Origin of the sequence: Sinorhizobium sp. NG07B, assembly GCF_002532005.1 — a bacterium.
Taxonomy (GTDB): domain Bacteria; phylum Pseudomonadota; class Alphaproteobacteria; order Rhizobiales; family Rhizobiaceae; genus Sinorhizobium; species Sinorhizobium fredii_C.
Genome location: NZ_NWTD01000005.1, coordinates 338,620 through 396,290 on the forward strand (window position 1 = coordinate 338,620; position 57,671 = coordinate 396,290).

At 63.6% G+C, this 57,671-nt stretch carries 50 protein-coding genes (2 of these 50 only partly in view); 27 read left to right on the forward strand and 23 right to left on the reverse strand.

The annotated features are described in order from the left end of the window. From CO664_RS19390 to hemE, 8 genes are all read right to left on the reverse strand, one after another. Positions 1–579 carry the 5' portion of a ParB/RepB/Spo0J family partition protein gene (locus tag CO664_RS19390; protein ID WP_037418412.1) on the reverse strand. 312 nt of this gene lie to the left of the window's left edge, so 579 of the gene's 891 nt are visible here — the first part of the coding sequence; its start codon is at positions 577–579; the stop codon falls past the left edge of the window. A gap of 31 nt (positions 580–610) precedes the next feature. After that, positions 611–1,405 (reverse strand): ParA family protein, encoded by a 795-nt coding sequence (locus CO664_RS19395; protein WP_097539655.1) that lies wholly within the window; start codon positions 1,403–1,405, stop codon positions 611–613. A 14-nt stretch (positions 1,406–1,419) separates the two neighbouring features. After that, the gene (rsmG, locus tag CO664_RS19400) at positions 1,420–2,061 is read right to left on the reverse strand and encodes a 16S rRNA (guanine(527)-N(7))-methyltransferase RsmG (RefSeq protein ID WP_097539656.1); all 642 of its coding nucleotides are present in this window, start codon (positions 2,059–2,061) and stop codon (positions 1,420–1,422) included. Then, positions 2,058–3,938 carry a tRNA uridine-5-carboxymethylaminomethyl(34) synthesis enzyme MnmG gene (gene mnmG, locus CO664_RS19405; protein WP_097539657.1) on the reverse strand — a complete coding sequence of 627 codons (1,881 nt, stop codon included), beginning with the start codon at positions 3,936–3,938 and terminating at the stop codon, positions 2,058–2,060. Before mnmG ends, rsmG begins: the two co-directional genes overlap by 4 nt. A gap of 99 nt (positions 3,939–4,037) precedes the next feature. Continuing rightward, positions 4,038–5,357 (reverse strand): tRNA uridine-5-carboxymethylaminomethyl(34) synthesis GTPase MnmE, encoded by a 1,320-nt coding sequence (mnmE, locus tag CO664_RS19410; protein ID WP_097539684.1) that lies wholly within the window; start codon positions 5,355–5,357, stop codon positions 4,038–4,040. Positions 5,358–5,697: 340 nt separating this feature from the next. Continuing rightward, positions 5,698–6,963 (reverse strand): transcription termination factor Rho, encoded by a 1,266-nt coding sequence (gene rho / locus CO664_RS19415; RefSeq protein ID WP_082911953.1) that lies wholly within the window; start codon positions 6,961–6,963, stop codon positions 5,698–5,700. Positions 6,964–7,160: 197 nt separating this feature from the next. After that, positions 7,161–7,700 (reverse strand): protoporphyrinogen oxidase HemJ, encoded by a 540-nt coding sequence (hemJ, locus tag CO664_RS19420; RefSeq protein WP_097526021.1) that lies wholly within the window; start codon positions 7,698–7,700, stop codon positions 7,161–7,163. Then, positions 7,697–8,731, reverse strand: coding sequence for a uroporphyrinogen decarboxylase (hemE, locus tag CO664_RS19425; RefSeq protein ID WP_097526020.1), 1,035 nt, complete (start codon positions 8,729–8,731; stop codon positions 7,697–7,699). The genes hemJ and hemE overlap by 4 nt, the downstream gene beginning before the upstream one ends. A 403-nt stretch (positions 8,732–9,134) precedes the next feature. Here hemE and CO664_RS19430 point away from each other — a divergent pair, with 403 nt between their 5' ends. The 5 genes from CO664_RS19430 to dnaQ all read left to right on the forward strand — a co-directional run bounded on the left by CO664_RS19430 (position 9,135) and on the right by dnaQ (position 12,935). Next, complete coding sequence (locus CO664_RS19430; RefSeq protein WP_097526019.1) at positions 9,135–9,956, forward strand: pyruvate, water dikinase regulatory protein; 822 nt, start codon at positions 9,135–9,137, stop codon at positions 9,954–9,956. Positions 9,957–10,095: 139 nt separating this feature from the next. Then, positions 10,096–10,695 carry a Maf-like protein gene (locus CO664_RS19435; protein ID WP_037418427.1) on the forward strand — a complete coding sequence of 200 codons (600 nt, stop codon included), beginning with the start codon at positions 10,096–10,098 and terminating at the stop codon, positions 10,693–10,695. After that, a complete protein-coding gene (locus CO664_RS19440; protein WP_097539658.1) occupies positions 10,688–11,548 on the forward strand; it encodes a shikimate dehydrogenase in 861 nt (286 codons plus the stop codon). Before CO664_RS19435 ends, CO664_RS19440 begins: the two co-directional genes overlap by 8 nt. Then, positions 11,545–12,135, forward strand: coding sequence for a dephospho-CoA kinase (gene coaE / locus CO664_RS19445; RefSeq protein ID WP_097539659.1), 591 nt, complete (start codon positions 11,545–11,547; stop codon positions 12,133–12,135). Before CO664_RS19440 ends, coaE begins: the two co-directional genes overlap by 4 nt. A gap of 101 nt (positions 12,136–12,236) precedes the next feature. Next, positions 12,237–12,935, forward strand: a complete 699-nt coding sequence (gene dnaQ / locus CO664_RS19450; RefSeq protein WP_097539660.1) for a DNA polymerase III subunit epsilon — start codon at positions 12,237–12,239, stop codon at positions 12,933–12,935. Between the two features lie 60 nt (positions 12,936–12,995). Here dnaQ and secB read toward each other — a convergent pair whose 3' ends face one another. Both secB and CO664_RS19460 read right to left on the reverse strand, forming a co-directional pair. Then, the gene (secB, locus tag CO664_RS19455) at positions 12,996–13,499 is read right to left on the reverse strand and encodes a protein-export chaperone SecB (protein ID WP_095678026.1); all 504 of its coding nucleotides are present in this window, start codon (positions 13,497–13,499) and stop codon (positions 12,996–12,998) included. Between the two features lie 140 nt (positions 13,500–13,639). Then, on the reverse strand, positions 13,640–14,146 hold the full coding sequence (locus CO664_RS19460; protein WP_097539661.1) for an FxsA family protein: 507 nt from the start codon (positions 14,144–14,146) through the stop codon (positions 13,640–13,642). A 134-nt stretch (positions 14,147–14,280) separates the two neighbouring features. Here CO664_RS19460 and CO664_RS19465 point away from each other — a divergent pair, with 134 nt between their 5' ends. The 5 genes from CO664_RS19465 (at position 14,281) to gyrB (ending at position 19,604) form a co-directional block, all read left to right on the forward strand. Continuing rightward, on the forward strand, positions 14,281–14,982 hold the full coding sequence (locus tag CO664_RS19465) for a Tim44/TimA family putative adaptor protein (RefSeq protein ID WP_097526015.1): 702 nt from the start codon (positions 14,281–14,283) through the stop codon (positions 14,980–14,982). Positions 14,983–14,997: 15 nt separating this feature from the next. Next, complete coding sequence (locus CO664_RS19470; protein WP_097526014.1) at positions 14,998–16,104, forward strand: murein transglycosylase A; 1,107 nt, start codon at positions 14,998–15,000, stop codon at positions 16,102–16,104. Continuing rightward, positions 16,097–16,660 carry a Smr/MutS family protein gene (locus CO664_RS19475; RefSeq protein ID WP_037418460.1) on the forward strand — a complete coding sequence of 188 codons (564 nt, stop codon included), beginning with the start codon at positions 16,097–16,099 and terminating at the stop codon, positions 16,658–16,660. Before CO664_RS19470 ends, CO664_RS19475 begins: the two co-directional genes overlap by 8 nt. After that, complete coding sequence (locus CO664_RS19480; RefSeq protein WP_037418463.1) at positions 16,657–17,034, forward strand: helix-turn-helix transcriptional regulator; 378 nt, start codon at positions 16,657–16,659, stop codon at positions 17,032–17,034. Before CO664_RS19475 ends, CO664_RS19480 begins: the two co-directional genes overlap by 4 nt. 134 nt (positions 17,035–17,168) lie before the next feature. Next, positions 17,169–19,604 (forward strand): DNA topoisomerase (ATP-hydrolyzing) subunit B, encoded by a 2,436-nt coding sequence (gyrB, locus tag CO664_RS19485; RefSeq protein ID WP_037418466.1) that lies wholly within the window; start codon positions 17,169–17,171, stop codon positions 19,602–19,604. Positions 19,605–19,708: 104 nt separating this feature from the next. Here gyrB and CO664_RS19490 read toward each other — a convergent pair whose 3' ends face one another. After that, positions 19,709–20,305 carry a nitroreductase family protein gene (locus CO664_RS19490; RefSeq protein ID WP_097526012.1) on the reverse strand — a complete coding sequence of 199 codons (597 nt, stop codon included), beginning with the start codon at positions 20,303–20,305 and terminating at the stop codon, positions 19,709–19,711. 276 nt (positions 20,306–20,581) lie between these two features. Between CO664_RS19490 and gabD the strand changes: the two genes are divergently transcribed. Together gabD and CO664_RS19500 are read left to right on the forward strand one after the other, a co-directional pair. Then, complete coding sequence (gabD, locus tag CO664_RS19495) at positions 20,582–22,036, forward strand: NADP-dependent succinate-semialdehyde dehydrogenase (protein WP_097526011.1); 1,455 nt, start codon at positions 20,582–20,584, stop codon at positions 22,034–22,036. A gap of 99 nt (positions 22,037–22,135) precedes the next feature. Next, positions 22,136–22,936 (forward strand): HpcH/HpaI aldolase/citrate lyase family protein, encoded by an 801-nt coding sequence (locus tag CO664_RS19500; protein WP_097539662.1) that lies wholly within the window; start codon positions 22,136–22,138, stop codon positions 22,934–22,936. A 1-nt stretch (position 22,937) separates the two neighbouring features. Here the strand turns inward: CO664_RS19500 and CO664_RS19505 are convergent, their stop codons facing one another. Further along, positions 22,938–23,816 (reverse strand): GntR family transcriptional regulator, encoded by an 879-nt coding sequence (locus CO664_RS19505; RefSeq protein WP_037418476.1) that lies wholly within the window; start codon positions 23,814–23,816, stop codon positions 22,938–22,940. Between the two features lie 270 nt (positions 23,817–24,086). On the opposite strand from CO664_RS19505, the gene CO664_RS19510 reads away from it, so the two are divergent. From CO664_RS19510 to CO664_RS19580, 15 genes are all read left to right on the forward strand, one after another. Then, positions 24,087–25,592, forward strand: coding sequence for an altronate dehydratase family protein (locus CO664_RS19510; protein ID WP_097539663.1), 1,506 nt, complete (start codon positions 24,087–24,089; stop codon positions 25,590–25,592). A 177-nt stretch (positions 25,593–25,769) separates the two neighbouring features. Next, positions 25,770–26,789: an aldo/keto reductase gene (locus CO664_RS19515; protein WP_097539664.1), complete on the forward strand. Its 1,020-nt coding sequence runs from the start codon at positions 25,770–25,772 to the stop codon at positions 26,787–26,789. Positions 26,790–26,992: 203 nt separating this feature from the next. Next, complete coding sequence (locus tag CO664_RS19520) at positions 26,993–27,982, forward strand: ABC transporter substrate-binding protein (protein WP_097539665.1); 990 nt, start codon at positions 26,993–26,995, stop codon at positions 27,980–27,982. A 70-nt stretch (positions 27,983–28,052) separates the two neighbouring features. Then, positions 28,053–29,594 carry a sugar ABC transporter ATP-binding protein gene (locus CO664_RS19525; protein ID WP_037418486.1) on the forward strand — a complete coding sequence of 514 codons (1,542 nt, stop codon included), beginning with the start codon at positions 28,053–28,055 and terminating at the stop codon, positions 29,592–29,594. A 37-nt stretch (positions 29,595–29,631) separates the two neighbouring features. Then, a complete protein-coding gene (locus CO664_RS19530; RefSeq protein ID WP_097526007.1) occupies positions 29,632–30,609 on the forward strand; it encodes an ABC transporter permease in 978 nt (325 codons plus the stop codon). Positions 30,610–30,652: 43 nt separating this feature from the next. After that, a complete protein-coding gene (locus tag CO664_RS19535) occupies positions 30,653–31,675 on the forward strand; it encodes a zinc-binding alcohol dehydrogenase family protein (protein ID WP_097539666.1) in 1,023 nt (340 codons plus the stop codon). Next, on the forward strand, positions 31,672–32,508 hold the full coding sequence (locus tag CO664_RS19540; RefSeq protein ID WP_097526006.1) for an amidohydrolase family protein: 837 nt from the start codon (positions 31,672–31,674) through the stop codon (positions 32,506–32,508). The genes CO664_RS19535 and CO664_RS19540 overlap by 4 nt, the downstream gene beginning before the upstream one ends. A gap of 226 nt (positions 32,509–32,734) precedes the next feature. After that, positions 32,735–34,009 carry a polyhydroxyalkanoate depolymerase gene (gene phaZ / locus CO664_RS19545; protein ID WP_097526005.1) on the forward strand — a complete coding sequence of 425 codons (1,275 nt, stop codon included), beginning with the start codon at positions 32,735–32,737 and terminating at the stop codon, positions 34,007–34,009. A gap of 181 nt (positions 34,010–34,190) precedes the next feature. Next, on the forward strand, positions 34,191–34,610 hold the full coding sequence (locus CO664_RS19550) for a DUF2852 domain-containing protein (protein ID WP_037418497.1): 420 nt from the start codon (positions 34,191–34,193) through the stop codon (positions 34,608–34,610). 186 nt (positions 34,611–34,796) lie between these two features. Beyond that, entirely contained in the window at positions 34,797–35,552 is a 756-nt protein-coding gene (locus CO664_RS19555; RefSeq protein WP_097526004.1) for a M48 family metallopeptidase, read from the forward strand. A 175-nt stretch (positions 35,553–35,727) separates the two neighbouring features. Beyond that, positions 35,728–36,402 carry a phosphoribosylanthranilate isomerase gene (locus CO664_RS19560; RefSeq protein WP_037418504.1) on the forward strand — a complete coding sequence of 225 codons (675 nt, stop codon included), beginning with the start codon at positions 35,728–35,730 and terminating at the stop codon, positions 36,400–36,402. Continuing rightward, positions 36,399–37,619 carry a tryptophan synthase subunit beta gene (gene trpB / locus CO664_RS19565; protein ID WP_097539667.1) on the forward strand — a complete coding sequence of 407 codons (1,221 nt, stop codon included), beginning with the start codon at positions 36,399–36,401 and terminating at the stop codon, positions 37,617–37,619. The genes CO664_RS19560 and trpB overlap by 4 nt, the downstream gene beginning before the upstream one ends. Before the next feature lie 5 nt (positions 37,620–37,624). Further along, the gene (gene trpA, locus CO664_RS19570; protein WP_097526002.1) at positions 37,625–38,464 is read left to right on the forward strand and encodes a tryptophan synthase subunit alpha; all 840 of its coding nucleotides are present in this window, start codon (positions 37,625–37,627) and stop codon (positions 38,462–38,464) included. A 52-nt stretch (positions 38,465–38,516) separates the two neighbouring features. Continuing rightward, on the forward strand, positions 38,517–39,431 hold the full coding sequence (gene accD / locus CO664_RS19575; protein WP_037418511.1) for an acetyl-CoA carboxylase, carboxyltransferase subunit beta: 915 nt from the start codon (positions 38,517–38,519) through the stop codon (positions 39,429–39,431). 136 nt (positions 39,432–39,567) lie between these two features. Further along, the gene (locus CO664_RS19580; protein WP_097526001.1) at positions 39,568–40,911 is read left to right on the forward strand and encodes a folylpolyglutamate synthase/dihydrofolate synthase family protein; all 1,344 of its coding nucleotides are present in this window, start codon (positions 39,568–39,570) and stop codon (positions 40,909–40,911) included. Between the two features lie 219 nt (positions 40,912–41,130). On the opposite strand, the gene trxA is transcribed toward CO664_RS19580, so the two are convergent. The 11 genes from trxA to CO664_RS19635 all read right to left on the reverse strand — a co-directional run. Beyond that, entirely contained in the window at positions 41,131–41,451 is a 321-nt protein-coding gene (gene trxA, locus CO664_RS19585) for a thioredoxin (protein WP_018236119.1), read from the reverse strand. An 81-nt stretch (positions 41,452–41,532) separates the two neighbouring features. Further along, positions 41,533–45,102 carry a double-strand break repair helicase AddA gene (gene addA / locus CO664_RS19590; protein ID WP_097539685.1) on the reverse strand — a complete coding sequence of 1,190 codons (3,570 nt, stop codon included), beginning with the start codon at positions 45,100–45,102 and terminating at the stop codon, positions 41,533–41,535. Further along, entirely contained in the window at positions 45,092–48,265 is a 3,174-nt protein-coding gene (gene addB / locus CO664_RS19595; RefSeq protein WP_097539668.1) for a double-strand break repair protein AddB, read from the reverse strand. The genes addA and addB overlap by 11 nt, the downstream gene beginning before the upstream one ends. 1 nt (position 48,266) lies before the next feature. Then, positions 48,267–48,998, reverse strand: coding sequence for a nucleotidyltransferase family protein (locus CO664_RS19600; RefSeq protein WP_037418517.1), 732 nt, complete (start codon positions 48,996–48,998; stop codon positions 48,267–48,269). 9 nt (positions 48,999–49,007) lie between these two features. After that, a complete protein-coding gene (gene tsaE, locus CO664_RS19605) occupies positions 49,008–50,519 on the reverse strand; it encodes a tRNA (adenosine(37)-N6)-threonylcarbamoyltransferase complex ATPase subunit type 1 TsaE (RefSeq protein WP_097539669.1) in 1,512 nt (503 codons plus the stop codon). After that, complete coding sequence (locus CO664_RS19610) at positions 50,520–52,997, reverse strand: PAS domain-containing sensor histidine kinase (RefSeq protein WP_037418602.1); 2,478 nt, start codon at positions 52,995–52,997, stop codon at positions 50,520–50,522. A gap of 293 nt (positions 52,998–53,290) precedes the next feature. Then, the gene (ahcY, locus tag CO664_RS19615; RefSeq protein WP_037418523.1) at positions 53,291–54,691 is read right to left on the reverse strand and encodes an adenosylhomocysteinase; all 1,401 of its coding nucleotides are present in this window, start codon (positions 54,689–54,691) and stop codon (positions 53,291–53,293) included. Between the two features lie 198 nt (positions 54,692–54,889). Further along, positions 54,890–55,180, reverse strand: coding sequence for an HPr family phosphocarrier protein (locus tag CO664_RS19620; protein WP_037418526.1), 291 nt, complete (start codon positions 55,178–55,180; stop codon positions 54,890–54,892). Next, positions 55,180–55,581: a PTS sugar transporter subunit IIA gene (locus CO664_RS19625; RefSeq protein ID WP_037418529.1), complete on the reverse strand. Its 402-nt coding sequence runs from the start codon at positions 55,579–55,581 to the stop codon at positions 55,180–55,182. Before CO664_RS19625 ends, CO664_RS19620 begins: the two co-directional genes overlap by 1 nt. 155 nt (positions 55,582–55,736) lie before the next feature. Then, positions 55,737–56,195 carry a serine kinase gene (locus tag CO664_RS19630; RefSeq protein ID WP_097539670.1) on the reverse strand — a complete coding sequence of 153 codons (459 nt, stop codon included), beginning with the start codon at positions 56,193–56,195 and terminating at the stop codon, positions 55,737–55,739. After that, positions 56,192–57,671, reverse strand: partial view of a sensor histidine kinase gene (locus CO664_RS19635; RefSeq protein ID WP_234820288.1) — the 3' portion only. The gene runs 254 nt beyond the window's last position; only the last 1,480 of its 1,734 coding nucleotides appear in the window; the start codon falls outside the window, past its right edge; its stop codon occupies positions 56,192–56,194. Before CO664_RS19635 ends, CO664_RS19630 begins: the two co-directional genes overlap by 4 nt.

Below are 57,671 nucleotides of genomic sequence, written 5' to 3' on the forward strand. Positions count from 1 at the left end.
GCCGGCAGAGAGGCTGCCGTCGGAAAGCATGTCGCGCACCGGCTCCGGCAATTTTAGCAGCCGCAGGCTGTTGGCGACATGGCTGCGGCTCTTGCCGATGATGTCGCCGAGGTCGTTCTGGGTGTAGCCGTGCTCGGCAATCAGCTGTTCGTAACCGAGCGCCTCTTCCAGCGGGTTGAGATCGGAGCGCTGGACGTTTTCGACGATGGCAATTTCCAGCGCCGTCCGATCGTCGACGTCGCGCACGATCACCGGAATCTCGGTGAAGCCGGCAAGCTGAGCGGCGCGCCAACGGCGCTCGCCCGCAATAATTTCGTAGCGCTCATGACCGACGGTGCGGACGACGACTGGTTGAACAATGCCATGTTGGCGGATCGAACTTGCCAGATCCTGCAGTTCCGCCTCGTCGAATTGCCGTCGCGGGTTGCGCGGGTTGCGCGAGACGAATTCAATTGGAACACGCCGGTCGGCATTGACCGGGCTCGTCGGCGCCGTTCCGCTTTGCAACGGCTGATCCATCTCGCCGATCAAGGCGGCCAAGCCGCGGCCAAGGCGTCTCTTGGAGCTGTCGTCGTTCATACTACACCCGTTGATTACGAAACCGAAACAATCACGCAGCCTTGCGCTGCCGCTCACGCTGGATGACTTCCGAGGCCAGCTGCAGATAGGCCTGACTACCGGCGCATTTGAGATCATAGAGAATGGCCGGCTTGCCGTAGGACGGCGCCTCCGAAACACGGACGTTCCTGGGAATCAACGTGTGATAGACCTTCTCGCCCAGGTGTGTCCTGACATCGCTGACGACCTGCTGGGCGAGATTGTTGCGCGAGTCGAACATTGTCAGCACGATGCCCTGAATATCCAGGCTCGGGTTGACGGTGCGACGGACCTGATCGACCGTCTCCAGCAGCTGGCTCAGACCCTCGAGCGCGAAGAACTCGCACTGAAGCGGTACAAGCACCGAATGCGCCGCCGCCATGGCATTCATCGTCAGCAGGTTAAAGGAGGGCGGGCAATCCACGAGAACGTAGGAACAGGTGAGTGCCTCGGGCGCGGCGAGCGCCTTGCGCAGGCGGAAAACCCGATCGGACTCGCGAGAAATCTCCATTTCGACGCCGAGTAGATCCATGGTCGACGGGACGATGGCCAAGTTCGGCACCGCTGTCTCCTGGGCAATCTCGCCGATCGAGTGGCTCCCCATCATCAGCTCGTAGGATGACAAATGCCTATCGCGCCGCTGGATGCCCAGTCCGGTGCTGGCGTTCCCCTGAGGATCGAGATCGACGATCAGGACCCTTTCGCCGATCGCCGCCAGCGCTGTCGCCAGGTTGATTGCGGTGGTCGTCTTGCCGACGCCGCCTTTTTGATTGGCAATGGTGATGATCCGATTTCTTGGGCCAAACATGCTTCGCTCGCCTATCACTTCGTCCGACGTGAAAGATTTGCAATCTCGAGCACAACCGAATCCGGCTCGACGACACTTGCATGTTTTACCAGATCGAATTGAAAGCGGCTAACCGCTTTATCAACTTCCGTTTGATAATCCCGGCCTTTGTGAAAGAAGGCGACGGTTTTCGCGTCGTTCTGAAGCATCCACGGCGCGCAATAGTCAAGCAATTGCGACAAATCGGCGAGCGCACGGGCCGAAATCGCGTCACAGCGCGGGATAGCGGAAGCGGCTTGCTCGATTCGAATCGGATGAACCGATCCGCGGGCCCCTGTTTCGTTGAGAGCAACGCGCAAAAATGCAGCCTTCTTGTTGTTGCTTTCGACGAGATGGACCCATCCATCTGAAAATTCGGAGAGACAGATGGCAGTGATAACGCCTGGGAAACCGCCGCCGCTGCCAAGATCTACCCAGACCTTGGGCGAGGGAGACAGCTGAAAGATCTGCAGACTGTCTGTTATATGGCGCTGCCACAGATCCTCAAGCGTAGACGGTGCCACAAGGTTGATCAACTTCGCCCACTTCTGAAAAAGCCCGGCGAAATGCTCCAGCTTTTCGTGCGTTTCAGGTGAAACACGCAGCGCTTTCATGCGCTCGGCAGGACTCGCTTTCATTGCGCCGCACGCCTCGCAGCCAACGCACCGCGCTCCTGCCGCCGCAGCCAGGACAGCAGCAGCGACACGGCCGCGGGGGTCATGCCATCGACCTTCATCGCCTGCGCCAAATTGCACGGCCGCTGCTGCGCTAGTTTTTGCTTCAGCTCGTTGGAGAGCCCCGGCAAGTCGCTATAGTCAAAGTCGTCCGGAATCGATGCGCTCTCTTCCCGCCGAACACCGGCGATGTCTGCCGCCTGGCGCTCCATATAGACGGCATAAGCAGCATCGATCTCGAGCGCTTCGGTGACGCGCCGATCAATTCCTTCGAGCTGCGGCCACAGCGGTTTCAGCCCCTCGATCGTCTGGTCCGGGTAGGAAAGGATTTCGAAGGCTGAACGCCGCTGGCCGTCCTGGTTGAGCTTGAGGCCAAACCGCTTGCCCTCGGTCGGTGTGATCGACAGCGATTGCAGGAGCGTGCGGCCGTTCTCATAGGCACCCCTCCACGATGCAAAGCGGGCCCGGCGCGCCTCCCCGACGCAACCGAGCTCGATGCCGACCGGGGTCAAACGCATGTCGGCATTGTCGGCCCTAAGTGACAGGCGATACTCCGCCCGCGAGGTGAACATCCGATAGGGCTCGCTAATTCCGCGCGAGGTCAAATCGTCGACCATCACGCCAATATAGGAGTCTGTCCGGCTGAAGATGAAGGGCTCCCGGCCCGTCGCTGCCAGCGCGGCGTTGAGCCCGGCGACCAGGCCCTGCGCTCCAGCCTCTTCATAGCCGGTCGTGCCATTGATTTGACCAGCCAAGAACAGCCCAGGCATTTTTCGAACCGCCAACGACAACTTGAGCTCGCGCGGATCCACGTGATCATACTCGATGGCGTAGCCGGGCTGAAGAATCACCACATCCTCGAGGCCAGGAATGGTGCGGATAAAGGCCTCCTGGACTTCCTCCGGCAACGAGGTCGATATGCCGTTGGGATAGACGGTGTCATCGTCCAGCCCTTCGGGTTCGAGGAAGATCTGGTGACCGTCCCGTTCGCCGAAGCGGACGATCTTATCTTCGATCGACGGGCAGTAGCGCGGGCCGACTCCCTCGATCTGACCGGAATACATCGCCGAACGGTGAATGTTGTCGGCAATGATTTTGTGGGTGGCGTCCGTCGTCCGGGTTACGCCGCAATCGATTTGGCGATTGACGATCGTGTCGGTCATGAAGGAGAAGGGCACCGGCTGCTCGTCCGGCCCCTGCCGGCCGACGCGGTCCCAGTCGATCGTCCGGCCGTCCAGCCGCGCGGGCGTGCCGGTCTTCAACCGTCCGAGCGTCAGGCCGGAGCGGGAGAGCGTCTCCGATAAGCCGAGCGACGGCTCTTCGCCGACGCGGCCAGCCGGAACCTTGCGATCGCCGATATGAATCAGCCCCTTGAGGAAAGTCCCCGTGGTCAGTACCACCGAGGCGGCCCTAAGGGCCCGGCCATCCTTCATGATCACGCCGGTGACGGCGTCGCCATCGGTCAGAAGGTCAAAGGCGTCACCTTCGATGACCGTGAGATTTTCAATAGCGCCGATCTCCCGCTGCATCGCTTCGCGATAGAGCCGGCGATCCGCCTGTGTGCGCGGTCCCCGGACCGCAGGCCCCTTGCGCCGATTGAGGAGCCGGAACTGGATGCCGGCGGCATCGGCGACGCGTCCCATCAGTCCGTCGAGGGCGTCGATCTCCCGAACCAAGTGCCCCTTGCCGAGGCCGCCGATGGCCGGGTTACAGGACATCACCCCGATCGTCTCGATTTTGTGGGTAACCAGAGCCGTCTGCGCGCCAAGCCGCGCCGCCGCCGAAGCGGCTTCGCAGCCGGCATGACCTCCGCCAATTACGATGACATCATAGCTCGTCATAGACACTCCCGCGCTCGGGTGTTGATTGTTAATCGCCGTATCCTGTCAAGAAGGTTTCACGTGAAACGAGTTTGCGACCCGCTTCAATCGCACGCCATCTCACTTGCCGATGCAGAACTCCGAGAATATCACGTCGAGCAGGTTCTCGACATCCACCCGACCAGTAATCCGTCCAAGTGCGTCGCCGGCGACGCGCAGCTGCTCAGCCTGGAGATCTGCGCCCTCGGTGACCAAGGCGCGCGCCAGCGCGACGCTGGCCTGTTTCAGGCAATCCACATGACGCTTTCTTGACGGGATTGCAAGTGACATCCGCCCGGCGAGATCCGGCAGGTGCGCCGTGATTTTTTTCAGCAACTCGCCGATGCCGTCCCCGGTCTTCGTCGACAGAAACACATCCGCCTGACCCGCCCGCCAAATCGTTGCGTTTCGGTCGAACTTGGTAGCAACCCGAATGATCGGAGCTTCATCAGCAATCGGCTCGTTCAAAACAAAGCCGTCCGGTTTTTCCGATAGCAAGAGGATCAAATCGGCATGTCCGATGACTTCCCTTGCCCGGCGGATGCCTTCACGCTCGACGATCTCGTCCGTCTCCCGCAGCCCGGCCGTGTCGAATAGTTTCACCGAGAATCCGGCTAAGGAAAGGTCCACCGAGATGACGTCACGAGTCGTGCCGGCGATCTCCGTCACGATGGCAATGTCCCGCTTCGCCAGCGTATTGAGAAGGCTCGACTTGCCGGCATTCGGCGCGCCGGCAATGACGATCTTAAGGCCATCGCGAATGATCTCGGCCAGCCCGGCCTTTCCGGTATGGGCGTCGATCTCTGCCTGAAGCTTCTCGACATCCCTCCAGATCGTGTCGCTGACGGAGCCCGGGACATCCTCTTCATCGGCAAAGTCGAGTTCCGCCTCGATCATCGCGCGTGCATGGGTCAGGCGTCGCGCCCAGCCGTGGTAAAGAGCCGATTGACCGCCGCTCGCCTGTTCGATCGCCAGGCGACGCTGCATTTCGGTTTCGGCCGAAATCAGGTCGGCCAGTCCCTCGACCTCGACGAGGTCCAACTTGCCGTTCTGAAAAGCGCGCCGCGAGAATTCGCCAGCGTCTGCGTGCCGCAATCCATCGAACTCGCCAAGCGCCTCGAGGACGGCGTGCACGACGGCTCGCCCGCCATGGAGCTGCAGCTCGCAGCAATCCTCCCCCGTGAACGACGACGGTCCGGGAAAATAGATCAACAGCCCGCTATCGAGCATCTCACCGTTTCGATTCCGAATCGTTCGGAGCGAGGCGGAGCGCGGTTTTGGCAGAGCGCCGCAAAGCTGCACGATCGCACCGGCCGTCGCCGGTCCGCTGATGCGAATGACAGCAATCCCGGCGGGCAGGGCGCCGCTGGAGAGCGCGTAGATAGTGTCCGTGAGCTGCATCGGCTTGTTCGATTTGGTGAGCACACAGGTCAAACCTGTGCGCCGGCGGCGTCTTCCGTCTGTATCGAGGAGCTAACTCTCTCTCCTTGCGCCCGAAACAGACGCAGCTGTCGGCACAGCGAACGGCGCAGACTTATGCATGTCTGGGCGCCGGAATGCAAGTATGGTGGGCCCTCGGAGTCCGGCGCAACGTCGGCATTGTTTCACGTGAATCACCGCCGTGCACGGAAGCCGAAGGTCATCTTGGGTTGCCAACGTCAGATCGGCTCGCTGCCCCTTTTCATAGAAAAAGGCGGGACTCGCGAGTCCCGCCTTGCCACAAGAGTCGCCGCAGACCCGATCAGGTGTTCATCGAATCGAAGAAGTCGCCGTTGGTCTTCGTCTGCTTGAGCTTGTCGATCAGGAACTCGATCGCGTCGGTCGTGCCCATCGGCGCGAGAATGCGACGCAACACAAAGATCTTCTGCAGGTCCTGGCGCGGCACCAGCAGGTCTTCCTTGCGCGTGCCGGACTTCAGGATATCCATGGCCGGGAAGATACGCTTGTCGGCGACCTTGCGGTCAAGGACGATTTCCGAGTTGCCGGTGCCCTTGAACTCTTCAAAGATGACTTCGTCCATGCGGCTGCCCGTGTCGATCAGCGCCGTCGCGATAATCGTCAGCGAGCCGCCTTCCTCGATGTTGCGGGCCGCGCCGAAGAAGCGCTTTGGCCGCTGCAGCGCATTGGCGTCGACACCGCCGGTGAGCACCTTGCCTGATGACGGAACGACGGTGTTGTAGGCACGTCCGAGGCGCGTAATCGAATCGAGCAGAATGACCACATCGCGGCCGTGCTCAACGAGGCGCTTGGCCTTTTCGATCACCATCTCGGCCACCTGCACGTGGCGCGTCGCCGGTTCGTCGAACGTCGAGGAGACGACTTCGCCCTTCACCGAGCGCTGCATGTCGGTCACTTCTTCCGGCCGCTCGTCGATCAGGAGAACGATCAGATAGCATTCCGGGTGATTGGCGGTGATCGAATGGGCGATGTTCTGCAGGAGAACCGTCTTACCGGTACGCGGCGGCGCGACGATCAGGCCGCGCTGGCCCTTGCCGAGCGGCGCCACCAAGTCGATGACCCGGGCAGACAGGTCCTTGGAGGTCGGTACTTCCAGTTCCATCTTGAAGCGCTCATTCGGGTAGAGCGGTGTCAGGTTGTCGAAGTGGACCTTATGGCGGATCTTCTCCGGATCGTCGAAATTGATCGTGTTGACCTTGAGCAGCGCGAAGTAGCGCTCGCCTTCCTTCGGTCCGCGGATCGGCCCCTCGACCGTATCGCCCGTCTTCAACGAGAAGCGGCGAATCTGCGACGGCGAAATGTAGATGTCATCGGGACCGGGCAGGTAATTTGCATTTGCCGACCGAAGAAAGCCAAAGCCGTCCTGAAGGACCTCGACAACGCCTTCCCCGATGATTTCTATTTCTTGCGTGGCCAGATTTTTGAGGATGGCGAACATCAGCTCCTGCTTGCGCATGGTGCTGGCGTTCTCGACCTCGAGCTCTTCGGCAAAGGCCAGGAGATCCGTCGGCGTCTTGTTCTTGAGGTCTTGAAGCTTCATTTCAGCCATGAAGAGTCCATGTCTTGTAGGGGAATGGGAGAGGCGTGATTTTCGTAAGGGAGCTGCGAGGGGAAAGGGGGCAGGCTCTAAACTTCGTCACAGGCCTTGGGGATGAAGGAGATGCGCGAAAATAGCGATTCACGTGGAACGCCGCAAGGGGGCGCAGCAATTTAGCGGCAACTATTGCAGCTGCGAATCGTTTGAATTCAGAATGGTTTCACGACGGCGAGGATAACGATGACGATCATCAACAGCGTCGGAGCCTCGTTCATCAGCCTCCAGTAGCGCGCGGTCCTTCGATTCACGTCTCGCTCAAAGTCGGAGACCGCCCGGCTAAAATGCATATGCACCAGCGTCAGCAGAAAGACGCAGAAAAGCTTCGCGTGAAGCCAGCCGCCGCTAAACCCGTAGACGCTCCAGGCGAGATAGAGGCCGAGCAGCCAGGCGATCATCATCGCCGGGTTCATGATGACCTTCAGAAGCCGCCGCTCCATCGTCTTGAAGGTCTCGGACTGCGCCGACCCCGGCACGGCGTCGGTGTGATAGATGAAGAGCCGCGGCATATAGAGCAGCGCCGCCATCCAGGAGATCACTGCGATGATGTGGAACGCCTTGATCCAGAGATACAGATCGTCCGGCTGCCCGATGAAGAGCGCCGCCAGCAGCGCGACGAAGATCAAAAGGGCGGCGATCGCGCGTAGCCGCGCCCGCCTTCCGGGCGCGCTATCGGTTTGCCGCTCGATCATCCCCTGATCCCACGAACGCGCGCCACCAGGGCCGCGACGTTCTCCGGGTCCGCCTCCGGCGTGATGCCGTGGCCGAGATTGAAGATCAACGGCCCGTTGCCGAGCGCATCGAGAATGCGGTCGATGCCGTTTTCCATGGCCGACCCGCCGGCAACGACCCGCATCGGATCGAGATTGCCCTGGACCGGTCCGTCCCTCTGCAATTCTGCGGCAAAGGACAGCGGCACCGTCCAGTCGAGGCCGATCGCGTCCGCCCCGGTCAAGCGGCGATAGTCCTTGAGCAGCAGGCCCGCACCCTTTGCAAAGGCGATGATTTTCGCGGAAGGCCGGCGGGCCCGCACCGATGATATCATCCGCCGCACCGGCTCCACGGCAAAGCGGGCGAACTCGTCCTCGCCGAGCACGCCTGCCCAGGAATCGAAGACCTGCACCGCATCGGCGCCGGCATCGATCTGCTCGACGAGATAGTCGGCCGAGATATCGGCAAGGAACGCCAGAAGCTGCTCGAAGGCCTTCGGATCACGGTAGGCAAAGAGCCGCGCCGGCGCCTGGTCCGGTGTGCCGCGGCCGGCGATCATATAGGTCGCAACCGTCCACGGGGCCCCGCAGAAGCCGAGCAGCGTCGTCTCCTGAGGCAATTCCCGCCGGAGCCGAGAGACGGTTTCAAAGACGGGAGCCAGATGGTTCAAAACCTGATCGGCCTTGAGGCTTGCTATGCCGTCGGTGTCGATCGGATCCATCCGCGGTCCATGGCCCTCTTCGAAACGGACGTTTCGGTGCAGCGCGTCGGGAATGACGAGAATATCGGAGAAGAGGATCGCAGCGTCGAAGGCATAGCGCCGGATCGGTTGCAGCGTCACCTCGACGGCGAGATCCGGCGAATAACAGAGATCGAGGAAGCTCCCGGCTTTCGCGCGTGTCGCCCGGTATTCCGGCAGATAGCGGCCGGCCTGGCGCATCAGCCAGACGGGCGGAGGCGTAAGGCATTTCCCGTTCAACACCTCAAGAACTTTGCGACGTGTCTCGGCCACTCGCCATTTCCCAATCTAAAATCAACCTATTTGAAATTGTTTCTATTTCTTAGAGTCGGTGGCTATCAAGGATTAAAATCAATCCTCAGTTCATCCAACCGCCGCCGATCGCCACGCGTATCATTGGAGAAAGTTCGGCTGGATTGCCAACGGATCGGGAAAAGTTGAGAAAAGACAGGAAAGTCAGCATCTTGCCCAGGCGTTCGGATTTGCGATTCCTGTGGACAAGGAGTCGATCCGCGTGACAATTTGTCGTCGGCTTGAGTCTTGTCCACAACTGCGCCCGGGCGTTTTTCGTCCGGGCTTCGGATGTGAATAACGCGACCCTTTTCCACGGGCCTAAGCGGCGGCCGCGATTTTGGCCGCCAGTGTCCCGGCCTATCAACAGCCTCCGGAGAATTGCGTGGAGAACCGAAAAAATTACTTCCACCTGCATCTCGTCTCCGATTCGACGGGCGAGACGCTGATAGCCGCCGGCCGCGCCGCCGCGGCGCAATTCCAGTCCTCGCACGCGCTCGAGCATGTCTATCCGCTGATCCGCAACAGGAAGCAGTTGATGCAGGTTCTCGATGCGATCGACGGCGCACCGGGCATCGTGCTTTATACGATCGTCGATCGGGAACTAGCCGGCATGATCGACCAGCGCTGCCGCGAGATCGGCGTTCCCTGCGTCTCCGTCCTCGACCCGATTATCGAGCTGTTCCAATCCTATCTCGGTTCGCCGTCGCGGCGCCGTTCGGGCGCACAGCATGTCATGGATGCCGATTATTTCGCCCGGATCGAGGCGCTGAACTTCACCATGGATCACGACGACGGGCAGATGCCGGCCGATTTCAACGAGGCGGATGTCGTGCTCGTCGGCGTGAGCCGGACCTCCAAGACGCCGACGAGCATCTATCTCGCCAATCGCGGCATCAAGACCGCCAACATTCCGATTGTCCCCGGCGTGCCCTTGCCGGAGGGCCTGCTCAAGGCGACGAAGCCGCTGGTGGTGGGGCTGATCGCCAGCGCCGACCGGCTCTCCCAGGTCCGCCAGCATCGCCTGCTCGGTACGACCCAGAGCTTTCATGGCGAGGACTATACGGATCGGGCGGCGATCTCCGAGGAGCTGAAATATGCCCGCACGCTCTGCGCCCGCAACAACTGGCCGCTGATCGACGTGACCCGCCGTTCGATCGAGGAAACCGCCGCGGCGATCGTTGCCCTTCGCCCCCGGCTCAGATAGAGCGGAGCCCAGGAACCGGAAGGTCGCACAGCAGCCGTTCGGTCGCGCCGTTCGGTTCCGGTTCATGCGGAATCGATCATGATGATCGCATGCGACCGGTCCAGCGACCATCGTGATCTCGGAACTGCGGATTGAGAAGATGACATCCTCGCTCGTGCTCGCCTCTGCCAGCCCCTTTCGGCGCGCTCTCCTGGAAAACGCCGGGCTGACATTTGCGGCCCGCGCAGCCCAGGTGGACGAGCGCGCCCTGGAACGACCGCTGGAAGAGGCGGGTGCCTCGCCTTCCGAGGTGGCGCTTACACTAGCGGAAGCCAAGGCGAAGGATGTGTCGCGCCATTTCGCAGGCGCGCTGGTGATCGGCAGCGACCAGACGATGTCGCTTGGCACCCGCGTCTATCACAAGCCGAAAGATATGGCGGAGGCGACTGAACATCTCCTCTCGCTCTCCGGCAGGACGCACAGCCTGAACAGCGCCATCGTCCTCGTCCGTGACGGTGAGGTCCTCTGGCGGCATGTGTCGACCGCGCGTATGACGGTCAGGCCGCTGGAACGCGCCTTTGCCGAACGGCATCTGAGAAGGGTCGGGGAGAAGGCGCTTTCGAGCGTCGGCGCCTATCAGCTCGAAGGTGAGGGGATCCAGCTCTTCGAGAAGATCGACGGCGATTACTTCACGATCCTAGGTCTGCCGATGCTGCCGCTTCTTGAAAAACTCCGCGAATTGGGATCGATCGATGCGTGATTCACGTGAAACATTTTTTAACCACGCCTTCGTCACCGGCTATCCCATCAAGCATTCTCGCTCGCCGCTGATCCACGGCTATTGGCTGAAACAGTTCGGCATTGCCGGAAGCTACCGGGCCCACGAGGTGACCCCGGCGGCCTTCCCTGATTTCATGCGCAATCTGCGGGAGGGCAGCACTGGCTTCTGCGGCGGCAATGTCACCATCCCCCACAAGGAGATGGCTTTCGAGCTCTCCGACCGGCCGGACGAGCTGAGTGCCGAGCTCGGCGCCGCCAATACCCTCTGGCTCGAAGACCGACAAATCTACGCGACCAATACCGACGGGCGCGGTTTCGTCGCCAATCTCGACGAGCGGGCAAGCGGCTGGGATCGTACCTCCACGGCCGTCATTCTCGGCGCCGGCGGCGCCAGCCGCGCCGTGATCCAGGCGGTCCGCGATCGCGGCGTCAGGACGATCCATGTGGTGAACCGCACGGCCGCCAGGGCCCAGGAACTGGCTGACCGGTTTGGAGAGGCCGTCGAGGCCCATCCGATCGCCGCCCTTTCCGAGGTCATGGCCGATGCCGGTCTGTTCGTGAATACGACCTCGCTCGGCATGGACGGCGAGCCGGCGCCGTCGATCGATTTCTCGCCGCTCGCAGCCGGCGCGGTGGTCACCGACATCGTCTATGTGCCGTTGAAAACGCCGCTCCTTCGCCAGGCCGAAGAGCAGGGCTTCCGGATCGTCGACGGCCTTGGCATGCTCCTGCACCAGGCCGTGCCGGGTTTCGAGAAATGGTTCGGCCGGAAACCGAACGTCGATGAAACGCTTCGGCAAATTATTATCGAAGATATGGACGTGCACGCATGATCACCGTCGGGCTCACCGGCTCCATCGGCATGGGAAAAACGACGGCGGCTCAGATGTTCCGGGAGCTCGGCGTCCCGGTGAACGACGCGGACGAGGTGGTTCACGATCTCTATCGCGGGGAAGCGGTGGCGCCGGTCGAAGCAGCCTTTCCGGGCGTCGCCAAGGGCGGCATCGTCGATCGGGCGGAGCTTTCCCGGCAGTTGCTGGCGCAACCGGAGCGCCTCGGCGAACTGGAGCGGATCGTTCACCCGCTTGTCCGGGCGAGGGAAGATGCGTTCGTGGCAAGGCACAGGACGGCGGGAGCGGCTTTCGTGCTTCTCGATATCCCGCTGCTTTTCGAGACCAAGGCCGAGAAGCGCCTCGACCGGGTCGTCGTCGTCAGCTGCGATGCGGAGATCCAGCGAGAGCGTGTCATGAAGCGCCCGGGCATGACCGCCGAGAAATTCGCGATGATTCTCGCGCGGCAGGTGCCCGACAGTGAAAAGCGCGCCCGGGCGGATTACGTCATCGACACGAGCGACAGTTTCGACGTTACCCGGGAGCAGGTCCGCGCCATTGTCGATCGTTTGACCGTGGACAGCCCCTGACCCGCGGCCATGAGCATCTTCAACTGGAAAAGCAACGACATTAAAATCGGTCGCACGAACGGATCAACTGATTCGCCGAGTAGCCCGTCTTAGGAAAATTCATGCGTGAGATCATTTTCGATACGGAAACGACCGGCCTCGACAGCCGTGAGGACCGGGTGATCGAGATTGGCGGCGTCGAGCTCGAGAACCAGTTTCCGACCGGACGGACAATCCATCTCTATATCAATCCGGGCGACCGCAAGGTGCATCCCGATGCGCTAGCCGTGCACGGCATCACCGACGACTTCCTGAAGGACAAGCCATCCTTTGCCGACGTGGTCGAGCAGATCGTCGACTTCTTCGGAGATGCGCGCTGGGTCGCACACAACGCGACCTTCGATATCGGCTTCATCAATGCCGAGTTCGACCGTTTGGGGCTGCCGCCGATCGCGATCGATCGGGTGACCGATACGCTGGCCATGGCACGGCGCAAGCACCCGATGGGCCCGAATTCGCTCGATGCGCTGTGCCGCCGCTATGGCATCGACAACTCGCATCGCGCCAAGCACGGCGCCCTTCTCGACTCCGAGCTGCTCGCCGAAGTCTATATCGAAATGATCGGCGGCCGCCAGGCGGCGCTGGGGCTGGTGACGAGCCAGATCAACGGTCTTGCCGTACAGGCGGACGATGGTCCGATCATCGTCATGCAAAGGGAGCGGGTGCTGACGCCGCGCCTGACGGAAGCCGAGATCGCGGCCCATGCGGCGCTCGTTTCCAAGATCGGTGCGAAGGCGATCTGGGTAAAGTACAGCGGCTGAAAGCCCGCAACAAAAACCCGGCCTTCTGAGCCGGGTTTTTTGCACTTATTCGAGGATGCGTCAGTTCGTCGTCGTGTTGCTGTTGGCAACCTGGGCGCGGACTTTCTCCTCCGCCATGCGCTGAGCGAACATCTGCGCAAAATCGATCGGGTCGATCATCAGCGGCGGGAAGCCGCCGTTGCGGGTCGCGTCGGCGACGATCTGGCGGGCAAAGGGGAAGAGCAGGCGCGGGCACTCGATGAAGAGCAGCGGCAGCATGTGCTCCTGCGGGAAGCCAGATACGCGGAAAACGCCGCCATAGGCGAGCTCGACGTTGAACAGCACCTTGTCGCCGTCCTGAGCCTGGGCGTTCAGCGAGAGAACGACGTCGAAATCGTTCTCCGCGAGCGGATTGGCATTGACGTTGACATTGATGTTGATCGAGGGCGCGCGATCGCGGGCCTGCAGCGAACGCGGGGCGCCGGGGTTCTCGAAGGAGAGGTCCTTGACGTACTGGGCCAGGATGTTGAGCGACGGGCTCTGCTGGGCCTCGCCATTGCCGTTGGATGCGGTATCAGTCGTCATAAGAGTTTCCTCGGACTTCGAATTGGTGAGGCCATCTAGCACTTCGGACCTGGGCTTACAACCCTCGAAGCCGGGACCGGTTCCCCGGACTGAAAGGCGTTACGGCCCCCTTCGCCGACCGGATTCACTATCGCCCTGACCTACCCGGAAATCCGGTTGCCAGGCGGCGAGGGACCGTTTTCGTCGTCGTTCCTTCTGGAGAACTCGTCCGTGTCGAGGTCGATGATCGTCGGGCCGCGCGGCCGGTCGCTGCCGCGGCCGCCGGAGTAGAAGCCGCTTCCGGTCGTCAGGATCGTCAGCCGTGTCTGCAGGAAGGAGGAGATGGCGCGCCTGACCGGCGGCAGGAAGAGAATGACACCAGCGATGTCAGTGATGAAGCCCGGGACGATCAGCAGGATTGCTGCAACGAAGATGAGCGCGCCGCCGAGAAGATCCGGGCCCGGGTCCTTTCCGGCCCGGGCCGCCTCCTGCACGCGGCGCAAAGTGCCGAGACCCTGGATGCGTAAGAGCAGGACGCCGGCAACTCCGCTCACTAGGACGAGCAGCAGCGTCATCGCCAGGCCGAGTTCGCGGCCGACGACCACGAAGCCGGCAATCTCTGCGATCGGCAGGCCGAGGATGACGAGGGGAATGATCAGCGACCGCATCGATCGTGCTCGCAAGAAGATGAGTGCAATTGACCGGTCTCCGGTTTATGGGTGCGACATCGCCATTTGAATGGTTTATCCTTGCGGACTATATGGAACACCAAGAGAAATTCTAACAGCGGTTCCGGGTAGAAATGGGCTCTTTCGACTTCATCACGTTTTTTTTCCTGATCGCGGCTGTGGTCATCTTCTTGCAATTGCGCAGCGTCCTTGGCCGCAGGACAGGAAATGAACGACCGCCTTTCGACCCCTATTCGCCGCGCGAGGCGCAGGGTCCGGAGGCAAGGGACAATGGCAAGGTCGTGCAGCTCCCTCGCCGCGAGAGCAGCGCGGAGGACGAGTCCCGTTACGCCGCCATTGATGGTTTTTCCAAGCCCGGCACGCCGCTGAACGCGCAACTGCGGGCGCTCAGCGACGCAGACCCGAGCTTCCAGCCCGCCGAATTCCTCAACGGCGCGAAGATGGCCTACGAGATGATCGTCATGGCCTTCGCCGACGGCGACCGCAAGACACTGAAAAGTCTTCTGTCCCGCGAGGTGTATGAAGGCTTTGAAGCGGCGATCGCCGAACGGGAGGCCAAGGGAGAGGTGGTCAAGTCGACCTTCGTCGGTATCGAAAAGGCCGAGATCGTCCATGCGGAGCTCAAGGACACTGAAGAGAACGTCACCGTTCGCATCGTCAGCCAGCTCATCTCCGCCACCTACGACAAACAGGGCAAGCTGATCGACGGCGACGCCGATTCGGTTGCCGAAGTGAATGACCTCTGGACCTTTGCGCGCGACATCCGCTCGCGCGATCCGAACTGGAAGCTGATCGCCACCGAATCGGAAAATTGACCGCAAGGGGCGATAATGGCCTTTGATCTCGAACCGGTGTCCTTTTCGGAATTGCCGGGGTGGCAGCAGGACGACCCGACTCCCGTCATCGATGCGCTTCGCCGCTGTCATCATCATGTGACGGCGGTCAAGCCGTACAGGACAGGCTCTCTCGGAGTAACGGTCGCCGACCTGCTGCCCGCCTACGAGGCGGCCGGTGCCGGTTTTTCGGGAGCTGCCGCGGCGCGCGCTTTCTTCGAGGACCGCTTCGTGCCGTTCCGCATCCGTCCCGACGACGGAGGGAAAGGCTTCGTCACTGCCTTCTACGAACCGGAAGTCGAGGTTCGCGCCACCGCAGACGCGGAGTTCCGCTTTCCCTTCTACCGGCGGCCCGCCGATCTCATCGATATTGATGACGCGAATCGGCCCGAGGGAATGGATCCTTATTTCGTTTTTGGCCGGCTTCGCGATGGCAGGATTGAGGAATATTCCGATCGACGGGCGATCGACGAGGGACTACTCGCCGGCCGCGGCCTCGAGATCGCCTATGCCCGCTCGAAGGTCGACGTCTTCTTTATTCATGTCCAGGGTGCTGCGCGGCTCATCTATCCGGACGGAACGCGCCGCCGCATTACCTATGCGGCAAAGACCGGGCACCGCTTTTCTGCGATCGGCAAACTGTTGATCGAGCGCGGCGAAATCGACCCGGCGACCGTCTCGATGGCGAGCATTCGCGACTGGCTCGCGGCCCATCCGGCGAAGGTCGACGAGGTCCTGTGGCACAATCGTTCTTTCATCTTCTTCCGTGAAGCGTCGGTCGAGGACGAAAGCCTCGGACCGGTCGCCGCCGCCAAGGTGCCGCTCGAGCCGGGCCGGTCGCTCGCGGTGGACCGTCTCATCCATACCTTCGGGGTTCCCTTCTACATTGCCAGCGAGACGCTTACCCATCTCGATGGCGGCCGTCCTCTTGCACGGCTGATGCTGGCGCTCGATACCGGCTCGGCGATCGTCGGACCGGCCCGCGGCGACATCTTCACCGGCTCCGGCGAGGCGGCCGGCGCACTTGCCGGCTCGGTGCGCGCCGCTGCCGATTTCTTCATCCTCGTGCCCCGCGCGGCCGCCGCCAGATATCGCCATGGCTAGGGAGAAAAAGCTGTCGCCGGAGGATCGCATCCTGTGGGGCAAGGTCGCGCGCTCGACCAAGCCGATGCCGGGGCGGCTGCAGGACCTCGAGGACCTGCTCGGCGAGATCGAGCCGCCGCCGGCGCCGTCCTCTCCCCAGCCGGCCGACGCCGGCTTGTCCGCATCGGCGAAGCCTGAGCAGGGATTTGCCCTGAGCGGCAAGGCCGAGCACCGCCACCATCCGATCGAGAGACCGGTGAAGCGGAAGCTGGCGAAGGGGCGGCTGGCGCTTGAGGCGCGTATCGACCTGCACGGGATGATCCAGAGCGAGGCGCATGGGTTTCTGCTGCAGTTTCTCCTGAAGGCGCACGAGCGCGGCTTGCGCCATGTCCTTGTCATCACCGGCAAGGGAACGTCGTTCGGCAGCGACGGCGCGTTGAAGCGAGCGGTGCCGCTCTGGTTCGCCCTTCCCGAGTTTCGCCCGCTGATCTCGTCCTACGAGCCTGCGGCACGAAATCATGGGGGCGAGGGGGCGCTCTATGTCCGCCTGGCGCGCACCAGGGGGCGTGCGCCATGACGCCCTTCGGCGAGGCCATGCGCGACCTGCGCCGCCGCAAGGGGGTCTCGCAGAAGGAGATGGCGGCGGCGATCGGCGTTTCGCCGGCCTATCTTTCGGCCCTCGAACACGGCAAGCGCGGCGCCCCGAGTTTCGATTTCCTGCAGCGCGTCGCCGGCTACTTCAATGTGATCTGGGACGAGGCCGACGAGCTCTTCAGCATCGCGCGGCTTTCCGATCCGAAGGTCGTGCTCGACACTTCGGGTCTGCCGCCCGGCCACACCGCCTTTGCCAACCGCCTGAGCGAGCGGATTCGCGGCCTTTCGGGCGAAGCGATCGAGGCGATGGAAGATATTTTGGAAAAAGCCACATTTCCTGATAATGACAGGGGATGAAGCCTCGCCCCGGCCGCGCTCGCGACGCCCGGGATTTGGAACCCGTGGACAAATTTCCTATAGTCCGCGAGGCATCCGCGCTGTGATTCGCAACGAATCACGACGTCCGAAAACCTGGAAAGACCTGAAGCCGAATGACCGATATCTCTGAGACCGAAGCCGGCGCGATCGCCGAATATGGTGCCGATTCCATCAAGGTGTTGAAGGGCCTCGACGCCGTGCGCAAGCGGCCGGGCATGTATATCGGCGATACCGATGATGGCTCCGGTCTGCATCACATGGTCTATGAGGTCGTCGACAACGCGATCGACGAGGCACTGGCCGGCCATGCCGACATCGTCACGGTTACGCTCAATCCCGATGGCTCCTGCACCGTGACCGACAACGGCCGTGGCATTCCGACGGACATTCACCGGGAAGAGGGCGTCTCGGCGGCCGAGGTGATCATGACGCAGCTTCATGCCGGCGGCAAATTCGACCAGAACTCCTACAAGGTGTCCGGCGGATTGCACGGCGTCGGCGTTTCGGTCGTCAACGCCCTTTCCGTGTCGCTCAAGCTCAAGATCCGTCGCGCCGGCAAGATCCACGAGATGAGCTTTACCCACGGCGTCGCCGATGGGCCGCTGACGATTACCGGCGACGCCGGCAGCGAAACCGGCACCGAAGTCACCTTCCTGCCGAGCGAGCAGACCTTCTCTAAGACCGAATTCGACTTCGCAACGCTCGAACATCGCCTGCGGGAGCTCGCCTTCCTGAATTCCGGCGTCCGGATCGTCCTGACCGACAAGCGCCACTCGGACATCCGCCGCGACGAGATGATGTATGACGGCGGCCTCGAGGCCTTCGTCGCCTATCTCGACCGGGCGAAGAAGCCGCTCGTGCACAAGCCGGTCTCGATCCGCGGCGAGAAGGACGGCATCACCGTCGAGGTGGCCATGTGGTGGAACGACAGCTACCACGAGAACGTGCTCTGCTTCACCAACAACATTCCGCAGCGCGACGGCGGCACCCACATGGCCGGCTTCCGCGGTGCTCTGACCCGGCAGATCACCTCCTATGCCGATACGTCCGGCATTACCAAGAAGGAAAAGGTGTCGCTGACCGGCGACGATTGCCGCGAAGGCTTGACGGCGGTCCTGTCGGTCAAGGTGCCGGATCCGAAGTTTTCCTCGCAGACCAAGGACAAGCTGGTGTCGTCCGAAGTCCGGCCGGTGGTCGAGAGCCTCGTCAATGAGGCGCTCAGCGTCTGGCTCGAGGAAAATCCCTCCGATGCGAAGATCCTCGTCGGCAAGGTCGTCGAGGCGGCCGCCGCCCGCGAAGCGGCGCGCAAGGCGCGTGAACTGACGCGCCGCAAGGGGGCCCTCGACATCTCGTCGCTACCGGGCAAGCTCGCCGACTGCTCCGAGCGAGATCCGGCCAAGTCGGAAGTGTTCCTGGTGGAGGGCGATTCGGCAGGCGGTTCGGCCAAGCAGGGCCGCTCGCGCGAGAACCAGGCGATCCTGCCGCTGCGCGGCAAGATCCTGAATGTCGAGCGGGCGCGCTTCGACAAGATGCTGTCGAGCCAGGAAATCGGCACCCTGATCACCGCACTCGGCACCTCGATCGGCAAGGACGAGTTCAATGCCGACAAGCTGCGCTATCACAAGATCATCATCATGACGGATGCCGACGTCGACGGCGCCCATATCCGCACGCTGCTGCTGACCTTCTTCTTCCGGCAGATGCCGGAGCTGATCGAGCGCGGCCACCTCTATATCGCCCAGCCGCCGCTCTACAAAGTGACGCGCGGCAAGTCCGCCCAGTACCTGAAGGACGAAAAGGCATTCGAGGAGTATCTGATCACGACCGGCCTCGATGAGGCGTCGCTGACGCTCGGCTCGGGTGAGGTCAGGGCCGGTCAGGATCTCCGCGAGGTGATCAACGACGCCTTGCGCCTGCGCTCGCTGATGGACGGACTGCATTCGCGCTACAACCGGGCGATCGTCGAGCAGGCGGCGATTGCCGGCGCGCTGAACACCGAGCTCAACAGCCATCACGACGACTACCAGAAGGTCGCCGCCGAAGTGGCGCGCCGTCTCGACGTCATTGCCGAGGAGACCGAACGCGGCTGGACCGGGTCGGTGACGGCCGAAGGCGGCCTGAAGCTCGAGCGCATGGTGCGCGGCGTCAAGGAAGTGGCGGTGCTCGACATGGCGCTGATCGGTTCCTCCGATGCCCGCCACATCGACCAGCTGACGGCGAAGCTCAAGGAAGTCTATGCCGAACCGCCGGTCCTGCGCCGCCGCGACGGCACGCAGGAGATCAGCGGGCCGCGGGCTCTCCTGGACGCGATCTTCGCTGCCGGCCGCAAGGGGCTGACGATGCAGCGCTACAAGGGCCTCGGCGAAATGAACGCCGAGCAATTGTGGGAAACGACGCTCGACCCGAATGTGCGCTCTTTGCTGCAGGTCAAGGTTTCCGACGCGACCGACGCGGACGGGCTGTTCTCGCGCCTGATGGGCGACGAGGTGGAGCCGCGCCGCGACTTCATCCAGGAAAACGCGCTGAGCGTCGCCAACCTCGACATCTGAGAAGCCGATCAGCAGAGACACTCGGCGGTGCTGTATATGAAAGCGTGGGGCTGTCTCGGCTCCACGCTTTTTTCATTTGAGCTGCGGGCGGAAGGCTTTGCGCCTCAATCGCCCCTGAACTGACCTTCGAAGACGAATTCGTTGATTGGTTTGCGCTGGCTCGGCTTTTCGCGCTCCCGGAGATCGTCAGGAAGCGTGGCCGGATCGGCGAGCCTGCCGATTGCGACGGCAGCTTCCACCCGATAGTGCTCCGGCACGCCGGCGACGCGCATCGCCTTGTCGCGGTCGATCCCGGCCATGGCGTGGGCATGCCACCCGGCAAGCTGGGTCTGGAGCGCGAAAGCGAACCAGGCGGCGCCGGTGTCGAAGGCATGCGTATAAGCGGGCCTGATCTCGCCGCTCGAGGTCTGCCTGTGGGTCTTCGAAAGAATGATCACGAGGGCCGAGGCGTTCTTGGCCCAGCGCTGATTTCCCTCGTCCAGCGTTTCCAGCAGGGAGGCGAAATACGCGGCGCCGCGGCGGGCATAGACGAAGCGCCACGGCTGGATATTGCTGGCGGAGGGCGCCCAGCGCGCCGCTTCGAAGAGCGCCAGCAGCTCCTTTTCGCCGATCTCCTCCCCGGTGAAGGCTCGCGGCGACCAGCGCTCGAGGAAGATGGAGTGAATCGGATGGTCGGCTGTTCTGTGGTTGATTTCCGTCACGGAAGGATCCTTCTCTGTGAATCCGTTGGGAGGCCCTTCCGCTGTAAGGTGTTGCGTTCGCGAAGAGCCGGATTCGACGCGACGCTATAGAACCTGACGGCGCTTTGGAACGTGCATCACAAAAAATCATCGAAGCGGGAACGCTGGCACGCGGGACCTTCGGGAAGCGGAACGAAGCGACGAGGGAGGCGTTTTCCGGGAAAAGCAAAAGACGATTGTCGAAACGGAAAAAAGTTGTATAAGTTCTGTAACCTTTTTCTGAGGGAAGGACCAGCCATGAACTTGAAGGACCCGTCGCTGTTTCGCCAAGCCGCGCTCGTCGGCGAGAACTGGATCGAAGCCGACCCGCAGAACGCCATCGAGGTCAACAATCCGGCGACGGGCGAGATCATTGGACGCGTCCCGAAGCTCGGCGCCGCCGAAACCAAGGCTGCGATCGAAACCGCCGCTCGGGTCCAGAAGGAATGGGCGGCGAAGACCGCCAAGGAGCGCGCGGGAATTTTGCGCCGCTGGTACGAGCTGATGATCGAGAACAAGGACGATCTCGGCCGGATTCTGACGATCGAACAGGGCAAGCCGCTCGCCGAGGCGACCGGCGAGATCGTCTATGGCGCAAGCTTCATCGAGTGGTTTGCCGAGGAAGGGCGCCGCGTCTATGGCGACCTCGTGCCCGGCCACCAGAAGGACAAGCGCATCCTCGTGATGAAGCAGCCGATCGGCGTCGTCGCGGCGATCACCCCGTGGAACTTCCCGAATGCGATGATCACCCGCAAGGCCGGCCCCGCCTTTGCCGCCGGCTGTGCCATGGTGTTGAAGCCGGCCGCCCAGACGCCGTTTTCGGCGAGCGCCATCGCCGTGCTTGCCGAGCGCGCCGGCATGCCGAAGGGGCTGTTCTCCGTGATCACCGGTTCGGCCCGCGAGATCGGCGCCGAGATGACCTCGAACCCGACGGTGCGCAAGCTGACCTTCACCGGCTCCACCGAAGTCGGCGCCGAGCTCTATCGCCAGAGCGCCGCAACGATCAAGAAGCTCGGACTCGAGCTCGGCGGCAACGCGCCCTTCATCGTCTTTGATGATGCCGATCTCGACGCCGCGGTCGAAGGCGCGCTGATCGCCAAGTTCCGCAACAACGGCCAGACCTGCGTCTGCGCTAACCGCCTCTATGTCCAGGACGGCGTCTACGAAATCTTCTCGGAAAAGCTCGCTGCCGCGGTCGCCAAGCTGAAGACCGGCAACGGCATGGAAGAGGGCGTCATCCTCGGTCCGCTGATCGACCTGCCGGCGCTCGCCAAGGTCGAGGAGCACGTGGCCGACGCCGTCGGCAAGGGTGCCCGCGTCATCCAGGGCGGCAGGCGCCATGCGCTCGGCGGCAGCTTCTATGAGGCGACGGTGCTGGCGGACGTCACCCAGGCAATGGCCGTGGCGCGCGAGGAGACCTTCGGTCCGGTCGCACCGCTCTTCCGCTTCAAGGACGAGGCGGACGTCATCCATCAGGCCAACGACACCGAATTCGGCCTTGCCTCCTATTTCTATGCCAAGGACCTGGCCCGCGTCTTCCGCGTCGCCGAAGCCCTCGAATACGGCATGGTCGGCGTCAACACGGGGCTGATCTCGACGGCGGAAGCCCCCTTCGGCGGCGTCAAACTCTCCGGCCTCGGCCGCGAGGGCTCGAAATACGGCATCGAGGAATTCATGGAAATCAAATATGTCTGCCTGGGCGGCATCGCCTGAGGCGAGGCAGCAACTCTATCGAAGCGAACCGGCCGGAAAATTCTGGCCGGTTTTTTCATTTGTGGATAAGACGTTGGTCTTCGTCAGAGGAGAGCGTTCATGCCGGCCCCCAAGAACCCCTTCAAAGCCGCGATCCGTGCAAGCCGTTTCCAGCTCGGCCTGTGGGTGGCGCTTGCCAGCCCCTATGCTGCCGAAGTCGTGGCCGGCAGCGGCTATGACTGGCTGCTGATCGACGGCGAACATGCGCCCAACGACCTGCCGCTGCTTGCCGCGCAGTATCGCGCGATTGCCGGCCGCGGCAGTCATCCGATCGTGCGGCTGCCCGTCGGCGATACGGCCTTGATCAAGCAGGTTCTCGACACCGGGGTGCAGACGTTGCTCATCCCGATGGTCGACACCGTAGCGCAGGCGCGGCAGCTCGTCCGCGCCGTCCGCTATCCGCCGCACGGCATCCGCGGCGTTGGCGCCGCCCTTGGGCGGGCCACGAATTTCGGGCGCATCACGGATTACCTGCAGAACGCCAATGACGAGATCTGCCTCATCCTGCAGATCGAGAGCCGGGCAGGCTTGGCCGCGATTGACGAGATCGCCGCGCTCGACGGCGTCGATGGCCTGTTCATCGGTCCGTCTGACCTTGCCGCCGACATGGGCCATCTCGGCAATCCCGCCCACCCGGATGTCCGGGACGCGATCGTCGATGGCTTCGCGCGGATCCATAAAGCCGGCAAGGCGCGCGGTATCCTGACGCTCGATCCGGTGCAGGCGCGCGACTATCGCGCTCTCGGCGCCGACTTCATGGCGATCGGCACCGACGTGACCCTGCTCGTCAGTGCCACTGAGCAGTTGCGCCGGGAATACCTCGGAGAGGCCGAGCCTGCGCGGACCGAATCCGGCTACTGATCTATGGTATCGACTGAAGCAGGGTCTCGCGCGCCGATTTCAGATGCCGGCGGCATGCCTGTTCCGCCTGCTTCGGGTCCCGCGACTGAAGGGCGGCGATATAGGCGAGATGCTCCTCCAGCGCCCGTGCATTGCGCTCGCGCGCATTCGATTTGTTCCATTGATAATGGTAGTGGAAGACGATCGCGATGATGTCGTAGAAATCGACGATGAAGCGGTTGCTCGACGATTTGTGCACCAGGAGGTGGAAGCGCTCGTCGAGCTCGGAGAATTCCCTGTAGCGGTCGTCGATATCGGCGAGAATATCGCGATGCAGTGCCTCGATCTGCTTCAGCTCGGTCCAGGCCGGGTCGTTCTCCGGCAGGGAAACGAAGCGAGCGGCCGAGCGGAGCTCGAACATCTCGCGCACTTCCGTTAGCTCAAGCGCGAATTCGCGGGTAAAGCCTTTGAGCACCCAATGGCTGTTCGGCCGCTTCTCGATCAGGCCGAAGCGGCTGAAGCGGATCAGGAATTCGCGCACGCTCGTCGTGCCTGTGCCGATCTCCCGCGCCAGCTCAAGCTCGTTGATCTGCATGCCGGGCTCCGCACCGCCCGCCAGAATCCGGCGCATGAAGCTGCGCTCGATGCGCTCGGCAAGCGAATCGGTTTCCTCGGTCGGGAAATAATCGGAAGGTTCCGGGCGCCTCAGCACGATCTTCTGGCGCTTGTCCCAGCTGATGAGCTTGACCTCTTCGCAACGCGACAGGATGGCCCGGACCGTCGTGCGGCTCACCCCGAGCGCCTGGCCGAGCTCCGGTTCGGAAGGCAGCGCTGATGTTTCCGAAAGCAGCGTGAGGCAGCGGTTGAAGGCATCCTTGAAGACGGTGTTCTGCTTTGCCATGGAATGATCCGGCCGATTAGAATTGTTTCGACGCAGCGGTCATGCGCCCATCTAGCCCGGCAGCGCCGGTTTGTCTCGGGGTCAATCAAGAATTAGCCGAGACCCGCTTATTCCTGCCTTTTCCATGCCCCCATCGCATGAGAGCATCGGCATCCTCGTTTTCTACGAGAGTCATAATACCCATTGACGAAAATCTGTCTATTGTAGATAAAAGACAAACAAGAGGACACGGGAGCCATCCCGTGAAAACCGTTCCGGGAGAGCCTGAGATTGTCCGCACCGTCTTCGATCCTTCTTTCGCCGGAGGATAATGTCGCCGTTGCCACGGTGGCGATCGAGCCCGGCGAGACTTTACCCGGAGGGCAAAAGTCCGCGGCGCGCATCGAGGCCGGCCACAAGGCGGCGATCCGGCCGATCCCGGCCGGCGAGCCGGTCGTCAAATATGCCCAGGCGATCGGCCGCGCCACGCGCGACATCGCCGCCGGCGAGCATGTGCATTCGCACAATCTCGCCTTCGACCAGGACCGGCTGTCGATCGGCGCGCCGGTGCCGCCGGAAGCCGCAAGTGCGGCCGACAAGGCGCGCACCTTCCTCGGCTATCGCCGGGCTGACGGGCGCGCGGCAACCCGAAACTATATCGGCATCATCGCCAGCGTGAACTGTTCCACCACTGTCTGTCGCGCCATCGCCGAGGAGGCCAACCGGCGCATCCTGCCGCGCTACGAGGGCATCGACGGCTTCGTGCCGATCGTGCACGACCAAGGCTGCGGCATGTCGTCTTCCGGCGACGGCATGAAGAACCTGCACCGGACGCTCGCCGGCTATGCCCGCCACGCCAATTTCGGCGGCGCGCTGATGGTCGGGCTCGGCTGCGAGGTCAACCAGCTGACGCTCTACGGCCAGAGCGGTTCGGGCGCGGAAAAGCGGCATTTCAACATTCAGGAGGCCGGCGGCTCGCGCCGCTCGGTCGAGCGCGCGCTCGGCGTTCTCGAGGAAATCGCCAAGGAAGTGGCAACCGCAAGGCGGGTGCCGATCCCGGTGAGTGAGATCATCGTCGGGCTGCAATGCGGCGGCTCTGACGGTCTGTCAGGGGTGACGGCGAACCCGGCGCTCGGCGCCGCCGTCGATATTCTCGCCGGTGCCGGCGGCACGGCGATCCTGTCGGAGACCTCGGAGATCTATGGGGCCGAGCATCTCTTGCGCAGCCGGGCCGTCAACGAGGCGGTGGCGGTGAAGCTCGACGGGCTGATCTCCTGGTGGGAAAATTATGTCGAGATGCACGGCGCCTCGCTCGACAACAATCCTTCGCCGGGTAACAAGCGCGGCGGCCTGACCACCATCTTGGAAAAGTCGCTCGGCGCCGTGGCCAAAGGAGGCCGTTCGCCGTTGACGGCTGTCTACAATTACGCGGAGCGGGTGACCGAGCATGGCCTCGTCTTCATGGATACGCCCGGCTACGACCCGGTGTCGGCGACGGGCCAGGTTGCAGGCGGCGCCAACGTCATCGCCTTTACCACCGGCCGCGGCAGCTGCTTCGGCTGTCGGCCGGCGCCGTCGATCAAGCTGACCAGCAACACGGCGCTCTACCGGGCGATGGAAGAGGACATGGATATCGATTGCGGCGTGATCGCCTCCGGCGAGGCGACGATAGCCGGTCTCGGCCGCCAGATTTTCGATTTGATCATCGATACGGCGTCGGGGCGTAAGACCAAGAGCGAACTTTTCGGCTACGGCGACAATGAGTTCGTCCCCTGGCATCTAGGGGCGACGCTTTAGGCGGATTTGGAAGGGCCCCTCATCCGGCCTGCCGGCCACCTTCTCCCCGCAGGCGGGGCGAAGGGACTCGCGGCGGCCGCTCGGACTCCCTCTCCCCGCCTGCGGGAGAGGATTGGGTGAGGGGGCAAATGCGCCGTCTGTGAGAAGAGCGCATCCTTTGGAGGGAGGAGACAAGGAATGCAGACGAGAATTATCGGTCGAACCGATCTGGCGGTCACCGAATACAGTTTCGGCACCGCCGGGCTCGGCGGCCTCTATCGCGAATGCACGCGCGAGGCGGCGATGGCGACGCTCGATGCCGCTTGGGACGCAGGGATCCGCTATTTCGACACGGCGCCGTATTATGGGCTCGGACTTGCCGAGCGGCGGACCGGCGATTTCCTGCGCGACAAGTCGCGCGAGAGCTACGTGCTCTCCACCAAGGTCGGCCGCCTGCTGCATCCGGTGCCAGAAGATAAGGTCCCGGATTATTCCTACGTCAAGGCGCTGAATTTCGACGTCACCTACGACTATGGCTATGACGCGATCATGCGCTCGGTGGAGATGAGCTATGCCCGCCTCGGCCTAAACCGCATCGACATTCTCTACGTTCACGATATCGGTGGCTATACCCATGGGGCAGCGAGGAATGCCGTCTATCTCCGGCAATTGCTCGATTCCGGCCTTAAGGCGCTGGAGGCGCTCAAATCGAGCGGCGCCATTTCAGCCTATGGACTGGGCGTCAACGAGGTGCCCGTCTGCCTGGACGTGATGCGCCATGCGGATATCGACTGCATCCTGCTTGCCGGCCGCTACACGCTTCTCGACCGATCGGCGGTCGCCGAACTCATTCCGCTCTGCGAGAAGAAAGGGACCTCGCTCGTCGTTGGCGGCGTCTTCAATTCCGGCATCCTCGCCACCGGTCCGGTGGCGGGCGCGCATTTCGATTATATGCCGGCCACGGAGGAGGTCAGAGAGAAGGTCGCGGCGATGGAACGGATCGCCGGTAAGCGTGGTCTGCCGCTTGCAGCACCGGCGCTACAGTTCCCGCTTGCCAATCCCCAGGTCGCCTCGGTTCTGCTCGGCACCGCCAAGCCTTCGAGCCTCGAACGCAACATCGAGTTGGCCCGAAGAACGATAGTGGCGGCGGATTTTGCCGCCTTCGACCCATTCACCCTCGTAGCGCCCGCGCTCGGAACGGAGGCCGTGAGGGTGTGATTTGCCCGCCGCCGGAAGCGGCGGCTGATGCTTCTTGCGTGTTGGAGGAACGCGAGTGAAGAGAATCGATCAAATGGGCTTGCCAATTCGCCGTGCCTGGACTAGCGTCCCAAAATGTTTTTTATTGATAAAAGACGATACGCAAACACCTGGCGGATCGATCTCGATAACGGAACAAGGTGTGAATTGAGAGGAGAAACCTAATGAGCATTTCCAGACGCATTCTGTCCCGCCGCGCCTTCAGCGCGCTTGCCGGCGCAGCCTTCTTCGCCGCCATGGCGCCGATCCCGTCCTTCGCGCAGGACGTCACCATTCCGATCATCGTCAAGGACACGACCTCCTTCTACTGGCAGATCGTGCTCGCGGGCGCACGTGCCGCCGGCAAGGACCTCGGCGTGAACGTTCCGGAACTCGGGGCGCAATCCGAATCCGACATCAACGGCCAGATCAGCATCCTCGAGAATGCCGTCGCCGGCGCGCCGGCCGCCGTCGTCATCGCCCCGACCGAGTTCAAGGCGCTTGGCAAGCCGATCGACGAGGCCGCCAAGGCGGTACCGGTCATCGGTATCGACTCCGGAGCGGATTCGAAGGCGTTCTCGTCGTTCCTGACGACCGACAACGTCCAGGGCGGCCGCATCGCCGCCGATGGGCTCGCCGCGGCGATCAAGGAAGCGACCGGCAAGGAAGAGGGCGAGGTCGCCATCATCACCAGCCTGCCGGGCGTCGGTTCGCTCGACCAGCGCCGCGAAGGCTTCCTCGACCAGATCAAGACCAAGTATCCGGACCTGAAGGTTGTCGCGGATAAATACGCCGATGGCCAGGCGACGACCGGCCTGAACATCATGACGGACCTGATAACCGCCAATCCCAACCTCGTCGGCGTCTTCGCCTCCAACCTGATCATGGCGCAGGGAGCCGGCCAGGCGATTGCCGAAAACAAGCTCGGCGACAAGATCAAGGTCATCGGCTTCGACAGCGATGAAAAGACCGTCGGTTTCCTCAAGGAAGGCGTGCTCGCCGGCCTCGTCGTGCAGGACCCCTATCGCATGGGGTATGATGGCGTGAAGACGGCGCTTGCAGTCTCTAAGGGCGAAAAGGTCGAGGCCAATGTCGATACCGGCGCGAACCTTGTCACCAAGGCCAACATGGCCGAGCCGAAGATCGATGCGCTCCTGAACCCGAAGGTCAACTGACCCGTTGAGATCGCAGCGACGGCCGGCCGGAGGAGCCGGCCGTCGCTGACCGGCAAGTGAGGAGGGTACCATGACAGGGCTTCAAGAGGTCAGCCAGCGCCACGAGGGCGAGCTCGAGGCGGCCGTTGCGAAGGGCAAGCCGATCCTGGAACTGCGCGGCCTGCAGAAGAACTACGGCGCCGTCCAGGCGCTGAAGCCCGCCACGATTACTTTCCTCTCCGGCGAGATCCACGCGATCGTCGGCGAAAACGGCGCCGGCAAGTCGACACTGATCAAGCTCCTGACCGGCGTCATCCCGCGAACTGCCGGCGATGTGTTCTGGCAAGGCGAGCCGGTGCAGCTTTCGACACCCACGGAGGCGATCAGCCGCGGCATCAACGCCGTCCACCAGGAGGTGGTGCTCTGCCCGCATTTGAGCGTGGCGGCCAATATGTTCCTCGGCGACGAGATGAACAGCAACGGCCTGATGCGCAAGCGCGCCATGACCGATGCCGCCCAGGGCGTCCTCAACGATCTCGGCTTCAACTTGCCGGCCAATGCGACGCTCGGCAGCCTGACGATCGGCCAGCAGCAGTTGGTCGCGACCGCCCGCGCCGCCATGCGCGGCACCCGCTTCCTGATCTTCGACGAACCGACCGCCTATCTGACCCGGCAGGAATCCGCTCAGCTTTTCCGTCTCATTCGCCGGCTGCAGGGCGAAGGCGTCACCATCGTCTATATCAGCCACCGGCTGGAAGAAGTCTTCGAGCTTGCCGACCGCGTTTCGGTGTTGCGCGACGGCACCCATGTCGGCACCCGCGACATCTCGGAGACGAACGAGGCGGAACTGATCGCGCTGATGATCAACCGCACCATCGAGCAGATCTATCACAAGGAACAATTCGCCTTCGGGGAGACGATCGTCGAAGCGCGCGGCCTCTCCGGACCGGGCTTCAGCGACATATCGCTTTCGGTCCGCGCCGGCGAGATCGTCGGGCTCTACGGTCTGATCGGCGCCGGGCGCAGCGAATTCGCGCTCGGCCTCTATGGCCGCCATCCCCTCACCGCCGGAGAGGTGTACTGGCAGGGCCGCAAGGTCGAAATCGACAACGAGCGCAGGGCGATGGAGCTCGGCATCGCGCTCGCGCCGGAAAGCCGCCGCGACCAGGGCCTTTGCCTCAACCTGCCGATCGGCCTCAACATCAACCTGCCGGTCTTTCGCCGTTTGACGCGCGGGCTGACGATTAACCGGGCCGAGGAGGCCGCCAATGCCGATCGCCAGATCCGCGATCTGCAGATCAAGACGCCGTCGCGGCGGGTGCTGGCCTCCGCCATGTCCGGCGGCAACCAGCAGAAGATCGTCATCGGCAAATGGCTGAGCCACGGCGCGAAACTCTTCATCTTCGACGAGCCGACCGTCGGCGTCGACGTCGGCACCAAGGCGGAAATCTACAGGCTGTTTGCACGGCTGCTGGAAAAGGGGGCGGGGATCATCCTGATCTCCTCCTACCTGCCGGAAGTCTACGAGCTTGCCGACCGCCTGCACGTGTTCCGTCAAGGGCGGCTGGTGGCGAGCCATGATTACCGCGCCGCCAGCCACGAGGATGTCTTGGCGCAGGCGATTAACGCGTGATCGATCCGAGAATTGGAAGGACTGCAGGGAGGGCAGAATGAGTGTGGAAACGGTAGAAAGCAGCACAGGACCGACGCCGAAGCGAGGGGTCAGCATCCTGTTCGGACTGACGCTCCTCGGACTGCTGGTCGTCCTCTGGCTGCTCCTTGGCCTGGCGACGAGCGCCTTCTGGACCCCCAACAATATCAGCAACCTCCTGCGCCAGGGGGCGATGACGGCGATCCTGGCTGTCGGCCAGACCTTCGTGATCATCACCGCCGGCATCGATCTGTCGGTCGGCGCGGTCGTTGGCTTCACCAGCGTCATCGTCGCCTGGCTGCTGGCCGCCGGCGTACCGCTCTGGCTGGCGCTTGTCGCGACGCTCTTGATCGGCGTGCTGATCGGCGCCTTTCACGCCTTCGGCATCGTCCGCATGGGCCTGCCGCCCTTCATCATCACGCTTGCGACGCTCACGTCGCTGCGCGGCATCGGCCTCCTGATCACCAACGGTTCGACAATCTCGATCACCAACGAGGCCTTCACCAATTTCTCGCGTGCCGATTTCCTCGGCGTTCCGAGCCTGTTCTGGATGGTCATCGTTGTCGCCGTCCCCGCCTATGTCTTCCTGCATCTGAGCCGCTTCGGCCGCTATCTTTTCGCCGTCGGCTCGAACAGCGAAGCGGCGCGTCTTTCCGGCGTCAATGTCAACCGGACGATCTATCTCGCCTATATTCTCTCTTCGACTTGCGCCGCCTTTGTCGGCCTGCTGCTCGCCTCGCGCATCGGCATCGGCAACGCCACGCAGGCCGAAGGCTGGGAATTGCAGGCGATCGCCTCGTCGGTCATCGGCGGCACCAGCCTTTTCGGCGCCGTCGGCTCGGTGCACGGGCCGCTGCTCGGCGCCTTCATCCTGGCGACGATCAACAACGGCGCCAATCTGTTGAACGTCAACTCCTTCTGGCAACGCATCATTACCGGCGTGCTGATCATCGTGATCGTCTATTTCGACCAGCTCCGGCGCCGGGGCTCGCGTTGAACGGCGCGAACTGGTCATTGGCAATCGACATGGGGGAAGCGTCATGAAGGCTGTCGTTTGTGCGGAGCCCGGTCGTTTGGAAGTCGCCGATCGGCCCCGGCCGGCGCCGCCGCCTGAGGGTTGGGCCCGCCTCGCGGTCAACAGCGTCGGCATTTGCGGCACCGACTATCATATCTTCGAAGGCAAGCACCCCTTCCTCGAATATCCGCGCGTCATGGGCCACGAGATTTCCGCGACCGTCCTTGAGGCCGACACGGCTTCCCGACTCGCCCCCGGAACGCTGGTGGTCGTCAATCCCTATATCTCCTGCGGGACCTGCATTGCCTGCCGGAGGGGGAAGCCCAATTGCTGCACGGCGATCCGGGTTCTCGGCGTCCACACCGACGGCGCCTTCTGCGAAGAAATCCTCATGCCGGAGAAGAACCTCTATCCGGCGATCGGTCTTTCTCCCGAAGCCGCCGCGACGGTGGAATTCCTGGCGATCGGCGCCCATGCGGTGAGACGATCCGGCGTGGCGCCCGGTGCCCGCTCCCTGGTGATCGGCGCCGGCCCGATCGGCCTCGGAACGGCGATCTTTTCGCGGATCACCGGGCACGAGGTGGCGCTTCTCGATACCAGTGCCGAGCGGCTGGCTTTCGCCGTGGACGAGCTCGGCTTTTCGGGCGGCCTCCTCGCCGGTGAGGGACTGGAAAGGGCAATTGCCGAAGCCACGGATGGTGACGGTTTCGACGTCGTCTTCGACGCCACCGGCAATGCCGCGTCGATGGAACGGTCCTTTGCCCATGTCGCCCATGGCGGGACGCTCGTCTTCGTCAGCGTGGTGAAGAACGACATCCGCTTCTCCGATCCGGAATTCCACAAGCGCGAGATGACGCTGGTGGCGAGCCGCAATGCGACGCGGGAAGATTTCGACCACGTCATCGCCTCGATCGGCACGGGCCTGGTGGCGGTGGACAAGCTCATCACCCACAGGACGACCCTCGACCGATGCGTCGACGACCTGCCGCGTTGGGCGCATGACAAGGCCGGCCTTGTGAAGGCAATCGTCACGGTCGCTGCCGCATGAGCTTCATCGACGCCCACCAGCACTACTGGACGCTCGGTCTCGGCCACAATGACTGGCCTGGCCCAGATCTCGAACCGATCTTCCGCGACTTCGGACCTGACGATCTGAGGCCTCATCTCAGCGCCGCAGGCATCAACCGGACGGTTCTCGTCCAGGCGGCGCCGAATGTCGCCGAGACCGGGTTCCTGCTCGAAATCGCCGCGCGCGAGGAGACGGTCGCGGCGGTGGTCGGCTGGGTCGATATTCTAGCGGCCGACGCCCGCTCCGAGCTTCGGCGACTGAAAACACATCCGAAGTTCAAGGGCATCCGGCCGATGCTGCAGAGCATCGATGAAACTGCCTGGATCCTGCGGCCGGAGGCGATCGCCATACTCGAAATGCTGCCGCAGCTGGACCTCCGTTTCGACGCGCTCATCCAGCCGCGCCATCTGCCGGTCGTCGCCGCCCTCGCCGACCGCCTGCCGGATCTCGCCATCGTCGTCGATCACGGCGCCAAGCCGTTCATTGCCGAAGGCCGGCTCGAACCCTGGCGAAGCGACATGGCGGCGCTCGCCCGCCGCCCGAATGTGTACGTCAAGCTCTCTGGACTTGTGACGGAAGCCGGCGGACGCTGGTCGGTCGAGCGCTTGCGGCCCTATGCCGTCCATCTTCTCGACATGTTTGGTGCCGACCGGGTGATGTTCGGCAGCGATTGGCCGGTTGTATTGCTCGATGCCGACTACGCCGAGTGGTTTGCCGCTGCTCAAGCGTTGACCGCAAGCTGCACGGAAGCGGAGCGACAGGCGATTTTCCTGGGGACGGCAGCCCGTTTTTACGGAATTTCCGCGGCCTGAGGTACGAACGTCATAGCGCGACAGGCCCGCGCAATGTTATCTCAATAAATTAGTAATATGAATTCCCTCGGAACTTGCCCTAAAAACGAGGGGGTACTGTTTGTTGCACTGCACAAGAAAAGTGGTAGTCTGAAAGCGATTGCGGACCACCAAGACAAACACTCGCAAGGCTTGCGTCGGACCTGGGAGCGGCGCCGGATCGATTGAAACAAGGGGTACGCGTCCCATGTTCTACCAGCTCTACGAAATGAACCATGCCATGATGGCCCCATGGCGCACGGCGGCGGACGCCATGCGGCTGGCCTTCAAGAATCCGATGAACCCGGTCTCGCACACCTATTTCGGCCGCGCCGCGGCGGCAGGGCTGGAAGTCTTCGAACGCGCCACGCGGCGCTATGGTAAGCCGGAATTCGGCCTGCCCGAGACGGTCGTCGACGGCCAGCCTGTGCCGGTCCGCGAGAAGATCGTCTGGCGGGCGCCCTTCTGCAACCTCATCCATTTCGAACGGTCGCTGCCGAAGGGAAGGACGCCGGACCCGAAGGTGCTGCTCGTCGCACCCATGTCCGGCCACTACTCGACCTTGCTGCGCGGCACGGTCGAAGCGCTTCTGCCGCATTCGGACATCTACATCACGGACTGGCTGGATGCCCGCATGGTGCCGCTCAGCGAAGGCACTTTCGATCTCGACGATTACATCGACTACGTCATCCAGATCCTGCATCACCTCGGACCCGATACCCATGTGATCGGCGTCTGCCAGCCGGCCGTGCCGGTTCTCGCCGCGGTCGCTTTGATGGAGGCGGAGAACGACCCGCTCTCGCCCGCGTCGATGACGCTGATGGGTGGACCGATCGATACCCGCATCAACCCGACCGCCGTCAATCAGCTGGCCGAGCAGCGGCCGGTCGACTGGTTCCGCGACAATGTCATCATGCCGGTGCCATGGCCGCAACCGGGCTTCATGCGCATGGTCTATCCGGGCTTCCTTCAGCTTTCGGGCTTCATGTCGATGAATCTCGACCGCCATCTGGTCGCCCACAAGGAGTTCTTCGCCCATCTCGTCAAGAACGATGGCGATGCCGCCGACAAGCACCGCGACTTCTACGACGAATATCTCGCGGTCATGGATCTCACCGCGGAATTCTACCTGCAGACAGTGCAGGTGGTGTTCATGCAGCATGCCTTGCCGAAGGGAGAAATGATGCATCGCGGCAAGCGCGTCGATCCGACGGCGATCCGCAAGGTGGCGCTGCTGACGGTCGAGGGCGAGAACGACGACATTTCCGGCGTCGGCCAGACCCAGGCGGCGCAGACGATCTGCACCAACATTCCGGAGCACATGCGTCAGCACTACATGCAGCCGGACGTCGGGCACTACGGCGTCTTCAACGGCTCTCGCTTCCGCGGCGAGATCGCACCGCGCATCGTCGCCTTCCAGCGCGAGCATTCGCGCCACTCGAGGCCAGTGAAGCAGATCATCAAGGGAGGCAAATCGGCCTAGCTCCACCTGACGCGGGCTTTTCGACCGCGGCCTAAAGCATCCTGAGGCGGCGATTTGCTGCCGCAGGATCAAGGGTTTGTCCGATTCCCATCCGGCGCATCTTGCAGTCATCTCCTGCCTTTCCCACATCGTTTTCATCGGGCCGCAACGGGCGGTCCGCTGACTGCGAGGAATACTGACGATGAACCAATCTGCATTGATCCGTCCGGACTGGACGCCTGCGACCATTGCATTGATGGTGCTCGGTTTCGTGGTGTTCTGGCCGCTCGGCCTGGCGATGCTCGCTTACATCCTCTTCGGCGACAAGCTGAAGACCTTCAAGAAGGACGCCAACGACAGCGTGGACCGCATGTGCGCCGGCTTCCGCCGGAGCAATCGTGGCCATTGGGCCCACCATCGGACCGGCAATGTCGCCTTCGACGACTGGCGCGAGGCGGAACTTGCGCGTCTCGACGAGGAACGCCGCAAGCTGGACGAGATGCGCGAGGAATTCGACGCCTATGTCCGCGAGCTCCGGCGCGCCAAGGACCAGGAGGAATTCGACCGCTTCATGCGCGAGCGCAAGAACGGCCGCCCCGGCCCGGCACCAGAGACCGCCTGATTGACAGGAATGGCATCCCGGCGTTTCACATGAAACGCCGGGACTACAGCGCCGCGCGTCCTATCAGACGCCGCAAAGGTCGCTGTAGCACTTTGAATTGCTGCATGTATCCATAAATCGAGGTCGATCTAAGGACACATGCAGTAGGCAGCTGCCAGCGGACGGCGAATCGGCTAGAAAGGCCTCATGTTTCCCTCCTTCAAGCGCCGCCGCGGCAGTGAAACGCGCCCCGATATCACGCGTGACATCGAGGTGGCCGGCAAGCGTCTTCCCTTGACCATCCGCCAGAACGCACGCGCGACACGGATGACCTTGCGCATCGAGCCCGGCGGGCGCGCCCTGAAACTCACCGTTCCCGAAGGTCTGCCGGAGCGCGAGGTCAGCGCATTTCTCAGCCGCCATCAGGGCTGGCTGATGACCAAACTCGCGCGCTTCTCCGGCGAAAGCGAGCTCGAAGACGGCGGAACCATCTTCATCCGCGGCGTCGCCCATCGCATCGAGAGGACCGGCCGGATTCGCGGCCTTACAGAGCCCGTCATCGTCGACGATGAGGCGGTGTTGCGGGTCGGCGGCGCGGAGGAGCACCTGCGCCGGCGGATTGCCGACTACCTGAAGAAGGAGGCGCGCCTCGAATTGGAGCGCCTCGTCGCCGTCTATGCCGGCCGAATCGGCCGCCGCGTCCGGTCGTTGAGCCTCAAGGACACCCGCAGCCGCTGGGGCTCCTGCTCCGCCGAAGGTGACTTGAGCTTTTCCTGGCGCATTGCCATGGCGCCGCCGAAGGTGATCGCCTATCTCGCCGCCCACGAGGTCGCCCATCTTGAGGAGATGAACCACGGCCCCGATTTCTGGGCGCTGTGCGAAAGGCTCTGCGCGGATACCAACGAGGCCAGGCGCTGGCTGAAGCGCAACGGCACCATGCTGCACTCCATCGATTTCGGCTAAGTTCACGGTTGAGTTTGGCCGATGGTGACGAGAGACGGGGACTGGACGGTGCGGACAACCGCCGAAACTGAAGTAAGCCCGACTGAAAACGCCCGGCCAAAGTCTCTTAGGATGACGCGCTGCAGAGCAACGGTTTTGCTCGACTCGGACGGTATTTCGTGCAAGGTCGCTTGCCATGAAAACGGAAGTGAAAATATGTGGACTGAAGACCGCGGAGGCGGCGGAGCATGCCGTGGCGCTCGGGGCCACGCATATCGGCTTCATCTTCTTTCCCAAGAGTCCGCGCAACATCGAGCCTGACGACGCCGGCCGGGTGGCCGAACGTGTTCGCGGCCGCGCGAAGATCGTCGCCGTCACCGTGAATGCCGACAATGACGATCTCGACGAGATCGTGTCCGCGCTGAAGCCCGACATCCTGCAGCTTCACGGCTCCGAAGATCCGGACAGGGTTCTGACGATCAAGGCGATCTACGGCCTGCCGATCATGAAGGCGCTGTCGATCCGCGATGCCTCGGATCTCGAAAGGATCGATGCCTATGTCGGCATCGTCGATCGCTTCCTTCTCGATGCTAAGCCGCCGGCCGGGTCCGAACTACCCGGAGGCAATGGTGTCTCTTTCGACTGGAGGCTGCTCGACGCGCTTGACGGGAGCGTCGATTACATGCTTTCCGGTGGACTGAATGCGGAAAATATCGGCGAGGCTCTTGCGCTGACCGGCGCCAGCGCCGTCGATATATCCTCCGGGGTGGAGAGCGCCCCGGGTGTCAAGGATTTGAAGCTCATGGATGCATTTTTCGGCGGTGTCCGACGCGCCGAAGCCGTAGTGCCACGATCAGGGAGCAGGACGTGAATCAGCCGCTAAAACCGAACTCCTTCAGGGCTGGACCGGACGAGGACGGCCGGTTCGGTATTTTCGGCGGCCGTTTCGTCGCCGAGACTCTGATGCCGCTGATCCTCGACCTCCAGGACGAGTGGAACAAGGCCAAGAACGACGCGGCCTTCAAGGCCGAGCTCGATAGGCTCGGTGCTCACTATATCGGCCGGCCGAGCCCGCTCTATTTCGCCGAGCGCCTAACGGCTGAGCTCGGCGGCGCCAAGATCTATTTCAAGCGCGAGGAGCTGAACCACACCGGCTCGCACAAGATCAACAATTGCATAGGCCAGATCCTGCTCGCCAAGCGAATGGGCAAGACCCGCATCATCGCCGAGACCGGTGCCGGCCAGCACGGCGTCGCTTCGGCGACCGTCGCCGCCCGCTTCGGTCTTCCCTGCGTCGTCTACATGGGCGCCACCGACGTCGAGCGCCAGGCGCCGAACGTCTTTCGCATGAAGCTTCTCGGCGCCGAGGTGAAGCCCGTGACCGCCGGCAACGGCACGCTGAAGGACGCCATGAACGAGGCGCTGCGCGACTGGGTGACGAATGTCGACAGCACCTATTACCTGATCGGCACGGCCGCCGGCCCGCATCCCTATCCGGAGATGGTCCGCGACTTCCAGGCGGTCATCGGCCAGGAGGCGAAAGAGCAGATTCTTGCCGCCGAAGGCCGCTTGCCGGACCTCGTCATTGCGGCGGTCGGCGGCGGCTCGAACGCGATCGGCATCTTCCATCCCTTCCTCGATGAAGAGGATGTTCGGATCGTCGGCGTCGAAGCGGGCGGCAAGGGACTTGATGGCGACGAGCACTGCGCCTCGATCACCGCCGGCTCGCCGGGCGTGCTGCACGGCAACCGCACCTATCTGCTGCAGGACGGCGACGGCCAGATCAAGGAAGGCCACTCCATCTCGGCGGGCCTCGATTATCCCGGCATCGGTCCGGAGCATGCCTGGCTCAACGATATCGGCCGGGTCGAATATGTGCCGATCATGGATCATGAAGCGCTCGAAGCCTTCCAGACGCTGACGCGGCTCGAAGGCATCATTCCGGCGCTCGAGCCATCGCATGCGCTGGCCGAGGTCATCAAGCGGGCGCCGACAATGGGCAAGGACGAGATCATCCTGATGAATCTCTCCGGTCGCGGCGACAAGGACATCTTCACCGTCGGCAAAATTCTGGGAATGGGGCAGTAACGAGTATGACCGCACGCATGGAGCAGAGGTTCGCCGACGTCGCGGCGGAAGGTCGCCCGGTCCTTGTCACCTATTTCATGGGCGGCGATCCCGATTTCGAAACGTCGCTGGCGATCATGCAGGCGCTGCCGAAGGCGGGCGCCGACGTGATCGAACTCGGCGTGCCCTTTTCCGATCCGATGGCCGACGGGCCGGCGATCCAGCTTGCTGGCCAGCGCGCGCTTAAAGCCGGGCAGACGCTTGCCAAGACGCTCGACCTCGCCCGCCGCTTCCGGACTGAGGATCAGCGCACCCCGATCGTGCTGATGGGCTATTACAATCCGATCTACATCTACGGCGTCGAGCGCTTCCTGGATGACGCCGTCGAGGCGGGTGTCGACGGGCTGATCGTCGTCGATCTGCCGCCGGAAATGGACGACGAGCTCTGCATCCCGGCGCTGAAGAAGGGCATCAGCTTCATCCGTCTGGCGACGCCAACGACCGACGACCGCCGTCTGCCCAAGGTTCTCGAAAACACCTCCGGTTTTGTCTATTACGTCTCGATGACCGGCATCACCGGTTCCTCTCTGCCGGATCCGTCGCTGATTGCCGGCGCGGTGGCGCGGATCAAGTCGCATACGAAGCTGCCCGTCTGCGTCGGCTTCGGCGTCAAGACCGCCGAGCATGCGCGGGTGATCGGCGCTTCCGCCGATGGTGTCGTGGTGGGGACGGCGATCGTCAACCAGATCGCCTCGAGCCTGACGGAAAGCGGTCAGGCTACCGACGCGACGGTGCCGGGTGTGGAAGCTTTGGTTCGAGGGCTTTCGGCCGGGGTGCGGGCGGCGCGCCTTGCGGCAGCCGAATAATCGCCCATATTGGCGCGCAGAAGCCGAAGGACATCTTCAGGAGTCTACTTAAGTGAACTGGATCACAAACTACGTTCGGCCGAAGATCAATTCGATGCTCGGCCGCAGGGAAGTTCCGGAGAACCTCTGGATCAAGTGCCCTGAAACCGGCGAGATGGTGTTCCATCGCGATCTCGAAGAGAACAAGTGGGTCATCCCGCAGTCTGGCCATCACATGAAGATGCCGGCAAAGGCCCGGCTGAAGGATCTCTTCGATGGCGGAATCTACGAAACCCTGCCGCAGCCGAAGGTGGCGCAGGATCCGCTGAAGTTCCGCGATTCGAAGAAATATCTCGACCGCCTGCGCGACAGCCGGGCCAAGACCGAGCTCGAGGACACGATCGTCGCCGGCCTCGGCCTCGTCCAGGGCGTCAAGCTGGTCGCCGTCGTCCATGAGTTCAACTTCATCGGCGGTTCGCTCGGCATGGCGGCCGGCGAGGCGATCATCAGGGCCTTCGAGAAGGCGATTGCCGAGAAGTGCCCGCTGGTGATGTTCCCGGCTTCCGGCGGCGCCCGCATGCAGGAAGGCATCCTGTCGCTGATGCAGCTTCCGCGCACCACGGTTGCCGTCAATCTGCTGAAGGAAGCGGGCCTACCCTATATCGTCGTGCTGACCAATCCCACCACCGGCGGTGTCACGGCATCCTATGCGATGCTGGGCGACATCCACCTGGCCGAACCGGGTGCGGAGATCGGCTTTGCCGGCAAGCGGGTGATCGAGCAGACGCTCCGCGAAAAGCTCCCGGATGGCTTCCAGACCTCGGAGTACCTCCTGGAGCACGGCATGGTCGATATGGTCGTCAAGCGCCACGACCTGCCGGCGACGCTTTCGCGCCTGCTGAAGATCCTGATGAAGAAGCCGGCGGAGGCCGCAAGGCGCGAGAGCGGCTCCCAGGTTTCGCCCTTGCCGCTCGCAGCCCGGGCCTAGGCCGCCGCACCAGCTCTATTTGATTCTCTAGACTTGTGCGCCTTTCCGGGGCGCGCAAACGTTGCTGTAAATGTTTTGATTCGCTGCAATTCCGTTTAGGAATCATCTGGCAGCGTCAATTTTTTGAGGCAAGAACATGGCGGCGGCACAGGTCAGCGAGGCGGCGCAGGAGATTGAAAAACTTCTGGCTCTGCATCCCAAGGGATTCGACCTGTCGCTCGACAGAATCACGCGGCTGCTGGCCGCGCTTGGCAACCCGCAGGACCGCCTGCCGCCGATCATCCACGTCGCCGGCACCAACGGCAAAGGCTCCGTCACCGCGTTTTCGCGGGCGATCCTCGAGGCTGCAGGCCTCAGCGTCCATGTGCACACGTCGCCGCATCTGGTGAACTGGCACGAGAGATATCGGCTCGGCGTCAAGGGCGGCAAGGGTGCGCTCGTCAGCGACCCGGTGCTGGCCGATGCTGTCCGGCGCGTGGCGGAAGCCAATGCCGGCCAGAAGATCACCGTCTTCGAGATCCTGACGGCCGTCACCTTCTTGCTTTTCGCGGAGCATCCGGCCGATGTCGCGGTCATCGAGGTCGGCCTCGGCGGCCGCTTCGACGCGACGAATGTCATTGCCCGGCCGGCGGTCTCTGTCATCATGCCGATCTCGCTCGATCACCAGGCCTATCTCGGCGACCGGGTGGAACTGATCGCCGCCGAGAAGGCCGGAATCATGAAGCGCGGCTGCCCGGTGGTGATCGGCCATCAGGAAGAAGACGGCGTGCGCGAGGTGCTGGTCGAAACGGCCGAGCGGCTCGGCTGCCCGATGTCCGTCTACGGCCAGGATTTCATGGCGCATGAGGAATTCGGCAGGCTGATCTTTCAGGACGAGAACGGCCTTGCCGACCTGCCGCTGCCCCGCCTGCCGGGCCGGCATCAATATGCCAATGCGGCGGCGGCGATCCGCGCCGTCCGGGCGGCCGGTTTCGACGTGCCGGAGGCGGCGATCGAGAAGGGCCTGGCCGGGGTCGAATGGCCGGGCCGGCTGCAGCGTCTTGCCGGCGGCAAGCTCTCACACTACGGGCCGCCGGCCGCCGAAATCTGGGTCGACGGCGGCCACAATCCCGGCGCCGGCCAGGTGATCGCCGAAGCCATGGCGACCTTCGAGGAGCGCGATCCGCGGCCGCTGTTCTTGATCATCGGCATGATCAACACTAAGGATCCCGTCGGCTACTTCAAGGCCTTCCTCGATCTCGCCGAACAGGTCTTCACCGTTCCGATCCACGGCTCGGATGCGGGGCTTGACCCGGTGGCGCTGGCCGCCGATGCGGCCTCAGCCGGTCTCGAGGTAAACGCCGCATCATCGGTCGCCGAAGCACTCGGGCTCATCGCCGAGCTCACCGAAGAGGACCCCGTGCCGCCGCGCATCCTGATCGGCGGTTCGCTCTACCTCGTCGGCGACGTGCTTTCGGAGAATGGCACGCCGCCGCGGTAATCGTCAGACTGCATTCGCCCCTCATCCCGCTGCCGCGACCTTCTCCCCGTTTTTGACGGGGAGAAGGGTTTTTGCCGCGCGCTCTCCGTCCCCTCGCCCCGCCTGCGGGGAGAGGGTTTGGGTGAGGGGCGATTGAAGGCGGTGCGTGTCGTCAGAAGGCAAGTAGAAAGCCCGGACGTAGCCGGGCTTTTCATTATCAATCGTCAATCAATTCGCGGCTTAGACCGCGTTGGAAATCCACGAGCTGAGCGCGGTCTTCGGCGCGGCGCCGACCTTGATGTCGGCGACTTCGCCAGCCTTGAACATGGCGAGCGTCGGGATCGAGCGGACCCCGTATTGAGCGGCGAGTTCCGGGTTTTCATCGATATTGAGCTTGGCGACCTTGACCTTGCCGGCGAGTTCGGTGGCGATCTCTTCGAGGCTGGGGGCAATCATTTTGCACGGACCGCACCATTCGGCCCAGAAGTCGACGACGACCGGCTCGGCGGAATTCAGCACTTCTTTTTGAAAATTGGACGCATCGACTTTCACAGTTGCCATCGGCTGCTCCTTCGGAATGGCATTGTCCAGATATTGTGCCTCATGTGAGGCCTCGCCGCTGGATTTTCAATATCGTGTATCTCACTTTGTCGCGAGCTCTTCAAGGCTCCCGTCCAGCATTGGGTCGGGAAGCACCCACACGGCCGGGCCTTCGGTGAAGATCAGCACGCAACGGAATTGCTTGCCGGGATAGAGCGGCCTCAAGAGTTCGCGGTAGATTGCGAGCTGCCGCCGGTAGACGGTCGGAATTTCGGCGACCGAGGCCGGCACTTGGCGATTGGTCTTGTAATCGGCGATCGTCACGGTGTCGCCGGCAACCGCCAGGCGGTCGAGCCGGCCGGATACGGCGAATTCCTGACTGCCGAGCTTGAGCGTTCCCATGACGGAGACTTCTGCGCGGCTCTGTTCGCCGAAGAGCGGCTGCAAATCCGGATGCTCGAGCACCTCCATCACGGCACGGCTAAGTGCCTGCCGCTCCGTCTCCGGCCAGCGTGGCACGGCCCGGCTGAGGTAACGCTCCGCCGCGTCCCGGCGCTCGGCGCCGTCGATCGTCGGCAGCACCTGCAGCAGCCGATGCAGGATCGCACCGCGCAGCATCGAGAACTTCGGCGCTGTCTGTGCCGCAAAGAGAGCCGAGCCGACGATCGTCTCTTGCTCCGGATCGTCGATCGCCACGCTCGTTCCCGAAGGGGCGAGCGGTCGCGGCAGCCGGCGCTGCGGCGGCAAGGGGGTGAAGAGTGCCCGCGGCAGGCTGGATGCCGTCGCCGGAGGCTTGCTCTCCGAGTCCTCGCGTACCGGGACGGCGACCGGCACACGCGCTTCGCGCCAGGCATGGCCCGTCCATTCCTCGCCGCCGGCTGAAAAGACCATCGGCGTCGCCCGGCCCTTCGGATCATGCGCTAATGTGCCTTGAACCATCGCATGCCAGGTATCGAGGTTCTGCCGCTGGCCGCGATAGCCGCAGACGATCAGCCGGTCCGCCGCGCGCGTCATGCCGACATAGAGGAGGCGGCGATATTCTTCCTCGGCCAGGCGCTTCAGCCGCTCGTTGTCGGCGGCGATCAGCGAATTCGACGCCGAGCCGGGAGCGCGCCAGACGGGCACCCCGAGCATCGAGCCGTCCGCCTGGGGCTTCTCCAGGAAGCGGAGGTCCGAGACCTGCTGACGGACGAATGCTTCGCCGCCGCCGTCGACCAGAAAGACGACCGGTGCCTCGAGGCCCTTGGCGGCGTGCACGGTCATGACGCGAACCTCGTCGCGTTCCTTGTCCTGCTCGCGCTTGACCGTCGGCGCCTCGATCTCGAGCGTCGAGACGAAGGCCTGCAGGCCGGGCAGCCCGCTCCGCTCATGGTCGAGCGCAAAGGTCAGGAATTCGTCGAGGATATCGCTTACCTCGCTGCCAAGCCGCGCCAGGAAGGCGCGCCGGCCGCCATTGGCGCCGAGCACGCGGGCATAGAAGTCGTGCGGCAGCAGGTTGCGGGCAAGCTCGCCATAGCCGGCGAGCATCCGCACGACCCGATGATATCGGCTTGATTCCTCGGCGCCGAGCTGTTGCAGCCGTCGCCAGAGACTTTCGCCCTCGGCCCGGCGTGCCGCGAGTTCGAAGACATCGTCCTCGCCGAGATCGACGAGCGGGCTCTTCAGCAGCGCCGCGAGCGACAGATCGTCCTCGGGCAGCAGCACGAAACGGCCGAGCGCCAGGAGATCCTGGATGGCGATATGGTTGGTGAGCACGAGCCGGTCGGCGCCTGCGACCGGAATATTGCCGCGGCGCTTGAGTGCACGCGTCAGGGCATTGACGAAGGCGTCGCGCTTGCGCACCAGCACGATGACGTCGCCGGGTCGCATCGGGCGTCGGGCGCCCTTTTCGATCACCGTCTCCTTGCCGATCCAGTCCTCGAGCACGGCCGCGATGCGCCGGGCGAGAATGTTCACCGGAGCCCGCTCCGGCGTCGCATCGAAGGGCGCCGTCCAATCCTCTTCGGAGCTCACCGGCTCGGGCGCGATGATGTCCCAGATGTCGACGGCGCCGGGGTGTCCGATCCGGTTCGAGGCGTGCACGATCGCCTCGCTGCGGGCGCTCAAGCCCTTCGCATTGCCCGGATTGGCAAAGACCGTGTCGACGGCGGAAAGCACGTCGACCGTCGAACGGAAGGAGAGCTGCAGCCGGATGGGGCTGAAATACTTGCTTCCGGCGCGCACCCGCCGTTCGGTCTGGATGCTTTCGCGCGAGAATCGCTCGGGACGCGCGCCCTGGAAGGAGTAGATCGACTGCTTTTCGTCCCCGACCGCAAAGATCGTCCGCTCGTTGGCGCGCGCTGTTTCGCCGGCGAAGAAATCGGCGGCGAGCGCCTGGATGATTGTCCATTGGGCGGGGCTCGTGTCCTGGGCCTCGTCGATGAGAATGTGGTCGATGCCCTGGTCGAGCTTGTAATGGACCCAGGCGCCGACATCGCTGCGAGAAAGCAGCGCAGCCGTGCGGTTGATCAGGTCCTCGAAATCGAGTTGGCTGCGCCGCTTCTTGAGGTCTTCGTAGTCCCTGTTGAGCCATTCGGCGAGGATCAGCGCCGCGCGCGTCGCCTCGTACATCCGGACGATGCTGAGCCGGTCGGCGCAGGTTGTGATGTGCTTGCGCGCCTCTTCGATGAGCGGCGCCAGTTCAGGCGCCTGCGCCAGCATTGCCTTGTTGAAGAAGGCCGAATCCGCCTTCGGCTTGCCGCCGCCGTTGAAAAACACGCCGAGAAGCCCGGCAAAGCGCTCCTCCGCATCGGCGGCCTCGCGGGCCGCCTTCAAGCCCTCTGCGATCTCCCCGGGTTTCACTCCGCCAAGGCTCAGCGCGAGCTCGATATAGCGCTGAAGCGCCGCGCCGTTGAGGCCGGCAAGCGGCCAGGCTCCGGCCATCACGCTCGCGGCCGTCTCCCCCGACGCAAGACCGAGCGCGGCTCGCAGGTGCTTCTCCCGCCCGCCTTTTACGGCGGCGCTATCGAGAAAGGCCTGGATCGCCGCGCGGTTCGCCACGATCTCCTCCAACAGCTTTTCAAGGCCGGTATCGTCGGCGAGGTCGAGGACGGTGGCGAAGGCATCTGCAAGCTCGCTCTCGTCCTCGGCGGCGGTGGCCGTCAGCAGGGCGCGGCGCGCATCGGAAAGCAGCACCGCCGCGGCCCGATCGTCGAGGACGGAAAAGTGTCCCGCCACGTTCGCCTCGAGTGGAAACTGATGGAGCAGCGCTTCCGAGAAGGCGTGAATCGTCTGGATCTTCAACCCGCCCGGCGTTTCGAGCGCCTTGGCAAAGAGCCGCCGCGCCTCCTCAATCTTGGCGAGGGAGGGTCGCGTGCCCTCGATCGTCTCTATGCGCTTTTCCAGAGCGGCATCATCGAGCGTCGCCCATTCGGCGAGACGCTCGAAGATGCGGTTCGACATCTCCGAGGCGGCTGCCTTCGTATAGGTCAGGCAGAGAATGGCGGAAGGGCGGCAGCCGGAAAGCAGCAGCCGAATGACGCGCTGCGTCAGCACATGCGTCTTGCCCGAGCCGGCATTGGCCGAAACCCAGGCCGAGCGCGCCGGATCCGAGGCAAGCGATTGCCGCTCGGTGGTCCAGTCGAGCCACGCCTTGGGCGTCCTCTCCTCCGGGCCGAAAGCCTCATTCCTCATCGTCGTCCTCGCCGTCAGCGGTCGCCCATTCGGCGACGCGCGCCAGGTGATCGTATTCGCCGCCATAGTCCCGTTCCTTCTGGACGATCAGGCGGGAGGCGAAACCGTAGCGGCCGCTGGTCAGCGCCGCGAGCAGCTTCCTGAGTTCGGAAAGCGATTCTTCCGCCAGCTGCTCGGCGGTCTTGGTCTCCCTCGACTTGCTGTTCTCGTTGTTGACCGTATCGACGGCAAAGCGGCTGCCAGGCTTCAGGCGGACATAGCGCAGCGAATCTGGCCGCGCCGGTCCGATGGTCGCAAAAGCACCCGCCTTGAGGGCGGCCGCTTCGAGGGAGAGCTGCGGGTCGAGCAGGGCCCGTGCCTCCTTCGCTGAAGGGCTGGAGCCGGTCTTGTAGTCGATGATGTCGACGGTGCCGTTGGCCAGCCGGTCGAGGCGGTCGGCTATGCCGGTCAGCCTGATATCCGAGATGCCGATCTCCATGGCTGCGGGGACTTCCGTGAAAGACCTGACGATGCCGGTCCGGCGCTCCCGCTCCCAGGAAAGAAACGCCCTTGCGACCGCTTCGAAGCGCGGTCGCCAGATCGTGTCGATGTGCGTCGGCAGGTTCTCCTCGTCGAAGGCCTCGCGGATCAGCCGCGCCATTGCCGCCTGCCCCTCGCTAGAGGCGGGATCGAAGCCACCTTTGACGAAGCGGTCGACGATGCGGTGGTAAAGCAGGCCGCGTTCGACAGCACTCGGATCGCGATTGAAGGGGTCGATCGGCTCCAGCCGCAAGATGCGGCGCGCATAGATGGAATAGGGGTCGCGGCGCAGCTTGGTCACTTCGCTGAAGGAATATTTGCGCGGCTGCATGTCGGCCGGCGGCTTCGGCTGCGGCCGCTCGCTGAGTGGTTGGCGCTCGCCGTCGTCGAGGATGCGCATCCAGTGAAGATAGCTCGCGCCATTCGCCTTGAGCTGCTCGGTGAACGTTTTGCCGCCGAGCGCCTGCAGCCGCTGCAGCCAGCGCGAGGCGACCGTCGGCGCCGAGCCCTGGCGCATGGAGCGGGAAAGGATGAGGCGGCGCGTTCCGCAGGCCATCTGGAAGTCATGGGCGAGCTGGCCGATGCGCCGCTCTGGCGGTTCGAGGCCGATACCCGATTTCATTGTCCGAGACAGGAAAGGGTCGTTCGAGGTCTGCGCCGGCCAGGTGCCTTCGTTCATCCCGCCGAGCACCACGAGATCGACGCTCTGCAGACGCGATTCAAGAGCGCCGAAGATGAAGACGCGCGGGTGCCGCATGGATCGAGGTTTCACCGCTTCGCTGGCGGCAAGCGCCTCGACGATGTCGCACCATTGCCGCCCGTCGGCCTCCATCTGCCCGTCGGTCTCGATGATGCCGCGCAGAAGCGTCGCCAATGCTTCGCCGGCTTCCGAACCCCAGAGCCCGCCGAGGCTGCCGCGTTCGTCGATGGCGACGGCTTCCAGCGCGCGGCCCGTGCGCTCCGCCCAATCGGCGAGCGTCAGGGTTGTCGTGTGCTGGCGACCGCTTTCCGGGCCGCCGGAAATGGTACTCGTCAACGGCCCGACGGCCGCGGAAAGTCGTCGGGCGAGTGCCCGCGCGAGATCGACATCCTTCGGGTCGATGCCGCCGCGCCACGGCCTCGGGTGCCGCTCGGTGCGCTGCCGGGCGAGCGCCCTATCGATCCCGAGTTCGAGAGCGGAAATGTCGGATATGTCGGTGCCGCCGCGAAGCGCCACGAGCTCCAGCACGTCGGCGGCACGGCGTGCGACTTCCGCCGTCTGGCCGAGCCGGGCGAGCGGATGCTTGAGCAGCGCGACCAAAGCCACCGGATCGTCGGGCCTGAGGGTCGCCTCCAGCAGCAGCCGGGTAAGCCCACCCGCCGCCGTTGCCGAGAGCGGAACGCCGGCGGAATCATCGGCTTCGATGCCGAAGCGGGCGAGCTCGGCGCCCACCCGCCGCGCAAGGCCGCGATCGGGCGTGATCAGCGCTGCCTGGCTCTCCTCGTCGCCTTCGAGTGCCAGCCTCAGCGCAATGGCAATCGCGGTCGCCTCCTCGCGCTCGTTCGCCGCTTCGATCAGCGCCACGTCCGCGAAGGCCGCGGAGAGCGTCTCCGGCTCGAAGGTCTCGCGGGCCTCAGTCCAGCCGTCGGTGGCCTCGGCCGGCAGCAGCGCCCGCGACACGACCAGGGCGCGATCGCCGAGATCGTCGTCGAGCGATCCCAGCACCGGCACGTCGCGACGATCGATACGCACGCGTTTCAACAGGCGGTGCAACCCGTATTGCGGATGCGTGCGGCTTGCCGGACCCCTTGGGCCACGTTCGGCTTCCTTGCCAATCAACTCCCATTCCGTGTCGCTCATCATGAGGTCCAGGCCGGGGAGCACGATCGTGCCGTTCGGCAGCGCCTTCACTGCGGCGATCAGCGCTGCCGTCGCCGGAATCGAGCCCGTCGAGCCGGCGATGATGATCGGTCCGCTTGCCTTGCCGGCGGCGATCCGCTGCGTTTCGGCCCTGAGCATAGCGTTGCGATGGCGCGCCGGCGAGGAGTGCTTGAGCTCGTTGAGCCGTTCCGGCCAATAGGTCCGGGCGATCTTCAGGAAGGCAAGCGTCAATTGCCACCAGAGCGCATGTTCGCCGGCATCGAGCCCGTCGAGCGCCTCCCAGTCGAGCTCCTCCGTCTCAATCGCATCGATGAGTTCGGCGAGATTGCGCGCCAGCCAGATGGCGTCGGCCGGGCTTGCCGGTGCGATCAGCGGACTTTCGGCATGGATGTCGAGGACCACCTGCGGTAGGCGGTTGCGCCAGGCGAGAATGAGGCGGCCGAGCTCGATCAGCCGCGCCGTGCCGGAAAGCGGCGGCGCAAGATCGAGGATCGCCGGCATCTCGGCGTCGAAGAAGCCGCTGTCGTCGTCCGTCTCGCCGAGGGGCCGGATCACCGGCAGGATCGCCGAGCGGCCGCCGAGCAGATCGACGAATTCCGAGCGCAGGACACGGGCCGCACGCCGCGTCGGCACGAAGATCGTCACGCCGGCGAGCGCCAGCGGATCGGCCGGTTCGTATCGGAAGTCCGGCGTCAGCACCCCGTCCAGGAGTTTTTCCGCCAGCGTCTTCAGGAAAGGCAGGCCGGCAGGAATCGTGAAGACGTTCGTGGTGGCGCCGGGCACCTTATCCTCCCGGTTCGAAGCGCCGGACCAACGCCTCCGCCTCGCCGATCGCCTCAGGCGTGCCGACGGTCAGCCACTGGCCATCGAGCATCAGGCCGAACAGCCGTTCCCTGGCGATCGCTCGGTCGAAATAGATGTTGAGATTGAATGCGTCGCTGGGCGCATCGGCGAAAAGCCGCGAGTCCATGGCGATCGCGCCGGCATATACGACCGGATTTTCCATGCCTTCTTCGTAGCGCTGCAGCCGCCCATCCTTCGAGAGCGAAAAATCCTTCTTGCCGTTGTGCCCGGTCGTGTCCTCGAGCCGCACGCAGAGCAGCGCCATGTCCATGCGCCCGGCGTCGAAGAACGTGGCGAGCCGCTGCAGGTTGCAGGGTTGCCCGGCCTTCTCGCCGACCCAGAAGAGATCGGCATTCATTACCAGTACGGGCCCGTCGTCGAGCAGCTTCAGACCCTTGGCAAGGCCGCCGCCGGAATTCATCAGCGCATCGCGCTCGTCGGAAATCAGGATGCGCGGTGTCTCGCGCCGGCTGAGATGGTCTTCCATCTTGTCGGCGAAGTGGTGGACGTTCACCGCCGCCCTGGTCACGCCGGCGACCGCGAGCAGGTCCAGAACATAGTCGATCATCGGCTTGCCGGCGATCCGGACGAGCGGCTTTGGCAGTGTGTCGGTGATTGGCCGCAGGCGGGTGCCCAGTCCGGCCGCAAGCACCATGGCATTGGTGATGGGCATGATTTCCTGTCAGTTGGCTGATTCGCTAGGCAGGATTCCAGCCTTAATGCACCAATCGCGCAAGGGTGTCAGCACTTCATGTGTCAGTGCATGCTGCAGATAGGTCAAGGTGCGCGGCATGTGCTTCAGATAGCCGGGCTTGCCGTCGCGCTCTTTCAGCCGCACCCAGATGCCGGCGAGCTTGCAATTGCGTTGCGCCGCCATGATGTGCCAGTCGCGCAGGAAGGAATCCTCGTCGAAGGCGCCGTGCAGCTTGCGTTCGGCCCTGTAGGCGCTAAGCAGCCGGTGGGCGAGTTCGGGACCGATCGTGACGCGCGCGTCCTGCACCAGCGAAGCGACGTCGTAGGACGTCGGCCCGATCATCGCATCCTGGAAATCGATAATGCCGATGCGATCGAGACCTTCGCGTTCCGGCCGCCACAGGATGTTGGGCGAATGGAAATCGCGCAGCAGCAGGTTTTTTTCGGCCGAGCCGAGACTGTCGATCAGCCGGTCCCAGATGGCGAAGTAGTCGTTCCGCTCGGCCTCGGAGGCAGGTAGTCCGCGTTTCCACGGCAGGTACCAGTCGATCAGGAGGCTCGTTTCGATCTTCATCGCCGTGCGATCGAAGTCCGGAACGTGGTGGACGATGCCGTTGGCGACCGCGATGTCGCGCTCGGTCGGGGCGACATGAAGGCGGGCAAGCAGCCGCGCGCCCTCCATGTACCGCTCTGCAACGGGCCGGCCTGCGGCGTCGAGAATCCCCTCCGAGCCCAGATCCTCTATAAGCAGCAAGCCCTGCGCGAGATCGCGCGCGTAGATTGCCGGTGCCGCAAAGCCACGCTTGCGCAACAGCGTCGATATGGCGACGAAGGGAACGACGTCCTCGGCGATATGAGCGAGCTGCTGATAGTATTTGCCATCCTGGAGGATCGGGCCGGGCTTGTGCTTCGCCGCGTCCATCAGGATTTTCGCCGGCTCACCATCGGCCGTATGGATCCGCTCATAGGCCCGCACCGAGGCGTCGCCGCTCAGGTGCCGGCGCCTCGCGCCGGGATGGCCGACCTCTTTGAGAAAAGCCCGGATCGCGAGGGAGCGGGCAATCCGCTCGACGGCCGCCTCCGGCCCGGTGATGCGGACGCGACGCCCATCACCTTCATGCGTCAAGGCGAGCGTGATCCGGTTCGCCGGCAGCGCCTCCTCGGCCTTCTCCGGCCATTCGACCAGGCAGATGCCCTCTGAGAGCGCCTCGTCGAAGCCGAGCTCGTCGAGCTCGGAAGCGTCGGCGAGGCGATAGAGATCGAAATGGGCGACGGGAATACGCAGCTCATAGCTCTGAACGAGCGTGAAGGTCGGGCTCGGCACCTCGAGCGAAGCGTCGTCGGCCATTGCCCGGAGGAAGGCGCGTGCGAAGGTCGACTTCCCCGCGCCGAGATCGCCCGAAAGCCCGACGCAGTCGCCGGCCTTCAAGGCAAGTGCGAGGTCCTCGCCGAGCTCGATCGTCGTGGCCTCGTCCTGCAGCAGGCGTTCGAGTGACTTCATCTATTCCGCCGCGATGATCTTCGGCATGTCGGCGGAAGGAATGCGGCAGGTGACTTCCGTCCCCTCGCGTTCCTTGCTGCGGATCGAAACGGTGCCATGATGCAGGCTGACGAAGCTTTCGACGATGGACAGGCCCAGTCCGGCGCCGCCGCGCTGGCCGTAGCTCTCGAAGCGGTTGAACACGGTGTTGAGCACGTCCTGCGGAATGCCCGGTCCGGTATCGGTGACGGAAAAGACGAAGTCGTTACCTTCGCGCCGGCATTGGAGGTCGATGGTGCTGCCTTCGGGCGCGAAATTGGCGGCGTTGGTCAGGAGCTTGATGAAGACCTGCTTCAGGCGTTGCTGGTCGGCCGTGATGCGGCCGAGATTGTCGGGGGCGTCGATCCTCAGCGACGCGCCGCTCTCGACGAGCCGTTCGGCCATCTGCTGTGCAACATCGTCGAGCAGGTCGATAAGGTTCACCTCGGACATGTCGAGCTCGACGATGCCGGCATCCACCGTCGCGAGGTCGAGGATGTCGTTGACGATCGTCAGCAACAGCGAGGAGGAGGTGGCGATATGGTCGACATATTCCGCTTGGCGCTCGTTGAGCTCGCCGAACGCCGGCGTCTTCAACAGATCGGCAAAGCCGATGATGTTGGTCAGCGGCGAGCGCAGCTCGTAGGAGACGTGGTGGACGAAATCGTTCTTCAGCGCATCGGCCTTGCGCAGCGCCTCGTTCTTTTCCGTCAGCGCCCGCTCGACCCTGACGCTGTCGGTAATGTTGACGAAGGTCAGCATCGTCTGGGCATTGGGCAGCGGAATGACGGCATAGTCGAGGATCAGCCCGGTGCGCAGCTCGAGGACGCCGCGACTCGACGGCCGCTCGTCGTCGAAGCTGGTGATGATATGGGCGAAGCGCTTCCAGCCGTCCGGCTGCTCGTAGGAGGGAAGGCATGCCTGCTCGACGGCACGGATGTGGGTCCCGGGCTTGGCCTCCGCCTCGCTGATGCCCCAGATCGCTCGGAAGGCCGGGTTCGATAGCCGGATGCGCCCGTCGGGCCCGAACACGGCGACGCCTTCAGCAAGATGATCGATCGTTTCGCCCTGGACCTGGACCAGCGTGTTGTAGCGGGTTTCGAGATCGACCTTTTCCGTCAGGTTCTCGAAGACCCAGGTGGCGCCGCCCTGCGGCCGCGCAGTCGCGAAGACGCGGAGCGTCTGCCCGTTCGGCAGGTGCCAGAGGTCGGACTGCGTGTCGAGCGCCTGATAGACCGAAAGTGCGTTCGCCTTCCACTGTTTCCAGTTCAGCGGCTCCGGCAGCTTGCCGCCGGCCCTCAGCCGGTCGAGCACTTCGCCATTGTCAGGCTTTCGTTCCAGGAAGCCCATGTCCAGCTCCCAGAGACGCTGGAAGGCCTGGTTGTAGAATTGCAGGCGCTGATTGCCGTCGAAGATCGCCACCGGCGTCGCCAGATGGTCGAGCGTTTCGGCGTGGCTCTTGAGCGTCCGCGCCAGTTCCTCGCGCACCGCCTCGATGCCGGAAACGTCGACGGCGATGCCCGCCGACCCGGCCGGGGTGCGGGCGTCGACCACATCGAAGAAGGTCCGGTTGCCTTTGACGACGGTCGAGACCTTGTCGCGATACGGGGTTTCGAAGGTCGAGACGGCGCGGATCTTTTCGCGCGCCGCCGTTGCGAGCAATTCACGCGCCTCGGCCGTCGCCGCCGCCGGGCTGCGCGCGTCGACCGCCTCGGCATAGGCCTCGTTGACCCATTCGAGCTTGCCGTCGGCGCCGCGCTGCCAGACCGGCAGGTCGATCGCATCGAGAAGCGTGCGGAATGTCGAGAGCGAGGCATGCAGCTGGTCGCGCTCGAGCTTCAGTTCGGCGAGCTCGGCCCTCAGATTGTTGAGCGCGACGAAGCGCACGAAGGCCCGTCCGCCGGAAACGCGGCCCTGTGCCTCCAGCACCTCGTTGCGCTGCGTCTCCAGCACCAGGTCGAAGCTTTGCGCCTGGGCACGCAAGGCTTCGATCGCCTTTTCCAGCTGGCCTGCCGACTGCGGCTTGATCCAGCGCCCGAAGGCGAGAAAATCGCGGTCGTCCTGCGGCGCGCCGGTCTCGAGCGGAAGCTGTCCGAGGAATTCCGGCCGCTCCGCCAGCCCGTCCCAGACGACGATTCGCCGGTTCTTGTCGGCAATGAGCGCCTGGAAGCGTGAAATCCGCTGGTTAGCGTCCGAAAGATCGGCGCGCAGGGCACGGTTCTCCGCTTCGATATTGCCGCGCTGGCGGATGAGCCAGATCGCAGAGAGCATCGCGGCGGAGATCACGCCGATCAGGACGGAGAAGGTCACCACTTCGGAGGTGCCGAAAATCGATCTGGCAACCGGAGCGGAAGCCTGGGCGGCCGCATCGGTCGCCGCGAGAAGCGTCGTGCCGGCGAGCAGCCGCCGAACCAGTGCGGAAGCCCTGCCGCCGAAAAATCTGGATTGTTCCGTCTTCATGGCGCCGACCCCGTTGATCCGCAAGGTGCCGCCGACCTTGCGTCGCCATGCCCGAAACCCTCGAAGAGGGTTTGCGTCCGTTCCGATTGCATCCCCGGTCTGTCTCCGTCTGTTTGCCGCTGTCCGACAAGACATCCCCGCCCGCAACGCCGTCAGCCCCTCCAGCGTCACGAATCAATGAGTTAAACAATACTTCTTTGAAGATTCGCCGGAAAGTGCAGCGCCCAAAAAAGCGGCCGCGATCTCTTGTCAAGATCGCGGCCACAAGATGTTGTGGATTGCCCGGGTAAGGATTAGTACCGGTAGTGTTCGGCCTTGAACGGGCCCTGCGGCTTCACGCCGATATAGTCGGCCTGCTCTTCCGAAAGCTCCGTCAGCCTTGCGCCGAGCTTGGCGAGATGCAGGCGCGCGACCTTCTCGTCGAGCTGCTTCGGCAGGATATAGACCTCGTTCTTGTAGTTGCCGCCCTTGGTGAAGAGCTCGATCTGCGCCAGCACCTGGTTGGAGAAGGAGGCCGACATCACGAAGGACGGATGGCCGGTGGCATTGCCGAGGTTCAGGAGGCGGCCTTCCGAAAGCAGGATCAGCCGGTTGCCCTTCGGGAACTCGATCAGGTCGACCTGCGGCTTGACGTTCGTCCACTTGAGGTTCCTGAGGGCGGAAACCTGGATCTCGTTGTCGAAGTGGCCGATATTGCCGACGATCGCCATGTCCTTCATCTCGCGCATATGCTCGATGCGGATGACGTCCTTGTTTCCGGTGGTGGTGATGAAGATGTCGGCGGTCGAGACGACGTCCTCGAGCTGCACCACTTCATAGCCGTCCATGGCGGCCTGCAATGCGCAGATCGGGTCGATTTCGGTGACCTTGACGCGGGCGCCGGCGCCCTGCAGCGAGGCGGCCGAGCCCTTGCCGACGTCGCCATAGCCGCACACCACGGCGACCTTGCCGGCCATCATCACGTCGGTGCCGCGGCGGATGCCGTCGACGAGCGATTCCTTGCAGCCGTATTTGTTGTCGAACTTCGACTTGGTGACGCTGTCGTTGACGTTGATCGCCGGGAAGGGCAGCAGGCCCTTGGCCTGGAGCTGGTAGAGGCGGTTGACACCGGTGGTCGTCTCTTCCGTCACGCCCTTGATGGCGTCGCGTTGCTTGGTGAACCAGCCCGGCGAGCCGGCGAGCCGCTTCTTGATCTGGGCGAAAAGGATTTCCTCCTCTTCCGAACCGGGGTTCGAAAGCACGTTCTCGCCGGCTTCGGCACGGGCGCCGAGCAGGATGTACATGGTGGCGTCGCCGCCATCGTCGAGGATCATGTTGGAGAAGCCGCCATCGGCCCACTGGAAGATCTTGTCCGTATAGGCCCAATATTCCTCGAGTGTCTCGCCCTTGACGGCAAAGACCGGAACGCCGCTTGCGGCGATCGCCGCTGCCGCGTGGTCCTGCGTCGAGAAGATGTTGCAGGAGGCCCAGCGGACTTCCGCGCCAAGCGCAACCAGTGTCTCGATCAGCACGGCCGTCTGGATTGTCATGTGCAGCGAGCCGGTGATGCGAGCGCCCTTCAGCGGCTTCGATGCGCCGAACTCCTCGCGGCAGGCCATCAGGCCCGGCATTTCCGTTTCGGCGATGTCAATTTCCTTGCGGCCGAAGCCGGCAAGCCCGATGTCGGCGACAATATAGTCCTGAGTGGCGGTCATGGAGTTCTCCAGGCTGGATCTCTTGGGCCGCGTCGGTCCCCACGGAGTCCGGCGGCAGACGATGCCTCCCTTGCACGCAATGCATCGGGAGAGTGCGCCCGGTCTATCAGGAATCGCCGGATAGGGCAACCGCCATATAAAGAGGTCTTTATATCTTTATATAATCGGGAAGGTGCGTGTCCGCGCCGCGGCAGCGGCTCACATTTCCTCGCCGAACTTGTCGCGCACCAGCGCGTCGAGGGCGTTGAGCGCCTCCTCGGCTTGGTTGCCGCTTGCGGTGACGAAGACCGTGCATCCGGTGCTGGCCGCCAGCATCATCAGCCCCATGATCGAAGTTCCGCCGACGGTCATGCCGTCCTTCGAGACCGTGATCTCGGCGTCGTAAGCCTCGACCGTCTGCACGAATTTCGCCGAGGCCCGTGCATGCAGGCCGCGCTTGTTGACGATCAGCAGTTCGCGCGTCAGCGCCGTTTCGGAGAGGTGGTCCATTATTTTCCGCTCAGGACCCGGCTGGCGACGTTGATGTATTTGCGGCCCGCCTCGGACGCCTCGACGAGGGCCTTGTCCATGTCGCTTTCGCCGCGGACGCCCGCGAGCTTGATCAGCATCGGCAGGTTGACGCCGGCGATCACTTCGACGATGCCGCTGCGCATCACGGAAATGGCGAGATTGGAGGGCGTGCCGCCGAACATGTCGGTCAGGATGATGACGCCGTTGCCTTCGTCGGCACTTTCGACGGCGTCGAGGATATCCTGACGCCGCTGGTCCATGTCGTCCTCGGGGCCGATGCACACCGTCTCGATAGCTCTTTGCGGACCGACGACATGCTCCAAAGCAAGCCGAAACTCATCCGCCAGCTTGCCATGAGTGACAAGCACAAGTCCGATCATGGGTATCTTTGCTCCAACTGCAGTGCAACTCGTCGATGGTCAGATATCGCAATGCAGCAATTTCGTCCACCTGTTGGGGCGGCCATCTTGGCAAGGAAAAGCCGAAGTGCAAGCCAAAAATGCCGAAAAAGCAGTCGCCCTGCCTCCCGATAAGGCTAAAGGACTAATTTTTCAGGCAAGAGCGCCGCAAGGGCATCCATCGGCGAGAGCAGGGCTTCAATCGGAGCGCGCAGCATCGGCAGGTTCCTTCCAATCTCCAGCTGCAGTTCCTCCTGTTCGGGCGGCAGGCGCGGATCGAAAGGCGCGCGCACCGGCAGGATCGCCCAGTCGAGCACGCAGGCGGAGAGGGTTTCGACCTCCGCTATGCCGCTGCCGCGGACCTCGATCAGGCCGCGGATCGCTGGCGGGCAGCGCGCCACGATCCGCCCGTTTGCGAGCGTCAGGTCCACCCTGTCGTCGGCGACGAGGGCCGCGAAGCGGCCGCGGCGCCTGACCTCGGAGATGCAGGCGAGCGCCAGGGCGGACTTTCCTGATCCGGAAGGGCCGGTGATCAGAAAACCGGTCGTGCCGAGCACGATCGCGGTGCCGTGAATGTTGCAGGCCGGGCCGTTCACGCGTGCGGCTCGGCGGGAAGGGAAAGGATGAAGCGGGCGCCGGTTACCGCTCCACTTCTGTCGACGATGTTTTCCGCCTTGAGTGTGCCGCCATGCGCCTCGGCGATCTGGCGCGAAATGGACAGGCCAAGGCCGGAATTCTGGCCGAAATCCTCACCCTCCGGCCGGTCGGTATAGAAGCGCTCGAAAATCCGATCGATGTCTTCCGCCTGGATGCCGGGGCCGTTGTCCTCGACATAGACGAGGCAGCGCGATCGCGAACGGGTGAGCCGCAAGACGATCCGGCCGTTCGGCTCCGGCACGAAGGAGCGGGCGTTCTCGATGAGATTGGTGATGATCTGTCCAATGCGCAGCTCATAGCCGCTGACGATGAAATTTGCCTTCGGATTGTCCCTGCGGTCGACGACCAGGTCGAAGAGCACGGGCTTCTTCTTGCCGCGGATCTGCCGGGAAATGTCGACCAGGTCGCCCAGCAGCGTTTCCAGGTCGATCTTCTTCGCGTCGCTGCGCGCCAGTTCGGCATCGAGCCGCGAAGCGTCGGAAATGTCGCTGATCAGCCGGTCGAGGCGCCGGACGTCGTGCTGGATGATATCGAGCAGCCGCTTTTTCGAGTCCTCGTTGCGCGCCAGCGGCAGGGTCTCGACGGCGCTCCGGAGCGAGGTGAGCGGATTCTTGAGCTCGTGGCTGACATCGGCGGCGAAGTTCTCGATCGCCGCGATACGATCGTAGAGTGCCGTCGTCATTTCCCGCAGCGCCACCGAGAGATTGCCGATCTCGTCCTGACGGGAGGAGAAGTCCGGGATTTCCTCGCGCTCCTTGGCGCCGCCGCGACGCACGCGTATGGCCGCGGCCGACAGTCTGCGCAAGGGATTGGCGATGGTCGACGACAGGAGCAGCGACAGAATGACGTTGACGAGCGCTGCGACGCCGAAGACGCGGATGATCGCCAGGCGTTCCGCATGGACGATCTTGTCGATGTCGCCCGCCTGGGTGGAGAGCAGCAGCACGCCGAGCACCGCGCGGAAGCGCTGCACCGGTACTGCCACGGACACGATCAGCTCGCCCTTTTCGGTAACGCGCACGACGGCGCCACGTACGCCGGTCAGCGCGTTCATCACCTCCGGATAGATGGAGCCGTTGCCGCCGGGCGGCTCCCTGTAGAGCGGCAGGTCGCCCGGCTGCAGCAGGCGGTTGAACCAGGTGCTGAACTTCTCCGAAAAGCTCGACGTCTCAGGATCGACCGGCGGCAGGTCGAAACGGAGCACCTGGCCGCCGCTATAGAGGTGGCGCGAATCGAGCAGAAGATCGGCGTCGGCATCGAACAGGCGGGCGCGCGTCCGCGTCGGCGAGATCAAGCGCCTGAGAACCGGCGCGACCCGCTCCTGGATGATCGGGAATTCCAGATCCTCGTCGCTCGGCAGCGGGGTGATGCTCTCGCCGGCCTGCAGTTCGAGCAGTTTCTGCGGATCGATGGTG

Bases quoted from the DNA above. Each gene is read 5' to 3' on its own strand.
- CO664_RS19395 (WP_097539655.1), bottom strand. From the start codon at position 1,405: ATGTTTGGCCCAAGAAATCGGATCATCACCATTGCCAATCAAAAAGGC.
- rsmG (WP_097539656.1), bottom strand. From the start codon at position 2,061: ATGAAAGCGAGTCCTGCCGAGCGCATGAAAGCGCTGCGTGTTTCACCT.
- mnmG (WP_097539657.1), bottom strand. From the start codon at position 3,938: ATGACGAGCTATGATGTCATCGTAATTGGCGGAGGTCATGCCGGCTGC.
- mnmE (WP_097539684.1), bottom strand. From the start codon at position 5,357: ATGCAGCTCACGGACACTATCTACGCGCTCTCCAGCGGCGCCCTGCCC.
- rho (WP_082911953.1), bottom strand. From the start codon at position 6,963: ATGGCTGAAATGAAGCTTCAAGACCTCAAGAACAAGACGCCGACGGAT.
- hemJ (WP_097526021.1), bottom strand. From the start codon at position 7,700: ATGATCGAGCGGCAAACCGATAGCGCGCCCGGAAGGCGGGCGCGGCTA.
- CO664_RS19435 (WP_037418427.1), top strand. From the start codon at position 10,096: ATGACATCCTCGCTCGTGCTCGCCTCTGCCAGCCCCTTTCGGCGCGCT.
- CO664_RS19440 (WP_097539658.1), top strand. From the start codon at position 10,688: ATGCGTGATTCACGTGAAACATTTTTTAACCACGCCTTCGTCACCGGC.
- coaE (WP_097539659.1), top strand. From the start codon at position 11,545: ATGATCACCGTCGGGCTCACCGGCTCCATCGGCATGGGAAAAACGACG.
- dnaQ (WP_097539660.1), top strand. From the start codon at position 12,237: ATGCGTGAGATCATTTTCGATACGGAAACGACCGGCCTCGACAGCCGT.
- secB (WP_095678026.1), bottom strand. From the start codon at position 13,499: ATGACGACTGATACCGCATCCAACGGCAATGGCGAGGCCCAGCAGAGC.
- CO664_RS19460 (WP_097539661.1), bottom strand. From the start codon at position 14,146: ATGCGGTCGCTGATCATTCCCCTCGTCATCCTCGGCCTGCCGATCGCA.
- CO664_RS19465 (WP_097526015.1), top strand. From the start codon at position 14,281: ATGGGCTCTTTCGACTTCATCACGTTTTTTTTCCTGATCGCGGCTGTG.
- CO664_RS19470 (WP_097526014.1), top strand. From the start codon at position 14,998: ATGGCCTTTGATCTCGAACCGGTGTCCTTTTCGGAATTGCCGGGGTGG.
- CO664_RS19475 (WP_037418460.1), top strand. From the start codon at position 16,097: ATGGCTAGGGAGAAAAAGCTGTCGCCGGAGGATCGCATCCTGTGGGGC.
- CO664_RS19480 (WP_037418463.1), top strand. From the start codon at position 16,657: ATGACGCCCTTCGGCGAGGCCATGCGCGACCTGCGCCGCCGCAAGGGG.
- gyrB (WP_037418466.1), top strand. From the start codon at position 17,169: ATGACCGATATCTCTGAGACCGAAGCCGGCGCGATCGCCGAATATGGT.
- gabD (WP_097526011.1), top strand. From the start codon at position 20,582: ATGAACTTGAAGGACCCGTCGCTGTTTCGCCAAGCCGCGCTCGTCGGC.
- CO664_RS19500 (WP_097539662.1), top strand. From the start codon at position 22,136: ATGCCGGCCCCCAAGAACCCCTTCAAAGCCGCGATCCGTGCAAGCCGT.
- CO664_RS19505 (WP_037418476.1), bottom strand. From the start codon at position 23,816: ATGGCAAAGCAGAACACCGTCTTCAAGGATGCCTTCAACCGCTGCCTC.
- CO664_RS19515 (WP_097539664.1), top strand. From the start codon at position 25,770: ATGCAGACGAGAATTATCGGTCGAACCGATCTGGCGGTCACCGAATAC.
- CO664_RS19520 (WP_097539665.1), top strand. From the start codon at position 26,993: ATGAGCATTTCCAGACGCATTCTGTCCCGCCGCGCCTTCAGCGCGCTT.
- CO664_RS19525 (WP_037418486.1), top strand. From the start codon at position 28,053: ATGACAGGGCTTCAAGAGGTCAGCCAGCGCCACGAGGGCGAGCTCGAG.
- CO664_RS19530 (WP_097526007.1), top strand. From the start codon at position 29,632: ATGAGTGTGGAAACGGTAGAAAGCAGCACAGGACCGACGCCGAAGCGA.
- CO664_RS19535 (WP_097539666.1), top strand. From the start codon at position 30,653: ATGAAGGCTGTCGTTTGTGCGGAGCCCGGTCGTTTGGAAGTCGCCGAT.
- CO664_RS19540 (WP_097526006.1), top strand. From the start codon at position 31,672: ATGAGCTTCATCGACGCCCACCAGCACTACTGGACGCTCGGTCTCGGC.
- phaZ (WP_097526005.1), top strand. From the start codon at position 32,735: ATGTTCTACCAGCTCTACGAAATGAACCATGCCATGATGGCCCCATGG.
- CO664_RS19550 (WP_037418497.1), top strand. From the start codon at position 34,191: ATGAACCAATCTGCATTGATCCGTCCGGACTGGACGCCTGCGACCATT.
- CO664_RS19555 (WP_097526004.1), top strand. From the start codon at position 34,797: ATGTTTCCCTCCTTCAAGCGCCGCCGCGGCAGTGAAACGCGCCCCGAT.
- CO664_RS19560 (WP_037418504.1), top strand. From the start codon at position 35,728: ATGAAAACGGAAGTGAAAATATGTGGACTGAAGACCGCGGAGGCGGCG.
- trpA (WP_097526002.1), top strand. From the start codon at position 37,625: ATGACCGCACGCATGGAGCAGAGGTTCGCCGACGTCGCGGCGGAAGGT.
- CO664_RS19580 (WP_097526001.1), top strand. From the start codon at position 39,568: ATGGCGGCGGCACAGGTCAGCGAGGCGGCGCAGGAGATTGAAAAACTT.
- trxA (WP_018236119.1), bottom strand. From the start codon at position 41,451: ATGGCAACTGTGAAAGTCGATGCGTCCAATTTTCAAAAAGAAGTGCTG.
- addA (WP_097539685.1), bottom strand. From the start codon at position 45,102: ATGAGGAATGAGGCTTTCGGCCCGGAGGAGAGGACGCCCAAGGCGTGG.
- CO664_RS19600 (WP_037418517.1), bottom strand. From the start codon at position 48,998: ATGCCCATCACCAATGCCATGGTGCTTGCGGCCGGACTGGGCACCCGC.
- tsaE (WP_097539669.1), bottom strand. From the start codon at position 50,519: ATGAAGTCACTCGAACGCCTGCTGCAGGACGAGGCCACGACGATCGAG.
- CO664_RS19610 (WP_037418602.1), bottom strand. From the start codon at position 52,997: ATGAAGACGGAACAATCCAGATTTTTCGGCGGCAGGGCTTCCGCACTG.
- ahcY (WP_037418523.1), bottom strand. From the start codon at position 54,691: ATGACCGCCACTCAGGACTATATTGTCGCCGACATCGGGCTTGCCGGC.
- CO664_RS19620 (WP_037418526.1), bottom strand. From the start codon at position 55,180: ATGGACCACCTCTCCGAAACGGCGCTGACGCGCGAACTGCTGATCGTC.
- CO664_RS19625 (WP_037418529.1), bottom strand. From the start codon at position 55,581: ATGATCGGACTTGTGCTTGTCACTCATGGCAAGCTGGCGGATGAGTTT.